The 57,671-nt window shown below is 65.0% G+C and carries 41 protein-coding genes and 2 pseudogenes (1 of these 43 running past the window's edge); 12 read left to right on the top strand and 31 right to left on the bottom strand.

Annotated features, from left to right (window positions below; all coding sequences use genetic code 11):
• Window positions 1–108: 108 nt before the first annotated feature.
• From ABS88_RS02740 to ABS88_RS02750, 3 genes are read right to left on the bottom strand one after another with little or no spacing between them, the layout of a single operon-like run.
• Window positions 109–1,110 (bottom strand): tyrosine-type recombinase/integrase, encoded by a 1,002-nt coding sequence (locus ABS88_RS02740; protein WP_286748999.1) that lies wholly within the window; start codon window positions 1,108–1,110, stop codon window positions 109–111.
• Window positions 1,107–2,018, bottom strand: a complete 912-nt coding sequence (locus tag ABS88_RS02745; RefSeq protein ID WP_286749001.1) for a tyrosine-type recombinase/integrase — start codon at window positions 2,016–2,018, stop codon at window positions 1,107–1,109. Before ABS88_RS02745 ends, ABS88_RS02740 begins: the two co-directional genes overlap by 4 nt.
• Window positions 2,012–3,538, bottom strand: a complete 1,527-nt coding sequence (locus ABS88_RS02750; protein ID WP_286749003.1) for a tyrosine-type recombinase/integrase — start codon at window positions 3,536–3,538, stop codon at window positions 2,012–2,014. Before ABS88_RS02750 ends, ABS88_RS02745 begins: the two co-directional genes overlap by 7 nt.
• A 134-nt stretch (window positions 3,539–3,672) precedes the next feature.
• Here ABS88_RS02750 and ABS88_RS02755 point away from each other — a divergent pair, with 134 nt between their 5' ends.
• Window positions 3,673–4,812: a chromosome partitioning protein ParB gene (locus tag ABS88_RS02755; protein WP_286749005.1), complete on the top strand. Its 1,140-nt coding sequence runs from the start codon at window positions 3,673–3,675 to the stop codon at window positions 4,810–4,812.
• Window positions 4,813–4,925: 113 nt separating this feature from the next.
• Here ABS88_RS02755 and ABS88_RS02760 read toward each other — a convergent pair whose 3' ends face one another.
• On the bottom strand, window positions 4,926–5,477 hold the full coding sequence (locus ABS88_RS02760) for a nucleotidyltransferase family protein (protein WP_286749007.1): 552 nt from the start codon (window positions 5,475–5,477) through the stop codon (window positions 4,926–4,928).
• 112 nt (window positions 5,478–5,589) lie between these two features.
• On the opposite strand from ABS88_RS02760, the gene ABS88_RS02765 reads away from it, so the two are divergent.
• Entirely contained in the window at window positions 5,590–6,510 is a 921-nt protein-coding gene (locus ABS88_RS02765) for a nucleotidyltransferase and HEPN domain-containing protein (RefSeq protein ID WP_058815453.1), read from the top strand.
• 36 nt (window positions 6,511–6,546) lie between these two features.
• Here the strand turns inward: ABS88_RS02765 and ABS88_RS02770 are convergent, their stop codons facing one another.
• A complete protein-coding gene (locus ABS88_RS02770; protein ID WP_058815454.1) occupies window positions 6,547–6,990 on the bottom strand; it encodes a GFA family protein in 444 nt (147 codons plus the stop codon).
• A 300-nt stretch (window positions 6,991–7,290) separates the two neighbouring features.
• Here ABS88_RS02770 and ABS88_RS02775 point away from each other — a divergent pair, with 300 nt between their 5' ends.
• The 4 genes from ABS88_RS02775 (at window position 7,291) to ABS88_RS02790 (ending at window position 10,156) form a co-directional block, all read left to right on the top strand.
• A complete protein-coding gene (locus ABS88_RS02775) occupies window positions 7,291–7,785 on the top strand; it encodes a hypothetical protein (protein WP_286749008.1) in 495 nt (164 codons plus the stop codon).
• Window positions 7,782–8,297: a sigma-70 family RNA polymerase sigma factor gene (locus ABS88_RS02780; protein ID WP_058815455.1), complete on the top strand. Its 516-nt coding sequence runs from the start codon at window positions 7,782–7,784 to the stop codon at window positions 8,295–8,297. Before ABS88_RS02775 ends, ABS88_RS02780 begins: the two co-directional genes overlap by 4 nt.
• Window positions 8,294–9,241, top strand: a complete 948-nt coding sequence (locus ABS88_RS02785; protein ID WP_137889382.1) for a sigma-70 RNA polymerase sigma factor region 4 domain-containing protein — start codon at window positions 8,294–8,296, stop codon at window positions 9,239–9,241. The genes ABS88_RS02780 and ABS88_RS02785 overlap by 4 nt, the downstream gene beginning before the upstream one ends.
• Before the next feature lie 495 nt (window positions 9,242–9,736).
• Window positions 9,737–10,156: a Ros/MucR family transcriptional regulator gene (locus tag ABS88_RS02790; protein ID WP_058815457.1), complete on the top strand. Its 420-nt coding sequence runs from the start codon at window positions 9,737–9,739 to the stop codon at window positions 10,154–10,156.
• 57 nt (window positions 10,157–10,213) lie between these two features.
• Here the strand turns inward: ABS88_RS02790 and ABS88_RS02795 are convergent, their stop codons facing one another.
• The 5 genes from ABS88_RS02795 to ABS88_RS02815 are packed head-to-tail and all read right to left on the bottom strand — an operon-like array spanning window position 10,214 to window position 11,533.
• Window positions 10,214–10,465, bottom strand: coding sequence for a DUF7662 domain-containing protein (locus ABS88_RS02795; protein ID WP_058815458.1), 252 nt, complete (start codon window positions 10,463–10,465; stop codon window positions 10,214–10,216).
• Entirely contained in the window at window positions 10,465–10,740 is a 276-nt protein-coding gene (locus ABS88_RS02800; protein ID WP_058815459.1) for a DUF3892 domain-containing protein, read from the bottom strand. The genes ABS88_RS02795 and ABS88_RS02800 overlap by 1 nt, the downstream gene beginning before the upstream one ends.
• A 43-nt stretch (window positions 10,741–10,783) precedes the next feature.
• Window positions 10,784–10,951 carry a DUF6771 family protein gene (locus ABS88_RS02805; RefSeq protein WP_171013392.1) on the bottom strand — a complete coding sequence of 56 codons (168 nt, stop codon included), beginning with the start codon at window positions 10,949–10,951 and terminating at the stop codon, window positions 10,784–10,786.
• A complete protein-coding gene (locus tag ABS88_RS02810; RefSeq protein WP_058815460.1) occupies window positions 10,948–11,205 on the bottom strand; it encodes a conjugal transfer protein TraD in 258 nt (85 codons plus the stop codon). Before ABS88_RS02810 ends, ABS88_RS02805 begins: the two co-directional genes overlap by 4 nt.
• 22 nt (window positions 11,206–11,227) lie before the next feature.
• On the bottom strand, window positions 11,228–11,533 hold the full coding sequence (locus ABS88_RS02815; RefSeq protein WP_058815842.1) for a conjugal transfer protein TraD: 306 nt from the start codon (window positions 11,531–11,533) through the stop codon (window positions 11,228–11,230).
• A 172-nt stretch (window positions 11,534–11,705) separates the two neighbouring features.
• On the opposite strand from ABS88_RS02815, the gene traA reads away from it, so the two are divergent.
• From traA to ABS88_RS02830, 3 genes are all read left to right on the top strand, one after another.
• Entirely contained in the window at window positions 11,706–14,645 is a 2,940-nt protein-coding gene (gene traA / locus ABS88_RS02820; RefSeq protein ID WP_058815461.1) for a Ti-type conjugative transfer relaxase TraA, read from the top strand.
• Between the two features lie 9 nt (window positions 14,646–14,654).
• Complete coding sequence (locus ABS88_RS02825) at window positions 14,655–15,359, top strand: DUF6118 family protein (RefSeq protein ID WP_058815462.1); 705 nt, start codon at window positions 14,655–14,657, stop codon at window positions 15,357–15,359.
• A 113-nt stretch (window positions 15,360–15,472) separates the two neighbouring features.
• Window positions 15,473–16,075: a glutathione S-transferase family protein gene (locus ABS88_RS02830; protein WP_137889384.1), complete on the top strand. Its 603-nt coding sequence runs from the start codon at window positions 15,473–15,475 to the stop codon at window positions 16,073–16,075.
• 479 nt (window positions 16,076–16,554) lie between these two features.
• On the opposite strand, the pseudogene ABS88_RS02835 reads toward ABS88_RS02830, so the two are convergent.
• From ABS88_RS02835 to ABS88_RS02860, 6 genes and pseudogenes are all read right to left on the bottom strand, one after another.
• Window positions 16,555–16,869, bottom strand: a pseudogene (locus ABS88_RS02835) (ATP-binding protein); the annotation flags it as partial.
• A gap of 134 nt (window positions 16,870–17,003) precedes the next feature.
• Complete coding sequence (locus tag ABS88_RS02840; RefSeq protein ID WP_058815464.1) at window positions 17,004–20,129, bottom strand: TonB-dependent receptor domain-containing protein; 3,126 nt, start codon at window positions 20,127–20,129, stop codon at window positions 17,004–17,006.
• A gap of 118 nt (window positions 20,130–20,247) precedes the next feature.
• The gene (locus ABS88_RS02845; protein WP_058815465.1) at window positions 20,248–21,345 is read right to left on the bottom strand and encodes an AbrB family transcriptional regulator; all 1,098 of its coding nucleotides are present in this window, start codon (window positions 21,343–21,345) and stop codon (window positions 20,248–20,250) included.
• Entirely contained in the window at window positions 21,338–22,678 is a 1,341-nt protein-coding gene (locus tag ABS88_RS02850; protein ID WP_058815466.1) for a CitMHS family transporter, read from the bottom strand. Before ABS88_RS02850 ends, ABS88_RS02845 begins: the two co-directional genes overlap by 8 nt.
• Window positions 22,679–22,836: 158 nt before the next feature.
• Window positions 22,837–24,219, bottom strand: coding sequence for a sensor histidine kinase (locus ABS88_RS02855; protein WP_137889389.1), 1,383 nt, complete (start codon window positions 24,217–24,219; stop codon window positions 22,837–22,839).
• Window positions 24,220–24,245: 26 nt separating this feature from the next.
• Window positions 24,246–24,914, bottom strand: coding sequence for a response regulator transcription factor (locus ABS88_RS02860; protein ID WP_058815843.1), 669 nt, complete (start codon window positions 24,912–24,914; stop codon window positions 24,246–24,248).
• A gap of 79 nt (window positions 24,915–24,993) precedes the next feature.
• Between ABS88_RS02860 and ABS88_RS02865 the strand changes: the two genes are divergently transcribed.
• Entirely contained in the window at window positions 24,994–26,133 is a 1,140-nt protein-coding gene (locus ABS88_RS02865; protein WP_058815468.1) for an ABC transporter substrate-binding protein, read from the top strand.
• 652 nt (window positions 26,134–26,785) lie between these two features.
• On the opposite strand, the gene ABS88_RS02870 is transcribed toward ABS88_RS02865, so the two are convergent.
• A complete protein-coding gene (locus tag ABS88_RS02870; RefSeq protein ID WP_058815469.1) occupies window positions 26,786–28,861 on the bottom strand; it encodes a TonB-dependent receptor in 2,076 nt (691 codons plus the stop codon).
• 482 nt (window positions 28,862–29,343) lie between these two features.
• Between ABS88_RS02870 and ABS88_RS02875 the strand changes: the two are divergent.
• Window positions 29,344–30,556: pseudogene (locus ABS88_RS02875) on the top strand (IS256-like element ISSpma2 family transposase).
• Window positions 30,557–30,776: 220 nt separating this feature from the next.
• On the opposite strand, the gene ABS88_RS02880 reads toward ABS88_RS02875, so the two are convergent.
• Window positions 30,777–31,571, bottom strand: coding sequence for a response regulator (locus ABS88_RS02880; protein WP_076073938.1), 795 nt, complete (start codon window positions 31,569–31,571; stop codon window positions 30,777–30,779).
• Window positions 31,572–31,766: 195 nt separating this feature from the next.
• Here ABS88_RS02880 and ABS88_RS02885 point away from each other — a divergent pair, with 195 nt between their 5' ends.
• Window positions 31,767–31,937, top strand: coding sequence for a NepR family anti-sigma factor (locus ABS88_RS02885; protein WP_156483023.1), 171 nt, complete (start codon window positions 31,767–31,769; stop codon window positions 31,935–31,937).
• Window positions 31,938–32,076: 139 nt separating this feature from the next.
• Here the strand turns inward: ABS88_RS02885 and ABS88_RS02890 are convergent, their stop codons facing one another.
• The 13 genes from ABS88_RS02890 to ABS88_RS02950 all read right to left on the bottom strand — a co-directional run.
• Window positions 32,077–33,003 (bottom strand): D-alanyl-D-alanine carboxypeptidase family protein, encoded by a 927-nt coding sequence (locus tag ABS88_RS02890; protein ID WP_286749022.1) that lies wholly within the window; start codon window positions 33,001–33,003, stop codon window positions 32,077–32,079.
• Between the two features lie 22 nt (window positions 33,004–33,025).
• On the bottom strand, window positions 33,026–35,029 hold the full coding sequence (locus ABS88_RS02895; protein WP_104959314.1) for a CapA family protein: 2,004 nt from the start codon (window positions 35,027–35,029) through the stop codon (window positions 33,026–33,028).
• 21 nt (window positions 35,030–35,050) lie between these two features.
• Window positions 35,051–36,796 (bottom strand): gamma-glutamyltransferase family protein, encoded by a 1,746-nt coding sequence (locus ABS88_RS02900; protein WP_286749023.1) that lies wholly within the window; start codon window positions 36,794–36,796, stop codon window positions 35,051–35,053.
• Window positions 36,797–36,804: 8 nt separating this feature from the next.
• The gene (locus tag ABS88_RS02905) at window positions 36,805–38,115 is read right to left on the bottom strand and encodes a dicarboxylate/amino acid:cation symporter (protein ID WP_083675189.1); all 1,311 of its coding nucleotides are present in this window, start codon (window positions 38,113–38,115) and stop codon (window positions 36,805–36,807) included.
• A 161-nt stretch (window positions 38,116–38,276) separates the two neighbouring features.
• Window positions 38,277–39,527 carry an FAD-dependent oxidoreductase gene (locus tag ABS88_RS02910; RefSeq protein WP_104959313.1) on the bottom strand — a complete coding sequence of 417 codons (1,251 nt, stop codon included), beginning with the start codon at window positions 39,525–39,527 and terminating at the stop codon, window positions 38,277–38,279.
• A 121-nt stretch (window positions 39,528–39,648) separates the two neighbouring features.
• Window positions 39,649–40,548: a LysR family transcriptional regulator gene (locus ABS88_RS02915; protein WP_076073925.1), complete on the bottom strand. Its 900-nt coding sequence runs from the start codon at window positions 40,546–40,548 to the stop codon at window positions 39,649–39,651.
• Between the two features lie 47 nt (window positions 40,549–40,595).
• Window positions 40,596–40,940, bottom strand: coding sequence for a RidA family protein (locus ABS88_RS02920; RefSeq protein WP_083675188.1), 345 nt, complete (start codon window positions 40,938–40,940; stop codon window positions 40,596–40,598).
• A gap of 62 nt (window positions 40,941–41,002) precedes the next feature.
• Entirely contained in the window at window positions 41,003–48,724 is a 7,722-nt protein-coding gene (locus ABS88_RS02925) for an autotransporter-associated beta strand repeat-containing protein (protein WP_104959312.1), read from the bottom strand.
• Window positions 48,725–48,782: 58 nt separating this feature from the next.
• On the bottom strand, window positions 48,783–50,483 hold the full coding sequence (locus tag ABS88_RS02930) for an N-acyl-D-amino-acid deacylase family protein (RefSeq protein ID WP_083675187.1): 1,701 nt from the start codon (window positions 50,481–50,483) through the stop codon (window positions 48,783–48,785).
• 26 nt (window positions 50,484–50,509) lie between these two features.
• Complete coding sequence (locus ABS88_RS02935) at window positions 50,510–51,406, bottom strand: D-alanyl-D-alanine carboxypeptidase family protein (protein ID WP_076073920.1); 897 nt, start codon at window positions 51,404–51,406, stop codon at window positions 50,510–50,512.
• Window positions 51,407–51,447: 41 nt separating this feature from the next.
• Window positions 51,448–54,522, bottom strand: coding sequence for a TonB-dependent receptor domain-containing protein (locus ABS88_RS02940; protein ID WP_158682040.1), 3,075 nt, complete (start codon window positions 54,520–54,522; stop codon window positions 51,448–51,450).
• Between the two features lie 309 nt (window positions 54,523–54,831).
• Window positions 54,832–55,956, bottom strand: coding sequence for a tRNA guanosine(34) transglycosylase Tgt (gene tgt / locus ABS88_RS02945; protein ID WP_076073917.1), 1,125 nt, complete (start codon window positions 55,954–55,956; stop codon window positions 54,832–54,834).
• Between the two features lie 59 nt (window positions 55,957–56,015).
• Window positions 56,016–57,671, bottom strand: the 3' portion of a protein-coding gene (locus ABS88_RS02950) for an EAL domain-containing protein (protein ID WP_104959310.1). The gene runs 519 nt beyond the window's last position; only the last 1,656 of its 2,175 coding nucleotides appear in the window; its start codon lies beyond the right edge, outside the window; the stop codon is at window positions 56,016–56,018.

The following is a 57,671-nucleotide window of genomic DNA, read 5'->3' on the forward strand; positions in this document are numbered from 1 at the left end:
AACAGCCATTATGCCGACCGCGTAATTATGCTGAGGATGTCATGCCAATCTACTTTTTGTGCGCGGGTTATGGGTGACGCCGATCGGCATAATCGCGGCTTTCCGGGATCAGATGCTGCCGGCCATAACAAGCATGGCGAGGAGCTTGTCGGATGGTGGTCTGAACCGGCCTGGCGTAACGCCTGGCGGTGCGTGGGCGGCGAGGATCGCAAGCTTCTCGACCGGATCGGCTCGCAAATAGACTTCTGTGCTGCGAAGCGAGGCGTGCCCCAGCCATAGCGAGACCTTCCGAATATCGCCGGTCGCCGCCAGAGTGTGGGCGGCGCAACTGTGACGCAGCACATGCGGCGTGACCCGCTTCGCGAGCAGGGACGGACATGACATTGCTGCGTGGCGGACGTGCTTTGCGACCATCAGGGCTAAACCGTCGCGGCTCAACGGCTCGCCTGCTTGGCTTAGAAATAGTGTCGGTTCGGTTGTCGCACCGCGGGCGCCCAGCCAGCCTCGCAATGCTTGCTGTGTCTCCTGCCATAGGGGCAGGACGCGCTCCCGGCGCCCCTTGCCGTGAATCCGGACCGTCGCCAGCGAGGCGGGTGGAAATGCGGTCATTTGCAGGCCAAGAAGCTCGGATGCGCGCAGTCCGCAAGCATAGGCGATGTGAAGCATCGCCCGATCGCGCAATCCACAATAGGTACGGCCATCGGGCGCCGCGAGAAGCGCCCGAACCTCTTCGATCGTCAGGGCATCGACGAGCCGCATCGTGGTCCGCTTGCGGGGCAGCGCGTGGATGCGCAGTGCCTGATCGAGGCAGGCTGGAACCTTGTACTCGATATAGCGGAAGAAGGATCGCACTGCGGCGAGACGGGCGTTACGGGTGGAAACGCTGTTGCGTCGATCCTCTTCGATATGATCCAGGAAAGCCAGGATGAGATCGGGATGGAGATCTTCAACCTGGAGGTCGATAGGTCGGCATCGTCGGCGGTCGGCCGCGAAGCGGACCAGCAATGTGAAACTGTGGGCGTAGGTCGCGACCGTATGGGGGCTGGCGCTGCGATGCCGGGGCAGATGATCAACCAGATAGTCGGTGAGGTGGGGAGCGAGCGAGGTCATCGGACACCTCCCACGAAGCGATCCTCGTTGGCCGCGGCGATGGTGCGCATCAGGACCGGGGTGGCTTCGAGATACCAATAGGTGTGCAAGATACTGCTATGGCCCAGATAGTCGCGAAGGGCCGCCATGTGACGGCGCACCGCGTCGTAGTCGTGGGCGCAGGCCTCGAGCGATCGGACGGCGAAACTGTGCCGAAGATCATGCAGCCGCGGGCCGGGTGTGCCGACCGGGCCACGGATACCAAGCTCCCTGGCCAGGCAAACGAACATTTTGCGGACGGTCGACCTGTCCGGTGCCCGTCCTGTGCTGATGATGAAAAGATCATCGCTGATCGAAAACGCTCGGTTGCGCCGGTTGAGATATGCCTCGACGGCGTCCCGTGTTGTCGAGTGGATCGGCAGCAGCCGACTGCCGCCGCCCTTGCTCCGGCGCACGAGCAAGCCATCGTGGGTGAGGTCGGACCGCTGCAAAGCGAGCGCCTCTGACACCCGCATGCCTGTTACGGCCAGCAGGCCGAACAGGCAGTGATAGGTGTAGGCGCTGATGCTCCTGCCCGGCAGGGCCGATGCGGCCGATATGATCGCCGCGATCTGCTCGGGTTCGAAGAGATGCGGCGCGGGCCTCGGGCGTCGGCGGCACCCGAATGCACCGATCGGTGGCGCGGCGTGGCCGGGATCTTCCGCCCTCAGAAACAGGGAAAAGCGGCGCAGCAAGTTGTACTTGGCCCGAGCGCGCTCGGGCGAGCACGCCTGACTGCACCACTCGTGAATCCGATCGATGGTGACATGGCTGTCGCCATGTTCATCAGCGTAGCGCGCGAACAATGTAAGGGTATGTTCGCCCTCTTCGAACCCGACCCCAAGCTTGTGGCGGTAGTCGACATAGCGTTCGACGTGGCGGATCAGCATGGCGCACCTCCGATCCAGGGCTGCACCACCTCGCCCAACATGGTGAAATCGACCTTCGCGTAGATCGCGGTCGTATCCGGCTTGGAATGGCGCAAAACCGTGCCGATCGCCTCCAGCGTGGAGCCTTCACGCAGCATCGCGGTGGCGAGCGAGTGACGGAACACATGCGAGCCGGTCGGGATGCCGGTAAGGCCGGCACGTTCGACCGCCTTGCCGAGTATCCAGCAGATGATGCTGGGGCCTGCGAATGGCTGATATGGGGCCTTCAGGCTCAGAAAAAGATGGTTGCTCGCGACTGTCGGTCGAGCCTGTTCGATATAGGCGAGGATCGCTTCACCGGCATCTTGTGGGAGCGGGAGCCGCACCGCGCGGGCAGACTTGCCGGAAACGCGGACCGTTCCCTGATCCCAATCGATATCGTCGAGCTGCATTGCCACGAGGTCGCCAGCGCGCAGTCCAAGCCGTGCGAGCAATAACAGCAGAGCGCGGTTGCGAAGGCCGGTTGGCGTTGATGTATCGCAGGCCGCGACAATCTGCTCGATGGATGCTCGATCGATGTAGCGGGGAACCCGCGTGGCGGCGCGCTTGGGTCCCACGCTCAGGGCTGCAAGCCGATCGGGCGGACACTCGCCGCGGGCAATCAGAAAGCGGACAAAGGACCGCAAGGTGCTCACCGTTCGATCGACGGCCCCCTTCGAGCGGCTCGGATCCTGGTCGAGCAGGACCCTGCGCAGTGCTTCGGCCGAGCATGTTGCGCCTTCACCGCAGATGTTGTCGTACCACCGCTTCACCTCCCTCAGGCTCCGCTTGATCCCTGCGGACGGAAGCCCGCGGGTGGTTGCGAGCCAATGACTATAGTCCGTCAGGCGTTCATCCAGCTCGGGCTCGCCTGCGGTGGATGCAATGGCGCCCTGGCTGACGAGATACGCGAGGAACTTGGAGGCATGTCGGCGGCGTACAGCGATAGTGGTATCGCCAGGGCGACCGCGCATTGCGCGCGGACATGAGCAGTCGTGACGAGCAAAATCTTCGATGATGCGGCGGTCGATCTGATCCCAATGAGCGTTGCGGCCGACCCAGTAAGAAAAATGCCGCGCGTCAAACACCATCCGCCGAACAACCTTGGCGACATAGCCTTGGGCATCGAGGTGCGCGGCATATGGCGCAAAATGCGATGCGACATCGCGCGGGAAACGAGCCGGTATTACGCGCCGCTGCTCAAGCAAATGCACGAACATCCGTATCATGGTCATGTAGTGTGGATCGCGATTAGGCTGAGTCCGGTATCGACGACAGCCACAGCGATGCTTGCGGAACCGCTCGATTACCGCATTGTCGACGTCCGCCAATGCGATCTTGCGGAGCTTCAGCCAGAATAGCAGATGCCTGGCGGCGAAGCCGTGGCGGCGGTTCGAACTGGCGGCGTAAGGTGCCTCGAACTCTGCGACAAGCTCATCGAGCGACATCATCGTAGCCGACTCGATCGGCTTGCAATCGAATAGTGAGATCGTGCTGTGCATATATCCTCCCTCGGTGTGGGAGGACAGAATTACCCCGAGCATGCTGCCGTCAGATCGACGGAAAACGGCGCTTCGCTACAGTGTGCTCGGCATAATTACGCGGTCGGCATAATGGCTGTTTGTTCGGCGGCAGCGTGATCGCCACCAAGGTCGCGATGTTCGACGTCGCAGACTATACGGGCGAGATCGTCTCCGACCTGTTCGGCGAGGACAGCTATTTTGCCGATAGCGAAGCCTTCTGGACCACGCAGATGGCCGAGGTCGAGAAGCAGGCGGACTTTTATCGCGATAGCGGCTGGACCGACGTCATCATCATGGCGCGCGGGGCCTATTTCGATAGCTGGGACTATGAACGCTGCCCGAAGAAGAAGGGCGGCAAGATATTCGTGACCATCAGCCATCGCGGCGAGGTCGCCTTCCATGAGGGCTATATCACCACCAAGGAAGCGCGGCAGCGCGCCAAGGGGGCAGCGGGAGCCGATACACCTAAGCCGGTTCGCCCGGAGGTCAGCGCGGCGCTCGGCAGCTATGTCGATCTTCACCGCCATGCCGCTGTCCGGGCATCCCTGCTGTCCGACACCGGCGTTGCCCTTCGCATGATGGTTGCTCATGCCATTGTCGGATCGCCGCTGTGGCGGGTCGATGTCGAGAAGCAGCGCGCGGTGAGCGATGCGATCACCGAGAGCGTCGAGGTGTCGGCAAGCGAAGCCGCGTTCGATACGAAGCGCCGCGAGGTGCTGGCCCTGCTCGGGTTCGATCCCGAAGCGCCGACTGTCACCGGCGGCTATGATGGCGATCATGGTGTTGCGGGCTTGTTCGCCCGCTTGGCGGCGCTGTCCGACGAGGCGGTGATGCGCATCCTTCCCGTCGTGATGGGCGAGACGCTGGCGGTCGGCAGCGCCGAAGTCGATTATCTCGGCGAGTTGATCGGCACCGACATGCGGACTTGCTGGCAGGATGATGCCGTGCTGCCCGAGTTGATCCGCGACAAGCAATTGCTGGGCGCGGTCGTTGCCGAGGTCGCGGGCGCGGACGTGGCGGAGGCCAATGCCGGGGCCACTACCAAGGTGCAACGCGGCATCCTCGTCGATTGTCTCAGCGGCAGCAATGGCCGGGCGCAGGTGAACGGCTGGCTTCCCAAATGGTTCGCCTTTCCGCCCTCGGGCTACACGGCTCGCGGCGGCATTGGCTGTGTCGAGCGGAGCGAGCGCATTGCGCCGCTGCTCGCCCCGGCACAGGTCGAGGACGAACCGGAAATGCGCGAAGCCGCTTGATGATCGTCGGGAAGCAATTGGGGGGAACGGTATCGCCCGTTTCCCCCAATTTTTCGCCCGGCGCACAGCGCCGGGCATTCTTTTCGCGAAACAGGCAAGGGCCTGGACGCCGCTTATCCGTATTGCAGTAGTGGAAAGCGCAAGAGCCATTTTTTGCTGGCGACACGACCATCGAAAATGTGCCGCTTCGCACCGGTGAATGATGACGTCGGCACGAGGCGGGGCGCGAACAAATCATCCAACCCGAACGGTGCATTGATTTCCAGCCACCCATCGGAAACGAGCCGCACCGCTACGGCCGTGGCCGTTTCCGGCCAGAACCGCATGGCCTCCATCACCGAGGCATAAGGCCTGTCGCCGTTGCGGAGGTGCATCCGCGCCTGATTCTTTACCGACCAATCGAAATCCGGCTGCTGTTGGCGGAGCCGGATTTCGATTTCCCGGTCATGTCTCTCCTCCACGCGGTGGCGGTCGAACCAGACGACATCGACATCGCCCGCGGGCAAGTCGGCCGCCCGGCCATGCAGATAATCCCAGACCGCATCGCGGACGAAGCCGGCCCCAATCCATCCATCAGGCAGCGACAGTTCCTCCACCGCTTTGAGCACGGCCATTCGACGATGGTCATTTTCGAGAATGCTGGAGAGATGGTCGCCGAAACCCATTGCCCCGCTATAGCATTTGCCCGTCCAGACGGTGGAATTTATCGGGACCGAGCAAAGCCGGTTCCGATTGGCCTTGCCAAGTGGCGGGCATTGCCCGAAGATTCCGGCACCTATGCGAACCGACGTTGATCATCTTCCTGCCGCCAAGCAGCGCGAGCTTGAGCGCATCGTCGAGATATTGTTCGACGAGTTCGGGCAGGCGACCGAAAACGCGACCGGGCGCCGCAAGGGCGCCCGCATCCTCAAGATCATCCTGTTCGGCTCACATGCGCGCGGCGACTGGGTCGATGCCCCGCTGTCGGTGAACCAGTATAAATCCGACTACGACATTCTCGTCATCGTCAGCCAGAAGGAATTGACCGACCGTGCCGCCTATTGGGCGAAGGCCGAGGAACGGCTGATCCGTGCCTATACGATCGAGAAGACGCTTCGCACGCCGGTCAATTTTATCGTCCACTCGCTCCACGAGGTGAACGACGGACTCGCGCATGGGCGCGTCTTTTTCATGGAAGTCGCGAAGGATGGGATCGCGCTCTACGAAGCCGACGATCGTGAACTCCGGGCGCCCCGGCCGAAGACGCCAGACGAAGCCTTGGTGGCCGCGAGGGAATATTTTGAAGATGGGATGGCGGGCGCGATGTCGCGCCAAAAGCTTGCGAAGTATGCCCTCGACGAAGGACTACTGAAAGACGCCGCGTTTGATTTTCATCAGACAACCGAGCGGCTTTATTCCTGCCTGCTGCTCACCCTGACCTATTACACGCCATATAACCATAATATCGCCTTCCTGCGCTCGCTAGCCGAAGGTCTCGACCGACGCCTTTACGGCATCTGGCCCGAGACCAATCGCCGCGAGCGGGCGATGTTCCAGAAGCTGAAAGAGGCCTACACCAAGGCCCGGTATTCGAAGCATTATAAGATCAGCGAAGAGGAACTGACCTGGCTCGGCGAGCGCGTTGAAGAACTCGGTCGCGTCGTCCATCAGGTCTGCACCGACAAGATCGCCGAACTCGAAAAGGCTGCTCGCAGATAGCTGTCATTCCGCACGAGGAGCCTGCGAGAACCCAGGCTAGCCTACTAGCTTCATCCACTCCTCAGGTGATTCCGGTTGTTCATCCAACTGGCGGGCGCCATCCGGGATTTGCACCCAAGGCTGCTTACTGCGGACCCAAAGATGGGCGACAGGTATCACCTCACGGCTCCTGTCGAGCGTGCCGCAACGCAGCGAGCCGAAACCCGGGCGGGTACTATTCTCGGCAAAAATGCGCCCTTTGCAACGCTTGCATCCCCAGATGGATGACTTGGCTCCGCTCGGCTGCAAATAGGTGCCCTCATCGAGTTCGCCCTCGATCAGCAGGTCCTGTTTGGCGAAGAACATGTGCTCGCTGAATGCGCTGCCGGTTCGAGACTGGCAATCCTTGCAGTGACACGCATATGGCTTGAAGCGGAAGCCTTCCTTCAATGTGTAGCGGACGGCACCACAAACGCACCCGCCACTGAGTTCGCCCATCATTTCAGTGCCTCCCCGTAGACCAACTCAGCGCAGGATAAAGAAGGTGCCTGCGGATTGCTATCCGTCGACTCCGAATTCGCCGATCGTCGTCCAACTTGCCGAGACTCCGCGATTCTGGCATGATCCTGCCCACGGGATGGAATGACTGGCGGCCATCCTCGGGATAATCCTGCCAGGCATCATGTAGGTTCGGCCACCACGGTCGGGCAGTTGCTGTAAGCCGCTGACACGGCACCAGACAGCGGACACCGCTTGCACATCCGCGTGATCACGCGCGGACCGCTGGTGTGCGAGCTGCAAATGAATACCCCGAAAGCGAACGACGTTTACGCGCGCGAAGTCGTGATGGCGCGCGTCGGCCATCTGATCCGCCGCAAGCAACAGGAGGTCGAGCGCATCGCGCGCATCCTGCGCGCCTGCTTCGATCCCGATCAGGTGCAGGCACCTGGGCGCGGCCAGATCAGACGCATCATCCTGATCGGCCCCTACGCGCGGAAGAATTGGTATGAAGACGACGATACGATCAATTTTTCCGATTACGAATTCTGGATCGTCGTCAATCATCCGCTGTTCAAGGAACCGGAATGCTGGGCACGCGCCCGCGATGTCATCGACAGCGAGCTTGGCAACCGCTGCGCCGTCGGTCTTGAATTCTACTCCAAAGCCGACATCCGCGTCGCCAAGGCCGAGCGCGACACCTTCATCCTCGACCGGATCGAGGCGGGCATCACCCTCTATCGCGCTTCGCGCGATGCCCCGCTCAATGACCGCAAGCGCAAGGGGGCGCGGCCATGAGCGCGCGCCGGGAAATCGCGACATTCGAGGATGTCTATCGCGCCGAATATCCGCGCCTGCTGCGCAGGCTGAGGCGGCGGATCGGGCCGGACGAAGCGCGCGACTTCGCGCAGGAGGCCTTCGCCCGGCTCCATCACAGCGGCAAGCTGCCGGTGCTGGACCAGCCGGGCGCCTACCTCAACCGGATTGCGCGCAATATGCTGATCGATCGAAGGCGCCGGCAGCAGCGGACGGGCGCGATCTTCTATCCGCTGGACGAAGGGAGAGATGCGCCGACTCGTTCCGAACAGGAATGGCGGATCGAAGAAAGGGATTTGCAGCGCTTCTACCGGCGCACCGTGCGCTCGATGCCGCCCAAGACCCGCCGCGTGTTCGTGATGCACCGGATTCACCGTCTGACCTATAAGGAGATCGCTGCCGAGCTTGGCGTCTGTGTCGAGACCGTCGAATATCATATGATGCGTGCGCTCAGGCTCTGCCGCGCCGCAGTCGCGGCAGAGGTGGCGCCATGACCGGCCTCGATGCCCGTCACCGCAGCGCCGCGATCGACCGATTGCCCGCGCTGCCCCGCGCGCTGTTCCTGCTCCACAACTTCTACGGCGTCGATGTCGATGCGATGGCCGACGCGCTTAGCGTGGATCGGGAGGCTATTGAAACCGGCCTCGCCGATGCCCGCGCGACCGTTCGGGCGCATGTTTGCTATACGGAGCCGGTGCCCGGCGTCGGGCCGGCGACCGGCGCTTTGCAGGCGCGCCTACAGCAGGAGTATCGGCAAGCGCTCGAAGCCGCCTTCGCGGAAAGCGGTTATCCCGGCGAGGTGGAGTGGCCCGAGCCGATGGCCGATATAGCGGCCGATCAGGAAGCGGCGGCGGCGTTCGTCGTCACGGCGTTGTCAGCGGCGCTGCGCAAGGCTGTCACGCGATCGCGCCGGGCCGGGGTCGCGACGGTCGATCAATGGCGCTTTATCGCACCGTGGCGCCGGGTTCGGCGGCGACGCCTGCTGCGCGTCAACGACGCGCTCCATTGCGCAGGCCGGCAGCCGTTCGACGAATGGCTGGGCGAGCGCCTTGTCCCCGACGGGCGCTATCCGCAGGGCTATGTGGTCCATCGACGGCGGCGACGGCCGTTCCCGGAGGAGCGACCACCGACCGAGGCCGAGCAAAATGGCGAGGAGATTGCCGACATCGTGCAGATACCGGAGCGGCTGGTCGAACAGCCGGAGCTGACACGGCATGTGTGGATATTCTTCCATCTTTATGGCCGTCCCTATGACGAGATCGCCCGATTGTTCGGGATCAGCCGCCGACGTGTCAAACGCCTTCGAGAGCAGGCTGAATACGCGATCATCGGCAAGCCTTATCCGTCGCTCGCTTTTCGCATCCGCTTCGCGCTGATGCGGAAGCGCCTGTCGTTCGCGTGGCGTTGGGACATCATCCGGTCCGCCTTTTATGAATAGGTGCTGGCCGCTGGTGCCGGGGCACAATTCATCGCAAAGCGGTCCGGAAATCCATATTTGGTTAACTATTTCGGCGGACGATGACGGCATTCCAGTTCGGATGCCGCCCGCCTTCTTTACCCCCACATACGGCGGCATCACGAAGGGCGGCGCGACATAGCTGGTCCCTTGTTCGCGCCGCCCGCCCGCCCTTGCGGAAGAAATGAAGGGTCCCGCCCCCTGACAGGACCCTTCGACCTCGCTCGCGGGGGGATGGAGCGAGATCATCTTGTGCTGCGTTGCCGCTCTGTAAAACGCCCCGCCGGTCGGCGGGGCGAGTTTGGGTAAGTGATCACGCAGAAAACCCGTGTGTGATCGCTGGACGCAACGCGTCACCGTCGCGCGGGTTCCCTGCGCGGGCTTTGCAATCGCCGTTCTTGAAGCAACGGCCATATGCGTGCATGCCGTCGGACATGGAAATTGCTTTTCCGGACCCGCATGACGAGGGAGTTTGACATGGACGATTCTGAAGCGCTGGTCACGCTGACCGCAGATATTGTTGCCGCGCATGTCAGCAACAACAGCGTCGCCATATCGGATATTCCGCTGGTCATTCGCTCGGTGCATGAAGCGCTTGCTGGTCTTGGCAATGCCGAAGAACCAGAAGTGAAGCAGGAGCCGGCGGTGTCGATCCGGTCGTCGGTGAAGCCCGATTACATCGTCTGCCTCGAAGACGGGAAGAAGCTCAAGATGCTCCGGCGTCACCTGATGACGCATTACAACATGACGCCCGACGACTATCGCGCGAAATGGAACCTGCCGAAGGACTATCCGATGACTGCGCCCGCATATGCCGAGAAGCGTCGCGCGCTTGCCAAGGAAATCGGCCTTGGCACCAAGGGGCGCGGCGGCGGGCGACCGCGCCGCAAGACATAACGCGCTTGGCCACGGTCGCCGATTGCCGGCCGTCCATCAATCTCGTTACCGTTGCAGTCAGGGTTGGCATCGCACGAATATGACAAGCTCGGCGTCGTCGATCAGCTTCGCTTCGAAACCGGCATCACGCCAGGCGCACGATTGCACACCGGTCGGATCGTCGCTCCACCATGCGATATTGGCCGCCGCCTTGGGCAGCGGTGCACCGATCAGGCCTTCGATCTGCGCGAGCGTGAGTTCGACTTCCTGCCCGTCGTTGCGAACCGCCCAGCGGCGCAGGAAGGTGCCAAGGATAGTATATTTGCCCATCACCGATCGACGCGCGGCAGGGACAACAGAATAGCCGGAGGAAAACCTCCTCCGTCGGTAGTGAGATAGGGCCGCCCCGATGCTTCACGCTGCTGGACGATGACGTCGACCTCCTCGTCGCCGACGCGCACCCAGAAACGGTGGGTTCCGTCGTTGATCCAGTCGATGATCTGGTCGACAAGGAACAGGCTTCTGCCGACCTGGACCGCGTGGATATGGTGATTGCGAACATCGATCGGTGTCTGACCGATGGCCACAATCTCGTAATCAGCCATGTTTCACCTCCCTCGGCGTGCGCCGCAAGAAATGATCCGCTGGTCAGACGGGTGCGTTCGCCTGCTGGTCGAGCGCGTCGGCGATCATCGCCGCAAGCGATTCTTCGGCACGGATGCGCGCGACCGGATCTTTCGCATCGAGGTCGCGCCGAATCCATTGCGGCGCGCGTTCGACCACGCGAAGGATCGTGTCGGTCAGCTCCCGTGTCATGGCGCGCCTATGACAGATGGGTCGGAGTCGGGCAAGGCATCGGTCTCGAACGCACGTTTGCCGCGCCTCTTCCAGAGTGCAAAAGCGTGGGCGCCATCTTCGCTTCGCAGCTTGTCGGCCATCCAGAGGAAGGCGCCGTAGAGCATCGCGCGATTATCGTCGGCGAGGTCGACGAGCTCGGCTTTGACGACAAGCCCTCCCAACTCGATGAGCTGGCGCGTGCGCTCGCGCCGCTTGACCTGCCACTCGCGCATTCCGGTTCGTGCTCTCACCAACTCAAGCCGATGCCGCATGGCCGTCAGACGCCGGGTCATTCGCTGCGCCGCGATCAGGTCGCGCCGCAGCCTTGCGTGGCCCGCGCTGAAAGAAGCCCGCGCCTGCCTTGCGCCAACCCTCCTTCGTGCTGGCATCCTTGGCCGCGACTGCGCCGAGCAACGCTCCGGCGAGCATGTCGGCGTCGAGTGCATCGGCACCCGTCGCGATGACGAGTTCGCCGAGCTGGCGAACGCGGCGTTCCTTGAGCAGCTTTGCCTTGTCAGCGAGCGCTTTCAGTTCCGAATCAATATCGCGGGGTTTGCGCATCATAAGTCTCCATTGAGTGACGATGCGGCCATGATAGAAGAAGCGCAGCGCTAGCGCAGTAGAGTCGCCAGGACAGACTGGGACCGCCTAGTCCAGCCCGAGAATTTATTCGAGGAGGGCGCGCTTATACGTCGTGCCGACGTGCGCTTGGTGGCGTAGATGGATTGCCGTCATGGCAATCTTTCACTTCTCCGCGAAAGTCATCGGGCGCGCTGCCGGGCGCAGCGCCGTTGCCGCAGCCGCCTATCGTGCGGGCGAGCGGCTGCACGATGAACGGCTCGACCGCGACCATGATTTCCGCGCCAAGTCCGGCGTCGAGCATAACGAGATCATGTTGCCCGAAGGCGCGCCCGAACGCTTCTCGGATCGGGAAACCCTCTGGAACGAGGTCGAGGGATGCGAGAAGCGCAAGGACGCGCAGCTTGCTCGCGAGGTCGAATTTTCCATTCCGCGCGAGATGAGCAAGGTCGATGGCATCGAGCTTGCCCGCGATTTCGTGCAGTCCGAATTTGTCGATCGCGGGATGATCGCGGATTTGAATGTGCATTGGGACATCGGTGCGGACGGCCAGCCCAAACCCCATGCCCATGTCATGCTCACCATGCGCGAGGTGGGTGAGGACGGTTTTGGGCAGAAGGTCCGCGAGTGGAACCGCACCGAACTTGTCGAGCAGTGGCGCGAGCGTTGGGCCAATCACGTCAACGCGCGGCTTGCCGAACTCGATATAGACGCCCGCATCGATCACCGATCCTTGGAAGCGCAGGGCATCGACCTTGAGCCGCAAGACAAGATCGGCCCCGCAGCCTCGCGCATGGGCGAGCGCGGGCTTGAGTCCGAGCGCATCGAGGATCATCGCGCCGTCGCGCAGCGCAACGGCGAACGCATCATCGCGGAGCCGCGCGTCGCGCTCGACGCAATCACCCACCATCAGGCGACGTTCACCAACCGCGACCTTGCGATGTTCGTGCATCGCCACACCGACGGGAAGGATCAATACGACCGGGCGATGAGCGCTGTTCGCGGTTCGCCCGACTTGATCGAACTCGGCAAGGACGGGCGCGGCGAAGATCGCTTCACCAGCCGCGACATGATCGACACCGAACAGCGGTTGCAGCGCGCTTCGGAATTGATGGCGAAGCGCGAACGACATCGCGTGTCGGAGGGCGACCGGGAAAGCGCGCTTCGCGCGGCGGCGGCGCGCGGGCTGGACCTGTCAGGCGAGCAGCGCGCGGCGTTTGAACATGCGAGCGATGGCAGGGGTTTGAGTGTCGTCGTCGGTTACGCCGGGACCGGCAAGAGCGCGATGCTGGGCGTGGCGCGGGAGGCATGGGAAGAGGCCGGGTTCAATGTGCGCGGCGTCGCGCTGTCGGGCATCGCAGCCGAAGGGCTTGAGAATGGCTCTGGCATCGCCTCGCGCACCATCGCCAGCATGGAACATGGTTGGTCGCAGGGGCGCGACATGCTCACGTCTCGCGATGTGCTGGTGATCGACGAGGCTGGCATGGTCGGCACCCGCCAGATGGAGCGCGTATTGTCCCATGCCGCCGACGCCGGCGCCAAGGTCGTGCTGGTCGGCGACCCGCAGCAGTTGCAGGCCATCGAGGCGGGTGCGGCGTTCCGGGCGATCCACGAACGGCATGGCGGCGTCGAGATTACGGAGGTTCGCCGCCAGCATGAGGGCTGGCAGCAGGACGCTACCCGGCATCTTGCGACCGGCCGAACCGGCGAGGCGATCAACGCCTACGCCGATCACGGTATGGTTCACACCGCCGAGACGCGCGAACAGGCCCGGAGCGATCTTGTCGAGCGGTGGGATCGCGACCGGCAAGCGAACCCCGACGCCAGCCGGATCATCCTCACTCACACCAATGCCGAGGTGCGCGAACTCAACGAGGCCGCGCGCGACCGGATGCGCGCGGCGGGCGAACTGGGCGACGATGTTCGCGTGAAAACCGAACGCGGCGATCGTCCCTTCGCATCGGGGGACCGCATCATGTTCCTGCGTAATGAGCGCGGCCTTGAGGTGAAGAACGGCACGCTGGGCACCGTCGAACAGGTCAATCAGCAGGGCATGACCGTTCGCACCGATGACGGGCGCAACGTCGCATTCGACATGAAGGATTATGCTCATGTCGATCATGGCTATGCAGCCACGATCCACAAGGCGCAGGGCATGACCGTCGACCGTGGCCATGTGCTGGCGACACCCGGCATGGACCGTCATAGCAGCTATGTCGGTATGACACGCCACCGCGACGGCTTGGCCCTTCACTATGGCCGCGACGACTTCAAGGACGATGCCCAGCTTGCCCGCACCCTGTCCCGCGAGCGCGCGAAAGACATGGCGAGCGATTATGCCCGCGTCGATCCGGCCAAGGAGTTCGCCGAGCGGCGCGGCATTGGCGAGCGCGTCGCGGAAATCGCCCGCGCGGGTGCGGAGAAGGCGCGCGGGATCTTCGACGGGTTGCGCCTCTCGCTGCAGGGCCAGCAGCGTGAGCAGGGCATGTTCGCGGGCTTCCGTCCGCCTGAACAGAGGAGTGAGCAGGCACAGACCCAGCCCTCCCATGCCACCGGCCAGCGTCGCGCCGTCGAACGCTATGCGCGCGCGGTGAACGAGGTCGCCCGGATGCGCGACCGGGGCTTGCCCGTGCTGCCCCATCAGCATGACGCCCTGAACAGGGCGGGAGAGGCATTAGACGCGATCCGGCCTCACGCCTCCACCGACTTGCAGAACGCCCTCCAGCGCCAGCCGGAGCTTATCCACGAGGCCGCGGAGGGGCGCAGCCAGGCTGCGGTGCAGGCGATGAACAAGGAAGCGGAACTGCGGGCCGATCCGTTCCAGCGCGCCGATCGCTTTGTCGAGGGCTGGAAGCAGCTCCGGCAGGCGCAGGACGATCTACGGCGCGACGGCGATTTCCGGGGTGCGAAGCGCGTCGGGCAGGAAATGGCGGGCATGGCGAAGAGCCTCGAACGCGACGCGCAGGTCGAATCGCTGCTGCGCGGGCGCAGCCGGGAATTGGGAATTGATGCGGCCATGGGCCGCAGCGTGGCGCGCGATCTCGCGGACTCGGTGCCGTTCGATCACGGCCGCAACCTTGGCATGAGCCGATAGGAGGACAGCATGAATAGTGACAGACAGCTACCCCGACTGCCCTATGACGAGCCGGACTCCGATCCGGCGACGCGGGCGTTCAACCGGCTAGAAGGCGAAATGGCGATGATGCGCCGTGCGGTCGAACATCTCGCAACCGAGAAATCAGAGATCGACATTCCCGATTACAGCAAGACGCTGGGCGAGATGGCGAACCGGCTTGTCTCCATCGAGCGCCAGCCCGCCATGCAGATGACTCCGGAAGACTTCGAGGCGCGGATGACGGCGGCGGCGGCACGAGCGCGACGCGACGACGAGGTCTTGATTGTGGCTGCGAAGCGGGAGCGTGGCGAGGCAATCCGCGATCTGCGGGCGATCATCGGCACGGCCAACTCCATCTACGAGCAAAAAAGACTTCGTTGGTGGTATGTCGGCGGCGGCTTGCTCGCCGGGTGCCTCCTGTGGTCGGTGCTTCCCGGATTTGTCGCGCGCACCCTTCCGACAAGCTGGCACCTGCCGGAACGCATCGCCGCGCGCACCGTTCGTGAGCCGACCCTATGGGAAGCGGGGACTCGGATCATGCACGCTGATAGTCCGGCGGCGTGGCAGGCCATCGCCGAGGCCGCCGACATGCGCCGTGACAACCGCGAGGTGATCGACGCTTGCTTGCAGCGGGCCACCAAGGTCAGGCAGCCGGTGCGGTGCACGATTAGAGTGAGGAACCGGCAACTTTGAGCATATCGCGCGGGGCAGCCCGACGAAGCCTGCTGTCAGCAAACGACCGATAACGGCTTTCCGACAACAAAATCTCGTTGCGCAAAAGCTGCTGTTCGTGACAGCATCGGTGGATGCTAAAACTGCACTTTGCTCCCCTTACTCGCTCCGTCAGAATCAGATGGTTCTTGGAAGAGTTGGGGCTCGAATACGAGTTATTACGTTCAGAGTATAATCGAGACGGTAGCAGGGGATTCGCCCAGAATACCCCGTCAGGCCAATACCCATACATTGAAGACGGCGATGTCGCTCTTTCAGAGTCGGGGGCGATCGTCCAATATCTCTTGGAGCGGTATGGAAATGGGCAGCTCGAGCCGCCTATCGGATCAAAGGATCGTGCCGCCTATCTCTACTGGCTGCATTTTGCAGAAGGCACAGCCGCCAATGCCATCAATACGACCGTTTGGTTGACAGTCTACCGGGATGATGCGGATCGACATCAGGAAATCATCAGCGCGGTGCGTGACAGCGCAAACACGGTGTTTAACAAGATTGAAGCAGCCCTCGCTACCCAGCCATATATTACCGGAAACGATTTTTCGGCTGCTGACATCATGATGGGCTTTACACTGGGGTCCGCGAAGTGGCTTCAACTGCTCACCGATGCGCATCCCAAAACGCTTGAGTATGTTGACAGATTATTCGCCCGCCCGGCGTTGCAAAAGTCGCTTAGCTAAATTCGGCAATTTGGCTGCCTTGGTCTGCGATTGGCGATAATTCGACAGTCCAGATTTTACCATTTCCGGTGAGACGTGAGCCAAATAGTTGAGCATCATTCGCTATCCGAACGGCCAGTGGCCTAAAATAAGATTTGAAGCAGCGCTGTTTCCGTCCCGTTGCGTTCCGAATCATATCATTTCGGCCCACGGGAAATGTGGGAACGCCTGTGGTGTCAGGTTTGGGCAATTTTGAAGTTTTCACGTAAAATCAACGCGATAAACCGCTTGACTGGTGACCCCTACGGAAAACCCAAGTGTGTCAAACGGCGTTCAAACGGGACCCCCGATCGGCGTCGAAGAGGGAGCCCCTTTTCGGATATGATGTTGGTTTGTTGAGGTGAGCCTAGCGCTGCGTGCGGCGGAGGGCGGGCGTAGCCCGACCGGAGACGCGCGCAGCGCAAGATAGATTTTAAAGCGGCCGAACCGGGCGGCAATTTGCGGTTTTTGAAGCGCCAGCTGTCGTTGCCGGTCTCGACGATATCGCAATGGTGGGTGACGCGGTCGAGCAGGGCCGTGGTCATTTTGGGGTGGCCGAACACGGTAGGCCATTCGCCGAAGGCGAGGTTCGTAGTGATGATGACGCTGGTACGCTCATAAAGCTTGCTGATGAGGTGGAACAGCAACTGTCCTCCCGAGCGCGCAAAGGGCAGATATCCAAGCTCATCGAGCACCACCAGGTCGAGCCGCGATAGCTGTGCCGCCAGGGTCCCGCCCTTGCTGATCCGGGTCTCCTCTTCGAGGCGTGTCACCATTTAGGGCCAAGTAGCCCTATACGCGTCCGCTATCCGGCCGGAAGCACCCCAAAAAAGAGCTGGCTTCGGCGAAGCCAGCTCGAGTCAGGATGAACAGGTCTGCGAGAGCGCCGACATCATGATCGGCCCCATAGCTAGAATTTCGCCTTGATCGATGCGTAGAAGGAGCGCCCGATCACGTCGTAAGTCGCAGCATCGGTCGTCAGCGGCGAAGCGCTGATGAACGGCGGCGCCTTGTCGGTCAGATTCGTCACACCCAATCCGAAGGAGAAGCGCTTGTCGATATCGAAGTCCGCGTTGAGATCGAGATAATTGTAAGCCGGAACCCCGGGGGTCGCCGAGGCCGGATTGGCAACTACGTCCGAATGGACCATCGCCGAGATATGCCGCCACAGAAGTGACAGGCTGAAATCATCGTTTGAATAGGTGATGCGGGTGTTGATCTTCCACTCGGGATGCGAAATCCCGCCGCCGACACCGCCGAACCCGGCGCTTCCGGCATAGTTGAGCGTGGGTGATCCCAGAAGGCCCGCCACCTTGTACTGGCGCAGGTAGGATGCGGTCGTGCTGAATTCGAGCGCGCCCGCCGACGGCGACATCCCGAGCGCTTCGAGCCCGAAACCCCAAGTGAACTGGGTATCGATGCCTGCGACCGTGTAGGTGGCGAAGTTGAAGAGCCCCTGCTGGCCCAACGCAATCTGCCCGGTCAGAGGATCGCGCGAAATGCGCTGACAATAGGCGTTGTTCACCGAATAGGATGGATTGCTCGCGCCATCCGAATTGAAACAGCGCGGCAGGATATCCGAAAGCAGCAGCGATCCGATCGCGTCCTTGATCCGGATATTGTAATAATCCACCGACAGGCTGACCTTGTCGAACAGCTTGCTGTCGAAACGCGGTGTCAACACCACCCCGAACGAATAGGTCTTGGCCCGCTCCGGCGTCAGATTGACGTTACTGCCATCCTGCCCGGCGACGGTTGAAATGCCATAGGTATAGGTCGGATAGATCGCCGCGGGAACGCCCTGTGCCTGGCACAGCGCCTGCACCTGGCTCGCGCTCCCCCCGGTGCGATAGATGCTGCCGACCGCGCAGGGATCGCCCGCATTCGGGCCCGTCCCGATCGGCAGCTGCGCGACCGACGTCGGCCCGAACAGATTGCCGAGGCTGGGCGCGCGGATCGCGACAGAATAGCTGCCGCGCACGAACACCGGCTCGACGGGACGCCAGCTCAGATCGGCCTTGTAGGTGTGCTGCCCCCCGAACAGGCTATAATCCGAATAGCGATAGCCGAGGTTTGCTGTGAGTTCCTGGAAGAAGGGCGTATCCCTGAGGATCGGCACGAGCAATTCGGCGAAAACCTCGCTGACCTTCTGCTTCCCCGACGCCGCGCTCACAAATCCGTAGCCGATCGAATCGTTGGTCGAGAGTGTCGAATCGGGAAGATAATCGAACGAAGTCTGGCGGTTCCCGGCACCGAGCGCGAAGCTCAGATCACCCGCCGGAAGAGTGAAAAGAGGGCCCTGGATCGTCGCCTCGACGATCCTTTGCGACTGGTCGTTCACGTTGATGTTCGTGCGACCAACATATTCGAGGCAGCCCGGGCTGAGCGGATCGAGACCGAGCGGATTCCAAGCATAGCCGCGGCAGGTGCCAGCGGGGCCGCTGTAGTTGGCGGTCCCGTTGAGTACGCTCGTGACGGCCGCGAGGCTGATATCACCCGCCATCACGTTGACGAATTTCGACTTTCCGTAGGATCCGTAGACATTCCATTGCAACGAGGTGCCCGGAATTTCGCCTTTCAGGCCCAATACGGCTTGCCAGACGTCATTGTCGAAGGACGACAGGCGGTTGCCGAGCGTGGTCAGCGCCTTGGTGACGATGATATTTCCGGTCGGGGTTGGCGTGATCGAATTCAGAATGGCGCGCAGATCGGCGTTGCCCGTCAGGAAGGGATTGTTCTGGGGCACCAGCAAGGGTGCCGACGGTTTCGACGAGCCGGGCCCGGTCCGGCTGAAGGCTTCCGAACGCAGATAGCCGAATTGGGCATAGCCGGTAATTTCGGGGCTGAATTCATAGGTCAGCCGCGCAAAGGCATTGTAGCGTTTCAGCGGGACCTGGACGGCGAAATATTGGCCGAGTGCGATCTGGACCTGGCGGCAGTTGCTGCTGATGTTGAGGCCCACGACGCCCTGGTTGAGGCCGCGATAGTTCTGGACGCAATTGGTTCCGGCAAGGTCGGTGAATATCGTGCCGTCGCCATTGACCCCGATCGCCCCGTTATAGAGGCCGCTGCCGGAAATCGGCGTAGTTCCGGCATATCGCGCCAGAACGGCGTTGACGGCAGCGATCGTCGGCGCGCCGCCGCCATAGTTTCCGGCCGCGATAATGCCTTCCGGAGGGCGGGCAAGCTGCCGGATATTGGCGAAAAAGGGCCGGGCGCTGCCGATCACCGCCCCGCGTTCTGCATATTCCACGGCAAAGAGGAAATTGCCGCGGTCCTCGGCGAAATCCGCACCGAAGGCAGCGCTCACGCTGGTGGTATCGCCGTCGCCTTGGTCGGTAATCCCCTTTTTCGCGGACAGTTCGAGGCCGTCCAGATTTGTGCGCAGCTTGAAATTGGTAACCCCGGCGACCGCATCCGATCCATAGGTCGCCGACGCGCCGCCGGTGATCACCTCGACCGACCCGATCAGCGACGATGGAATGGTGTTGAGATCGATGGCGCCATCGGGGCTCGACGGCATGAGCCGGCGACCATCGAGCAAAACGAGCGAGCGGTTCGGGCCGAGCCCGCGCAGGTCGCTGTAGGACTGGCCGCCGCCAAAGCCGATGGTGCCCTGCGTGTCGCCGACCTCGGCGGCGCCTTGCCCACCCGCAAATTGCGGCAACTGTCCGATCACCTTGTCGAGCGAAGGCTGCCCCGTCGCGGAAAGTTCGCTTTCGCCGACGGTGGAAATCGGGCTAGAAGACCGCGCATCGCGGCGCGCGATCAGCGAGCCCGTTACGATAATTTCCGCATTGCCTGCCGCATCGGATGTTTCCGCACCTTCGACGGCGGTCGCGTCGACCTCCTGAGCGCGAGCGGTACCGGCCGGGACACCGATCAGGCCGGCGACGCATCCCGCGAGCGTCACGCTCGAAAGGCGGACGGCGGGAACGCGCGACACCGCGACCTTCGCCATCATCGCGATCGCAATCGATCCGCTACTGCTTTGCGAATAGGCCCATAGCTTCCGGGCGCGCACCTTGCCTGCCATAAATCCTCCCCTGACCGGTCTTGCCGATCACTTGTTGCGGACCCGATTCTTCGAGCCTCTTTTCCCACATTAGGCACGCAAGCTGTCACCAAGCTGTCGCCGCCCGACATGCAGGGAATCATGTCATAGCATTGATTTTACTAAATTTATTTGAAACGAACATGGCCACACGCGGTCCAAGCGACAAGGCGACCAGAAATCGCATCGCCTGCAACGACATCACGAGCGGCGTGTCGCTGTGCGTCGACACCGCGATGATCGCGATCGAATCGAGCCCGCCGGGACTGGTAGCGAGATAGGCTGTGACCGGATCGATGCCGAGTTGCCAGACCAGAAGGCCGCCCAGCCCGGCGCACATGGCGACCAGCACCAGCGAGGAAAGAATGATCCATGGCAGGCTGCGCGCCGCGCTGGCTACCACGTCGCGGCTGAACGTCAGGCCGATGCGCCAGCCGATGAAGGCGTAGGCGGCGGCGAGGAGCGGAGCCGGGGTTGCCAACGCCGCGCCCGACCACCAGTTCCACGCCGTGCCGATGACAATCGCGCTGATCATCGGCCCCGCCGGGATACGCAGTACCAGGCCGGCGACAACGCTCGCCAGCACGACCAGTAGGGTGACACCCAGCGCCGCGAGATCGAATCCTTGCCACAGCGCCACCGACCTGTCCGGAGCGGTATGGCCGTCGCCTACAAACACCAGCAGAACGGACGCCACAACGACGACGGTCAGGACGCGCATATAGGTAATAACCGCAACCAGACGCGCGTCGGCGCCATAGGCGTCGGCTAGAATCACCATCGGCGCCGCCCCGCCGGGGGCCGATCCCCAGATCGCGGCAGTGCCCGGCACCGCGCCCGACCGCATCAGGAGATAGCCGAGTACAAAACTCGCGGCAAAGACAGCGAAGGTCACGCCGACGAAGACGGGCCAGTCGTTCGCCAGCGTCGCCAGCAACCCCGGCTCGAAATAGCGCGCGATCAGACAGCCGATGACCGCCTGCGACGCGAGGAAGCAGGGGCGCGGCACGGTTACCGTCTTGCCTCGCATCGCAAGGACGATGCCGGCAAGCATCGGGCCGAGCAGCATGGCCGCCGGAACGGCAAGCAGTTCCAGCAATCCGGTCAGCGCGATCGAGAGTGCGAGCAGCGCGGCCCAGCGGGTCAGCGGAGGCCGCGGATATTGCTTCCCGGCCGCCTCGTCCGTGCCGTCATCCACCTGCAGCGACGAACGGGAACGCGCCGGTCAGGATCGCGGCGAAGAAAAAGACGACGCATGAGCCAAGCGCCCATTTGAGAGTGAAGCGCTGATGCTCGCCAAGCTCGATTCCGACGAAGCTCACGAGGAGGAAGGTCGAGGCGACGAGCGGGCTCAACAGATGCACCTGCTGCCCGACCAGCGAGGCGCGCCCCATCTCGACAGGACTGATGCCGTAATGCGTCCCCGTTTCGGCAAGGATGGGTACGATGCCGTAGTAAAAGGCGTCGTTGGAAATGAAGAAGGTAAAGGGCGCACTCAGCACGGCGGTGATCGGCGCCAGATAGGGACCCATGCTTTCCGGCACCGCGTGGGTCACCGTAGCGGCCATCGCATCGACCATTTGCGTCCCCGAAAGGATGCCGGTGAAGATGCCGGCGGCAAAGACCAGCCCGCCCACCGCGAGCGCGTTGCCCGCATGAGCCGACAACCGTTCGCGCTGTTCGTCGAGCGACGGGAAGTTGAGCATCATCGCGAGCGCAAAGGCGAGCATGAAGAGGACGGCTAGCGGCATGACGCCCATGACCAGCATTACCAGGAGCCCGAACGTGAGCGCGAGATTGAACCAGAAGAGCCGTGGACGCCGGGCCTCGACATGGCTTTCGACGTCGGCTGCGAGGATTTCGGATGCGGTCGCATCTTCGTCGATCGCATCGACCGGCAGCTTCGCCAGCCTGTCGCGTTCCTTCAGTCCGAAACGATAGGCGACGAACACAACCCAGGCCGCGGTCGCGATCATCGACGGGATCAGCGGCAGGAATATGTCGCTGACGTCGACATGGAGCGCGCTCGCAACCCGCGCCGTGGGGCCGCCCCACGGCAGCACATTCATCACCCCGCCCGCCATGATCACGACGCAGGCGAGCATCCGGACGTCCATTTTCATATGACGATAGACGGGCAGCATTGCCGCGGTGGTGATCATGTAGGTCGTCGCGCCGTCCCCATCGAGCGATACCATCAGCGCAAGCAGCGCGGAACCGATCATGATGCGGACGGGGTCGCCGTGTACGATGCGGACGATCGCACGGATTAACGGGTCGAAGACGCCGACATCGATCATCAGCCCGAAATAAAGGATCGCAAAGACCAGCATGACACCGGTCGGGGCGAGTTGCTTCACGCCGTTCATCATCATCGTGCCGAGGTCGGTCTGATAGGCCCCGAACAACAGAAATCCGACCAGCGCGAAAGAAACCGGCACGACAATCAGCGCGACAATGGCGGAAAGACGCTTGGTCATGATCAGCGTCATGAAGACGCTGACCATCGCGAAGGCGTAGAGAGACAACATGGTCCTGATCAGCCGAGTGGTGCCGCAGCCGGAGGCCGGACAAGGCCCCCCGCGCTTCGGCGGGCCGGCAAAGATGCCGGCATGTCCGCGCCTTGATGGATAGCCACAAATCCTCCCTCATTGCTGTTCCTGTTCCGGAACCTTGCACACCAACTAGCTCAGGGACCTTTCACCAAGCTGTCAGCGTCTGGCGGGAAAATAATCGTAAGCCGCAAACCGCGATCACCCGGACCGCCGTCGAGCCCGAGGTCAAGGCCGAGAGTCTCGGCGATCGAGTGGGCGATCGACAATCCCAATCCGCTGCCATCGTTCCCGGCGTGCGGGTTCAGCCGAATGAAGCGTTCAAAGACCTTTTCGCGATCTTCGGGCGGAATGCCGGGCCCGTCGTCCTCAACCCGGATCGCGGCGGGTCGCTCATCGACAATCACGCTGACCTGCCCGCCCGGCCGGTTATAGCGAATGGCATTGTCGACGATGTTGACGAGCATTTCCGTCGCCAGCGCCGTGTTGGTCCGGACCTCGACCGCGCGCTGCGGCGCGCCGAGATGCAGTCGAATCTGCCTTGCGCTCGCGACGGCCTCCTGCCCGCTCACGACATCGGCCGCTAACCGGCGAAGATCGGCCGGCTCAAGGATCACCCGTTCGGGATGTCCGCTATCAACGCGCGCCAGTGACAGCAGCTGGTTCAGCAAATGGCTGAGCCGGGCTCCTGCATCGTCGATATCTTCGATCGACCCTTTCGCTTCGGCGCTTCCCGGCTTCGCCCGCTTGAGGACCGCGACATGGGTGCGCAGGACCGACAGCGGTGTACGCATCTGGTGCGATGCATCGGCGGTAAACCGGCGAATGCCCGCAAATCCGCTGTCGAGCCGGGCGAGCATGGTGTTGAATGCACTGACCAGATCGCCGAGTTCGCCCGGAACGCCGGCAGCCGAAAGCGGGGTCAGGTCCTCCGCACCGCGTCGATCCATTTCGGCCTGCAAACGCTTCAGCGGAGCAAGGCCGCGACGCACGGCGATCGGCATCAGCATGGCTGCGGTAGCAATGAGCGCGAGCTCCAGCACCGCGAGCCCGACCAGCAGTCCACGCGCCATACGCTTGCGCGCATCGAGCGTTTCGGCGACCTGAACGACGATCGGCTCGCTGACCTGCGGCACGATCCGGGTAACCGCCACGATACGGACTTCATGTCCCAGGTATCGACTTTCGGCGAAAGTAAACTCCTCCTGCCGCGCCGGGTCGATCCGGATCTGGGGCAGGTCCGTATAGCCGGTCAGGATTTCGCGCCCCCGCCGGACGCTGTAATAGACATTGTCGCGCGCGTTATTCTCCAGCATTCCGAATACGGCAGGTGAAAGATCGAGGGTGATTTCGCCATCGTCGCTGCCCAGCGAGTCGGCTATGCCGCGTGATGCCGCGCTCAATATCCGGTCGTTAACGGCGCCGACCGTGCGGGTAATCGCAAAAGAACCGGCGACCCCGAGGACCAGCGCCAGCATCGCAACCGGCAGGACCAGCCATCCGAGCATCCGGCCCGTCAACGACCCTTCCCGCGGCCGGGCTGACTTCAACGCGGTTCGATCACATAGCCGAGGCCACGGATTGTCCGGATTGCAGGACCATCGGGCTCGAGCTTGCGGCGAAGGCGCGCGACATAAACCTCGATCGCGTTCGGTGACACGGGTTCATCGTAACCGAACACCTCCGCGCTCAACCTTTCCTTTGGCACGACCTTGCCCGTCTGCGCCGAGAGGCGTTCGAGGACGGCCCATTCGCGGCGCCGCAAATCGAGCGTCCGTCCGTCGACCGCCGCGATACGACGAGCAGGATCGATGGTCAGCCGGCCGATCGTCGTCAGCGGCGACGCCTCGCCCGCCGCGCGGCGCAGCAGCGCGCGAACGCGAGCCTCGAGTTCGCCCGCATCGAAGGGCTTCAGCAAATAATCGTCGGCGCCATGGTCCAGCCCCGCGATGCGGTCCTCGATCGCATCGCGCGCGGTCAGGACCAGTACGGGAACCTTGGATTCGCCGCGCCGGATCGCATTCAGGACGTCGAGGCCGGAAATGTCCGGCAGTCCGATGTCGAGCACCACCAGCGCATAGGGTTCCTCGCGGACGACCATCATCGCGGTTTCGCCGTCCTCGGCAACATCGACCGAATGCCCCGCGCTCCTCAGCAGTGCGGAAACACCGCGCGCGAGGGGCGGATCATCTTCGACAAGCAATATCCTCGCCATCGCTTCAATCTGGCGAAACTCGGCATATTGGTCCACAGGAGATTTAAAGGGAGAGTGACGTGCGAAGGGGAAAGCCCCGATGAAATCACGCGGCATCGTCCGTTGCCTCGGGCTCTGGGTCGGAATTTTTGGGCTTTCGGGTGGCTGTTCCCCGGACACCGACTATGCCGCGCGGGTTCCCGCGGGCTACGACGTTTCTTACGCGAACCTTGTCGAGGACGGCACGAAGGAAGGCCGGCTTGTCATCTGGTCGACGACCGACCGGAAGGTCATGCGCGATCTCCTGTCTGCATTCGAACGCGCCTATCCCGGGATAACGACCGACTATCACGATCTGTCCGCCCGCGATGTCCGCGACCGGTTTCTGGACGAAGAAAAGGCCGGGCGCGGAAATCCCGACCTCCTCCTTTCGTCGTCGATGGACATGCAGATCAAGCTCGTGAACGACGGCTATGCCCAGTCCTATGACTCGCCCGAAAAGGGAAATCTGCCCGATTGGGCGAACTGGAAGAATCAAGCCTGGGGCGTTACCGCCGAACCGGTTGTCATGGTCTACAACAAGGCGCTGCTGTCGCCCGAGCGTGTCCCGCGCAACCATATGGACTTCGTCCGGTTGCTCGAACAGCGCGACACGGAATTGCAGGGACGTATCGCGACCTATGATCCCGCTTCATCGTCGGTCGGCTATCTCTGTCTGTCGCAGGACAATGCCACCAGCGGTCACGTCTGGCAGATGGCTCATGGCCTTGGCGCCAACCGGGCCCGTTTTTTTTCGACTAGCGAAGAGGTGATCAAGGATGTTTCGAGCGGACGGTCGGTGATCGGCTATAATGTCCTCGGATCCTATGCCTTGGACGAGGCGGCTCGCAATCCCGAGCTGGGGGTCGTGTTCCCCGCCGACTACACGCTGGTCATGTCGCGGATCGCCATGATCCCGACCACGTCCGGCCATCCCAACGCCGCGCGGTTGTTTCTGGATTTTCTGTTGTCCGCCAAGGGCCAGGTGCTGCTTACCCGCCATGCGATGCCCTCGGTGCGCAGCGACGTGGAGCGGCCGATGGAACTGCGCGGCACCACGGCACCGATGCGAGCAATACGCGTAGGTCCTGAACTGCTCATCGCGCAGGACAAGCTGACCCGTAACCGATTCATGAAACAGTGGAATCGCGAAATTGAGGCCGGCGCAGCATCAAGCAAGCAGATTGGTCCAACAGGGTGATAGCGGACAACCTCACGGAGCGCTTTGGGCGCATTCTACCACCGATCAATCGGCCTTCTTCTTAGCCTGTAGGCAATACTTGCCGAGGCGTGCGCCAAAGCGGAGCCGCTCGCCTCCGGTAGACTCGGGCAAATCGCCCCAACGTTCAAATAGCCACTTCCAGCGAATTATAATACTGGTGTCTCCGGGAACCCGGGACCACCTTTATTATAGCCCGGCCGGTGTCGGGTTGCAGGTTGTCATTTACGAAGTCGAGAATGCCGATGAGCGACCCATGACGGTGGCGTGGACCTCGCCGCGCTTTGCGCCGGAATGCGCCCTGCAACGACCATATTTGCCACGCGGACGTCGTTGGAATCGATCTCGGCTATGGTGGGGCAAGCGTGCATGGCATTCGCACACGAGCAACCGAATACAGCGGCTAGCAACAGGCGAAATGCTGGTCCTGACGTGACCCCTGTCTTTCATCCAGCTGCAACCAGAGACCGAGGGGTGTTGTCGCGCATAAGCGCAGGTGAAGCAACGGGCGGGGCTAGGCTGCTGAACCGTCTTCGGGGCGCTGCACTGCAATTCGGCCTACGGACGGGCATTTGGTCAACCACGGTGCGTCGAGGGCGGGAGCGCAAGGCACTCCCGCCCTCTCGGCTTGCCGTCAGAACTTCACGCGAGCGGTAAAGCGCGCGTTGATCGGCGCGCCGGGCGTGATGTTATTGTTGTTGTGCGCGTCGGAGAAGTAGCTCTCGTCGAGCAAATTCTCGACGTTGACCTGGAACTCGATCCGCTCGTTCGCCTTGAAGAACAGCGCGGCGTCCACGCGGGTAAAGGCGGGCAAGCGGGTGGTCGTTGCCGATGTCCGGATTGCCGCGAACTGGCTCGACTGATGGATCACGCCGATACCCGCGCCAACGCTGCTGTTGAAGTCATAGCGATTCCACAAGGCGAACTGGTGCTTCGGCACCTGCGCCAGCCGCACGAAACCGTTCCCGCGAAGCTGCGCATCCTGATAGGTATAGCCACCGCTCACTTGCCAATTGGGCGTGATCCGGCCGGTCAACGCCAGTTCGACGCCTTTGGTCCGCGTCTCGCCGACGTTGATCGTCGCGGTGACGTTGTTCGGATCGGGAGTCGTCGCATTGGTCCGATCGAGCTGGAACAGCGCGAGCGTGACATTGAGATCGGGCCGGATGTCCCACTTGGCGCCGACCTCATAATTGGTGAACCTTTCGGGTGCGAGATTCTGCTGCGTCGCCGACATCGTCAGGAACTGGTCGCCCGAGCGCGGCAGGAAGGACCGGCTGTAGCTGCCATAGACCGAGATATTGTCACGTGGCTTCAGGATCAGACCGACGCGCGGGGAAACCTTCTCGTCAGTGCGCGCGAAGGGTCGCGGCGTGCCGACCAGATCGGTGCCCTTGATCTCGAACCGGTCGTAGCGAAGGCCGACCACCAGATCGACATGCGCTCCAAAGCTGATCTGGTCCTGTGCATAGGCCGAGAAGAACTGCACGTCGGACTCGGTGTTCCGGGCGAGCGCGCCAAAGGTGACCGTCGGATAGACGATATTGGCGAGGTTGAGCGTGCTGCTCGATAGCGTTCCGTTCCGGCGCTGGTTGGTGGAATCCTGATCGCCATATTCGAGGCCGAGCAGGATCTTGTTGCCGATCGATCCGAAGTTCACGTCCCACACCAGATTGCTCTGCGCGATGAAGTTCTGCCGCGTCGTCGGATCGGTATAGCTGGACAGTGCGACGGTGCCCGTCTGGCCGGTGGCGGCGCCATTGGCGAAAACATTGGTGTAATATTTGTCATAGTCGCCATAGAGCAGTGTGGTCGACCAGTTCAGGTTTTCCGCGAGTTCGCCATCGAGCCGCGCCTTGACGATATGCGCCTCGAGTCCAGCGCGATTGACACCCGGGACGCCAATGAATGTGTCCCGATAGCCGGTGATCGGGCGGTTCGGCTGGCCCGCCGCAGTGGCGATCGAAGGTACACCGCGGTCGGTGACGCGATCGTCGTTCACATATTCGTACGAGAGGCCGAGCTGCCACTGCCCTAGGTTGACCGCGAAATAGGGATTGATCGCATAGCGCTCGCCCTCGAAGAAATCGCGGTGATTGTCGAGGCTCTCATAATTGGCGTTGAGGCGGAAAGCGGCATTGCCGCTGATCGGCGCATTGATGTCCGCCGTCACGTCCCACGCGCCGAAGGTGTTGACGCTCGCCGAGCCGCCGATCGCCAGCGCCTCTGCGGAAGGCGTCTTCTGCACGCGATTGATGATGCCGCCGCTGCCGCCGCGGCCGAAAATCAGCGCGAAGGGGCCCTTGAGGACCTCGATGCGCTCGATGTTGTACAGGCCGCGATAATATTGCACGTCGTCGCGCACGCCATCGAGGAAGAAGTCGGCGGTCGTATTCTGGCCGCGCAGGGTAATCTGGTCGCGGTTTCCTTCACCCTGGCCGATGGTGGTTCCCGGCACGTAGCGCAGGACGTCGGCGATGCTGTGCTGTGCCTGATCGTCCAGCCGCTCGCGCGTTACCACCGAGATGGTCTGCGGCACGTCGATGAGCGGCGTGTCGGTCTTGGTCGCAGTGACGGAGTTTTCCGCGAAATAGCCGTCGGCTTTGCCGGTGACGATGATCGTGCGGCTGTCGTCCGATTCGGCTTCGGCCGCCGTCGCGGCGGTTGGAAACGCAAGCAAGGCAGCCGACAATAGCAATTTGGATTTCATGAAATTCCCCCTGAGAGCAGCGATGATCGCGGGCCCCTACAGATAATGCGATTGATTTGCAATATTAAGCAGCAGTGAGGAAAATGTGGTGCGCTGATGGCTAAAAAAGGCGGCGGCGGACTACCCCGATCGTCATCGTCCAGGGGCAGGATTTCACGCTTTCATGATGGTAGAGGCTCCTAGGGGGCATCCCCTCACCGCGCTTCTGCTCGAGGAGATAGCCCCAGACTGCGACCGGCGAGCCGACGACGCTCTGACGTGCTCTCGGACATTTCGGCGAACTTCCCGTCAACAATTATCGACGTCGGCTTTCAAACGCTTGCAGGTTAGCGTCCGCGCTCGTGGTGTAATTTCCGGTGTAGGCGATGGTGTATTCCGGGGTGGGGCATGCCCCACCCCGGAATGCGGCGTCGCTGGTGGCCACCGGGTTCATCGTTATGGTGGAGTTTGCACACTTCAACCGTGACGAAGAGGAGTTCCCGATGACCGAGGACAGATTACTGATCGAAGAGCTGGCTGCACCGGATTTTTTGCGCACCATCGCCGAGAACGTGCTGCAGCTGATCATGGAGGCCGACGTTGATGGCCTGATCGGCGCGGGTCGCCACGAACGCAGCAGCGAGCGCGCGACCTGGCGCAACGGCTATCGCGACCGTTCGCTGGATACCCGGGTAGGCACGCTGAACCTGAAAATCCCCAAGCTGCGTGCTGGGTCCTATTTTCCGGGCTTCCTTGAGCCCCGCAAGATGGTCGAGAAAGCGCTGGTTGCGGTGATCCAGGAAGCGTGGATCGGCGGGGTCAGCACCCGGCGGGTCGATGAACTCGTCCAGGCCATGGGCATGACCGGCATCTCCAAGTCCACCGTCTCCAAGCTTTGCAAGGACATTGACGAGCGCGTCCATGCCTTTCTGAAACGCCCGCTCACCGGCGAATGGCCGTATCTCTGGCTCGATGCCACCTATCTCAAGGTACGCGAAGGCGGGCGGATCATCAGCGTTGCCGCAATAATCGCCATGGCCGTCAACACCGAGGGCCGGCGCGAGATCGTCGGCCTGCATATCGGCCCCTCGCGGCCCCTCGGAAGCGGAGGTCTTCTGGTCCGACTTCCTGAAGGACCTTGTTCGGCGCGGTCTTACCGGCGTGAAGCTGGTCATCTCCGATGCTCACGAGGGCCTCAAGGGCGCGATCACCCGCGTCATGGGCGCCACCTGGCAGCGCTGCCGGGTGCACTTCATGCGCAATGCCCTGTCCTATGTGCCCAAGGGCCAGAACACTGTCGTCGCCGCCGCGATCCGCCAGGTCTTCCTGCAGCCCGATCAGAAAAGCGCAACGCAGGTCTGGCGACAGGTCGCCGACCAGTTGCGCACCCGTTGGCCCAAGCTCGGCGCCTGCATGGACGAGGCCGAAACCGACGTGCTCGCCTACACCGGCTTCCCCACCCAGCACCGCACGAAGTTACACTCAACCAATCCGCTCGAGCGGCTCAACAAGGAGGTCAAGCGCCGCGCCGACGTCGTCGGAATCTTCCCGAACGAAGACAGCATCATCCGCCTCGTCGGGGCTGTGCTGATGGAGCAGAACGACGAGTGGCAGCTCCAGCACCGATACATGCAGATCGAAGGCATGGCCGAACTCAACCAACCCATGATCGAGGAGGAAAATCAGCCCCTACACATCACCGCCAAAGCCGCCTGACGATGGCCCACGGCCACAGCCGAAATTACACCACCTTGACGGACGCGACCCGCTTGCAGGGTAAGTCAGAAAGGCAAGGATCAAGCGAAGGCAGCCGATCCTCCGGTCGGCGGGAGTGCTCAAATGGCTACTTCCAGGGAGTTATAACATAAGTGTCCCCGCGAACGCGGGAATGACAGGATTGGGAGAGACCCGACCTCCCTTCCCCCTCGAGGCGGCGTCAGGCCGGAACCGTGCTTTCGTCGAAGAACAGCACCTGCGAGATGGCGGCGCGCAGCGTCGCGGGCTGATAGGGCTTGGTGAGCAGGAAGGCGGGCTCGGGCCTGTCGCCGGTCAGCAGCCGTTCGGGAAAGGCGGTGATGAAGATGACCGGCACGTTCATCCCGGTGAGGATTTCCTGCACCGCCTCGATCCCCGAACTGTTGTCGGCGAGTTGGATGTCGGCGAGCACGAGGCCGGGGCGGTGCTCCTGCGCCTCGGCCACCGCCTCGGCATGGGTGGTCGCGACCGCGACGACTTCGTGTCCCAGGTCGCGCACGATCATCTCGATATCCATCGCGATGATCGGCTCGTCCTCGATGATCAGGATGCGCGCGCGGGTCTGGCGATCGATCTCTTCCATCGCGTCGGCGATCAGCGCCTCGACCGCGGCGGTATCGCGGCCGATGATCCGGCCGGTTTCAGCGGTGCTGAAACCCTCGACCGCGGTGAGCAGCAGCGCCTGCCGCGCAAGCGAGGGAATCCGGCTGAGGCGCGCGTCGGCGATCGCCAGATCGGACGCGGTATCGGGATCGGGTGCGGCCGCCTGTTCGGCGGCGAGCCCGAAATTGTCATGGACCATGCGATAGAGCTGGATTCGCAGCTCGCCCGCGGGATCGACCGCATCGGGATGCGCGACGAGCGATTCGAGCAGCCCCGCGACCAGCGCGTCGCCGGCCTGCTGGCTTCCCGAAATCGCCCGGCCATAGCGTCTCAGATAGGGAAGATGCGGTGCGATAGCCTGGCCCAGCGACATAGAGTATCTCCTGTAGCGGGCTGAAACCCGCAGAAAAGCGGGCGAACAGCGCAAAATGACGCCGTCCGCCGAATTATTTCACCACATGGGAACGATTTAGCCCTAATTTGGTTTCCAAGGGAAGGAAAACGCGCCATTGCAGTTTGATGAACGCGCGGTTAGCAAAAGGCCCCATGTCCAGCGGATGCATCGACAATGTCGTCTGAACCCGGCGTAGCGCCCAAGAAAACGGCCGGGAAAGACACCGGAAGGAAAATCCCCAGGAAAGCGCAGGACGTGAACATCGCCCTGCGCCGGGCTTATGAGTCCGCGGTCGACGAAACGATTCCGCAATCGATGATGGACCTGCTCGACAAGCTCGACTGACAGCGGCCGCGCCGCAGTCCCCATTTGACCACCTTATAGCATTTGGTCCCCGACTTTCGCCGGGGACCGTGCCTGATTCAAGAATATATGCTCTCGGCTTATGCCGTTCCGTTCCGATCGGGCAAGCGTCGGAAGGCGCTCATTTCACCGTGCGGCCGGTCACGGATTTCAACACTTTCAGCGTGTCGTTATAGCGGTCGGCACTCGTCCGGCTGCCCAGCACCGCGACGTGGTAGCGGCGCCCGTCGACACTGACCTCGGTCAGCAGACAGGAGTGGGCGCTGCGATTGGAGCCGGTCTTGATCCCGGTGACTCCCGGACGGCCGAGCAGTTCGTTGGTGTTGTGCCAAGCGACGCGGCGTTCGGCACCCGACGCGGTCCGCGCGATGGTTTCATGCTCGCGCGTGCCGACCACCTGTCGCACCAGCGGATTCGCCATCGCGGCCCGGGCGAGGATCAACTGGTCGCGCGCGCTGCTCGTTCGGCGATCGGGATCGAGCGCATCGCCGAAGGCCGAACTGTAGCGCGTCTGGGTCATGCCGAGCGCCCGCGCTTTCCGATTCATCGCCGCGACGAAGGCCTTGTAGGCCGAGGCGGGAGTCGCTTCCACTCCCGCCGCCACCATCGGCGCACCGAAATGAATCGCCAGCATATATCCGGCGTCGTTCCCCGACGGCAGCATCAGGCCGTAAAGCGCCTCACGCACGCTGATCCGTTCCCCGGCGGCAAGCCCGGTCTTGGTCCCGCCGATCGCCACCGCGCGTTCGGCAAAGCTCAGTTCCTCGTCGAGAATGGCGGGCTGCGCGGCGGCCATTTCGGTGACGACGAGCAGCGTCATCAGCTTGGTGACGCTCGCGATGTTCGAGGGCCGCTCCAGCTCATGCGACGCCAGCACCTCGCCCGTTTCGGCATCGGCGACCGCCCAGGCCGCGGCGGTCACGCCCTCGACGGCAGCCGCTTCGGCGGCATGGGCGGTCGCCGGGGCGAGCAGCGGACCGCTGGCCGCGACGAGCGCCGCCATTATCACCGGCCGACAGGCGAAGCGGATTACCGTGCGAATATCCATGATTCTTCTCCCTCTCGATTTTCTATTCGACCGCGGCCGCGTTGCCGCGCGAGCCATAGGATTGCCCCGGCGCATCGCCGCCCCAGGCGATCAGCGCCAGATCGTCGAGCAGCGCCCGCGACGCCCCCTCTATGCGCAGCAGCGGCCGCAGCGGCTGCGCGGGCGTTTCCGCGCCGCGATCGAACTCGAAGCGGAACGGCTGCCAGCCGCCGGCCGCGATCCGCTGCGTTCCGGCGGACTGCCGCGGCGCATTGGCCAGCGCGCTGGTGCGCCCGCTGCCCTTGCGCTGTTCCTGGACCAGCAGTTCGAGCGTCGCCGGCGCGTCGAGCTTGACCCAGCCGGTGAAGGTCAGCCGGCGTTCGGCGACGGGCCGAAAGAAGACCTTGGGTCCGACCGTCGCGGCACCCGCACCGGGGACCGACACGGCGAGCGCGGCACGGCCCGCATGGGCGTCGCGATCGAAATCGATCGCCCCGCCCTCGACGCTCCAGCTCCGATCGCGGGCGTCCCCGAAGCGCACCGCCTCGAAATCGCCGCGCGCCAGCAGGTCGTGGCCGGCCGCGACCGCATCGCCGCGACAGGCCGCTTCGGGCCGGTAAAGGTCGTAGCGAAAGACGTTGAGGCCGCTGCCGGCATCGGCGGCGCAGCGCTGCGGCGGTGCGAGCGGCGCCGAAGGCTGGATGACGCCGTGCCCCCCGACGATCCCGATCCGCGTCCCGCGTTCGGCCGACAGGTCGATGATCCGGCCGAGCACCGCCTGACGCATCCCGCCGACCGCCGGGACCGGGCGATAGTCGAGGATCTGGATCGGGACCATTTCGGCGCGGAACAGCCGGTCGCCGTCCATCCAGACGCGGAGCGCGAAGCTGGCATGCGTTTCGGGGAAACTCTGGTCGAAGAGAAAATTGCCGAGCGAATAGGCGATCAGGCGCCCCTTGTAGAGTTCGAGACCGTGCGCGACGTGCGGATGATGCGAGACGACGAGCGCGGCGCCGGAATCGATCGCCAGCTTCATCCGCCGCTCGCTGATCGCGGTCGGACGGGCGCTATATTCGGTGCTGCCGTGATATTGGACGATCGGCGTGCGCCCCGCGGCGACCTCTCCGCGCACCGCCGCCTCGATATTGGCGTCGCTACCCAGCGCGGCACCCCCCTTGCCGCTTTCGGCGACCTGGTTGGGCTCGACATTGCCTTTCCAGCCGACGAAGCCGAGCATCGACCAGGCGCGCCCGCCGACCGAGAGGCGCGCGGCCTTCAGCGCCTCCGCCTCGTCGCGGCCGGCGCCCGACCAGGGCATCCGCACCGCATCGAGCGCGGCAAGCGTCGAGGCAAGGCCGGGTTCGACATAGTCATAGACATGATTGTTGCCGAGCGTGACATAGTCGATACCCGCATCGACCAGCGCCCGCGCGGCGTCGCTGTGCGTGTAGAAGACGACCGACTTGCCCGGCGAATTGCCAAGGTCGCGCGTCGCCAGCACGGTTTCGAGATTGACCGAAGCCAGATCGGCGCCGGTGAAATAGGGCTTCATCGGATCGAGCAGCCGCGCCATGTCGGCGGCGCGGTTCGCCTCGCGGATCACCGTCGGCTCGCCATCCAGCGGCGCCTCGAAGCGGCGCCCCATCATCACGTCGCCGCCGAAGAACATCTCGATACGCCCCGGCGCGCGGGACACCGCCTCGACCGCCGGCAGGATGATGTTGCCATCGCCCGCGGCGACCTCGCTCGCCGCGAAGGTGGAGACGGCATCGAAGATGGCGGGCCCCTTCACGGTCAGCCGGTAGAGATCGGCTTCACCGATCCGGCCCGACAGGCTGCCGTCCGGCGCGATGCCGACAGGATCGCCGTTGACGCGGACGTCGAGCGCCGCCAGATCGCCGACGCCGCCGACGATCCGCACCTGTCCCTTGACCGTCTGCGTAACGGGCGCGGCGGTTGCCGCCGCCGGTGCGGCGACGGACGCCGTGCAATGGCTTGCGCCGAACGCCGCGATCAGGGCGAGGGCCGCCGATGCCAGAAACCGCATATGTCTTCCTTTCGCAGGGGATCAATGATGAAGCGCGAGGTCGATCGTGCGCGCGACGCCGTCGCGGCGGTGATCGGCCGCGCCCTCGAAACGGCCGTCGCGGATCAGGACGCCGTGCAGCCCCGAATCCTCGCCCGACCCGGCGCGCACCGCGACGCCGCGCGCCGCCATCGCCGCGCGCAGCGCGGGCGCGAAACGGCTTTCCTCTCCGGCAAAACCGGGCCCGCGCGCGACGAGATTGGGCAGCGCGAACGCCTGGTCGAGCGGCAGATGCCAGTCGATCGCGCCGATCAGCGCCTTCGACACATAAGCGAGGATCGCATTGCCGCCCGGCGAACCGATCGCGCCCGCAAGCCGGCGGTCGCGGTCGAGGATGATCGTCGGGGTCATCGACGAACGCGGCCGCTTGCCCGGCGCGATGGCATTGGGGCCGCTGGGCACGAAAGAGAAATCGGTCATCTGGTTGTTGAGGAAGAAGCCGTCGACCATGCGGCCCGAACCGAAGAAGCTTTCGACCGTCGTCGTCATCGACACCGCATTGCCGTCGCCGTCGACGATCACGAAATGCGAGGTGCCAGGAACCTCGGCCGTCGCATCGATGCGCATCGCCGCTGCCCCCGGCGGATGCCCCGCCTCCGGCGCGGGGCCGGCACGGTCGCCGATCAGCGCCGCGCGCGCCGCGACATAGGCGGGATCGAGCAGCCCCCGGACGGGCACGTTCGCAACGTCGCCGACATAGGCGTCGCGATCGGCATACATCAGCCGGCTCGCCTCGGCATATTTCACCCACGCCACCGGGTCGCCGGGGCCGCGCGCGGCGATGTCGGTACGCTCGACCATCGCCATCAGCTGGAGCAGGCCCACCCCGCTCGAGGGCGGCGGCGGCACGCAGAGGACATAGACACGGTAGTTGCCGCACAGCGCCTGCCGCACGACGGGCCTGTAGGCGGCGAGGTCGGCCTCGGTCATGCTGCCGGCGAGCGTGCCCTCGTGCAGCCGCGCGACGATGCGCCGCGCGGTCTCGCCGCGATAGAGGGCATTCGGACCTTCCACCGCCAGACGGTGGACGAACGCCGCATAGGCGGGATTCTTCAGCGTATCGCCAGCGCGGACCTTGCCGCCGTGCCCGTCGCGGAAATAGCGCAGGACGTCGGGAGCGCCCGCCTGCGGATAGGGGCCGTGGACGAAGCGTTCGAGCCGCTTCGTCACCGTGAAGCCTTCGCGCGCGACCCGCTCTGTCCCGCCGAACAGATCGGACCAGCCCAGCTTTCCGCGCGCCTTCTGCGCCATCGCGAGCATCGCGACCGCGCCGGGAACGCCGGTGGCGCGGCCGCTGAGCACGGCGGTCTGGAACGGAAGCGGCTTGCCGCCATCGTCCAGGAACATGTCGGGCGTGGCACCGGCAGGTGCGACCTCGCGCCCGTCATAGACGGTGACCGCCTTCGTCGCCGCGTCGTAATGGACCATGAAGGCGCCGCCGCCGAGCCCCGAGCTTTGCGGTTCGACGAGCCCGAGCATCGCCTGGACGGCAACCGCTGCGTCGACCGCATTGCCGCCGCGCCGCAGCACGTCGAGGCCGGCCTCGACCGCGAGCGGGTGGGCAGCCGCCACGAACGCCTGCCGCGCCGCCTGCTCGCCCGCCGGCGATGCCGCCGATTGCGGCGGCGGCGACGCGGGCGCACAGGCCGCGAGCAGCGCCGCGGCGGCGAGAATCGAGCCGCGGATCATGGTGCCGAAAACGGCGCCGATCGGGCGGCGAAAGGGCATGATCGGCCTCATTCGTCGTCGGCGGAAAGATATTCGCGCACGTCCATTTCCTTTTCCCAGCGTGCGACGGCGGTGGCGATCGACAGGTCGGAGGTGACGTTGGGGATGGTGCGGATCATGTCGAGGATGCGGTCGAAGGGCAGGACGAAGCCGACGACGATCGCGGTCTGCTCCGGCGTGATGCCGATCGCATGAAGCACGGCCGCGAGCACGAAAAGCGAGCCCGAGGGCACCGGCGCGACCCCCATCGCGACGATCGTCGTCGTGCCGGCGATGACGAGATAATCGGCGAGGCTCAGATCGACGCCGAATGCCTGCGCGGCGAAAAGCGTCAGCATCGCGACATACATGGCGGCGCCGTCCATGCCGATGGTGGCGCCGAGCGGCAGCACGGTCGAGGCGACCGGGGGCGATACGCCCAGGTTGCGTTCGGCGACGCGAATCGCGACAGGCAGCGTCGCGCTGCTCGACGAGGTCGAAAAGCCGACCATGATCGCATCGGCGATGCCGCGAAAGAAAGGTAGGGGCGGCAGCCAGGCGAGCAGCCGCACGACGATGCCGCCATGGATGACCAGCGTCACGATCGCCGATCCCACGACGACGCAGAGGCCGAGCTTGAGCACCGCGAGGAAGCTCGTCGGGCCCGTCGTGCCCATCACCACCGCGATCAGCGCGAAAACGCCGAAGGGCGCGGTTTCCATTACGAAGCCGACGATGCGTAGCATCACCTCCGCACCGCCCGCGAGCAGGTTGCGCACCGGTTCGGCCTCCTTGCCCGCGGCGATGACCCCCGCACCGACAAGGACGGCGAAGAAGATCACCGACAGCGTGGAGCCGTTCGCCATCGCGCCGATCGGATTGTCGGGCACGATCTCCATGAACATGCGCGCCGTGTCCTGCGGCTCGGCGACGACGCGCGGAACCGCGCCGGCAAAACTCGCCCCCGCCCCCGGCGCGATCAGCGTCGCAACGATAAGGCCGGTCATCACCGCAAGCGCGGTGGTGAAGACATACATGCCGAGCGTTTTCACCCCGATGCTGCCGAGGCGCTTGGGATCGGCGAGCGCGGCGACGCCCGAAGCAATGGTCAGGAAGACGAGCGGAATGACCAGCATGCGGATCAACCGCACGAAAAGTTCGCCGATCCACGCGATCGAGGTCGCGTCCTCACCCCAGACGAGCCCGAGGATCGCGCCGAGGACGAGTGCGGCGAGGATGCGCTTCCACAGAGCGACGCCGAACCACCAGCCGCAGGCGCGGCGCAGCACCCCGGGCGATGCCTCCGTCGGTCGGGGGGCCGGCTGCGAAGTTTCCGTCATCTGTTCCATCCTTTGCGGCCCGCTCCCTTCATGGTCGTGCCGAGCGACCTCTTGTCATACCCTGTCACAAGTTCCCACCGTTCCCGCCCCAGTGGATCGGCGGGAACGGTGGGTCGGCGTCCTTATCCGGCCGCTCTGTCCTCGTTTCGCGCCGCCACCGCTCAGCCCCCGCCTTCGACGATGGCGGCGACGCGTTCGGCCGAACCCGCCGCATAGGTCCAGCCAAGCGCCCCATGCCCCGTGTTGGCGATCACGCCCGGCGCAATCAGCCGGGTGATCGGAAGCGAATCGGGCGTCATCGGACGAAGGCCCGCCCAGCTCGATTCGATCCGGTCATAATCCGCGGCCGCGGGCAGCGCGGCCCGCGCGCTCCGTACCAGCGCGGCGAGGCGCGCGGGGTCGACCGCCGCGTCGCGGCGGCCGAGATCGGCAAGGCCGGCGATCCGCATCCTGTCTCCGAGCCGCGCGAAAACGACGCGATTGGCCGAATCGGTGATGCTGACGCGCGGCGCCCCCTCGCCCGGCTGCGCCGTGATCGAATACCCCTTCATCGGCATGACCGGCAGGCGGACGCCGACGCTGCGCGCAAGGCCCACCGACGCCATGCCGGCGCACAGGATGATATGGTCGGCCTCGATCCGCCGGCCGCCGGCGATCACCGCCGGGCGGCGCCAGCTCGCGTCGATGCGGTCGATGGCGGTGTCATAAAGGCTGGCGAAGCCTCCCCGAGCCGCCAGCGCCGCCTGCGCACCCGTGCAGAAGCGATAGGGATCGCCGACCTCCTCGCCCGCGGTGTGGATCGCCCCGACGATCGAGGCGCGGATCGATTCGAGCGCCGGTTCGATCGCGACGGCCCGGTCGGGGTCGATTACGGTCTGTTCGGCGCCGGCCGCCATCTTGTCGGAGAGAAGCGTCTGCGCCGCCGCGAAACTCTTGGCCGAGCGATAGACGATGATCTTGCCCGGCCGATCGTGCGCGAAATCGATCGCGTGCCGCCGCACCAGCGCGTGCAGGGCGCGGCGCGACAGGAAGGCGAGCGCCAACCCCTCCAGCGTGTTGCGGCGAAAGCGGCCGGCGCTGCCGTTGCGCAGGAAGGCGAGATTCCAGCGCAGATAATCGAGGTCGAGCCGCGGAGAAAAGCGGAAGGCCGGATCGCGCGACAGCAGCAGCCAGGGGAATTGCGCGATGGTCGAGGGACTCGCGAGCGCGTCGGTATAGGCATAGCTGAGCTGTGCGCCATTGGCGAAGGACGTCCCGCGACCCGGCCCTTCGGCGCGGTCGATCAGGGTGACCCGGTGACCGCGGTCGGCGAGCGTCAGCGCGGTCGCCATGCCGACGACCCCGGCACCGATCACGATCAGGTCCCGCGGTGCCGTTGCCGAGGCCTCGCCCAGACGAAATTCCGCGCGCATCTATTTGATTCCATCCCCCATGCCAGCGCGCCCGCGAAGCGGAGCCGCTTGTTCGCGGGGATGATTGTCGAACCGGCGCCGACCGCAAAGCGGCAACCTTTGCGGCTGGTATAGCCCGAAGCTATGAACCGGTGTCGCGGACGGCTTCCAGGACGTCGCTGAAGGTGCGGAGGAACTGGCGGACGACCTTCGACGGCTGGCGATCCTCCAGCGTCACCCAGGAAATGGTGAATTCGAGCGGCGGGTCGGTCCGGAACCAGTTGAAGTCGGGCGATTGCGACGCGCGCGCGGTGAATTCGTCGACTACGGTCACGCCGCCTTCGAGCTGGGCGAGGCGCGCCGCGATGAAGAAGGTCTGCACCGACACCGCCTCGCGATAGGCGATGCCGCGTTCCAGTGCGGCGCGGGTCAGCACATCGCCGATCGGTCCCGTCGCGGCGACGCCGATCAGATCGCGGTCGGCCAGCTGATCGAGCGGCAGGCGGTCCCCGACATCGCCGAAGGCCTGCGCGGGCGCGAAGGCGACAAGCTCCCCCTGCGCCAGCACGGCGCTCGTCAGCCGCGGATGCGGCGGCGGGGTATAGACGATCGCCAGATCGGTCTCGCGCTCGATCAGCGAGCGGACGAGATCGTCGTGATGGTGGGTATGCACTTCGAAGGTGACGCGCGGCCAGTCGCGCCGGAACTGCGCCATCGCCTGCGGGATGACGTCGAGCGCGAGGCTGGGCACGATACCCAGGCGGATATGGCCGCCCCCCGCCTGCGACAGGTTGCGCGCGGTCTGCTGCAGCGAGGCCAGCCGGTCGAAGATATCCCCGGCTTCGCGAATCAGTGCATGCGCCTCGTCGGTCGGGATCAGGCGCCCGCGCGCGAGCTGGAACAATTGGAAGCCCAGATTGTCCTCGGCATGGCGCAAGGTCTTGGAAACAGAGGGTTGCGACACGCCCAGCACACGTGCCGCGGCGCTGATCGATCCATGGGTATAGACCGCATGGAAGACTTCAATCTGACGAAACCGCATGCCCCCTCTGTAGCCCTGCAGCAGCACGGGACCAACGGCTTTCGCGGTCATGGTCGTTTGGCGACCGCTTCGACCTCGACCAGCGCATCGGGCGCGAGCAGCGCCGAAACCACCGTCGACCGGGCCGGATAGGGGTCCCCGAACACGCGCACATAGGCCGCATTGAACGCCGCGCCATGGCGGGCGTCGGTCAGCCAGGCGGTGACTTTCACCACGTCGCGCGGCGTGCATCCCTCGCTCGCCAGGACGCGGACGAGATTGGCCAGCGCACGCTCGGCCTGCGCCTCGATGCCGCCCGGCACGATCGCGCCGTCATCGCCGCGGGCAAGCTGGCCCGAGGTGAAGACGAGGGAATCGGCGCAGCGCGACGCCGAAAGGGGGGGAGCCGTCATCATTCTCTCCAATCATGCCCGCCCCCGATGAGGCGGGCGAACGGGTTCGGCGAACCGCCGCGTCAGAAGACGAAGCCCAGCGAGACCGTGCCGGCGTGATCCTGGACATTCGCGCCGAGCTGGCCCGAATAGCCGAGGCTGAAGCGCATCTTGTCCGTAAGACGCCACATCAGATCGACGTCCAGAACCGCGGCGTCCCGCGCGATTGCGGCCCCCGCCACGCGGAACGGCGCCGCGGTGCCGCCGGCAAAGCGCAGGTTCGACACCGGGGCGATGGTCCCGAAACCATGCTGCCACGCGGCCGAGGCGCGCACCGCCAGCGGACCGGTCGCCGAGGTCTCGGCGCGCAGCCCAAGGGTCGACAGCGTGAAGCCGTCCTTGGCGCGATCGGCGGCGAGGGCGAGCGGCCCGGCGCCCGTTTCGGTGAACGCCTTGGTCCGCGCCTCGACATGGGCGATTCCCGCAAAGGGTTCGACACTGCCGCCACCAAGCGCCAGCGGCAGGCCGACATCGGCGAAGCCGTGCAGCACGCTGCCGCCATAGCTGGCCGTATGATTGCCCGAGAGACCGCCGAACGCCGGAGCGCGCTCGCTGTCCACATCGACGTCCGAATAGCCGGCGCCGACGCTCAGCCGCAGCCCGGCCAGCCGCGCGCCGCCATAGGCCATGACGTGCAGCGATTTCGCACGGGCGCTGCTCGCCCGGGCCGCGCCGGTGATGTCGTTGCTGCCATAGCCGATGGCCAGGCCGCCTCGCGCATCCGCGTCGCCGACGTCGATCCCGCCGATGATGCCGTTGGTCTGGCGCTCGATGCGCGCAGCATTCGGGCGGTCGCGGTTGTCGCCGCGGCTGGTGAAGCCCTGGAGCCACATTCCCAGCCCGTCGGGCGCGGTGCCGAGCCGCTGCATCACGGCGGCGCGCGGCCGGCGCAGATCCTCGACCATCGCGGTGCGGACCGAAGCGTGGATCTCCCCCGATGCGAGGTCGAAGGCGCCGCGCGCCCCGGCGCCGTCGAGATAGAGCACCGCGTCGTACAGCGCGCTGCCCAGGCCCGCCGACTGGATGGCCGAAGCGACCGAGCGCTGGTTGGCGGTCGCCGCGACGTCGGTGAAATCGACGTCGTTGCGCGTCAGGTTCAGCGTCACCGCATTGGCCGAATAGCCCAGCGTCGGCGTCAGGAAGGCGAGGTTCGTCGTCACCCCCTCGAACCCGTTGGAGGCGCCGCCGCGGACTACCCCGCCGGCGGCCTCGATCAGCGTGTAATCGCTGGTGATCGCATAATTGCCGGCACCGGCCAGCACCTCGACCGTGCCGCCGTCGATCACGACCTGCCCCGTGGTGCGCAGCAGGTCGGCGGTGCCGTCGGGGTTCACCTCGACCGCGAACACCGATCCCGCCTCGAACGTCGCCGAGCGCGCGGTCAGCAGCCCGATGCTGTTGCCCGGGGCCAGCGTCCCGCCGCTGCGGACGACGATGTCGCCGAGCCGCCCGGTGCCGCCCAGCAGCCCGCCGGCGGCCGCGATCGCGGTTCCGCCCAGCGCGCCGTTGACGCGCAATTGCCCCGCATCGACGGTCGTGGTTCCGGTGAAGGCCGAGGAATCGGCCGTCAACGTCAGGGTGCCGGTGCCCTGCTGGCGCAGCTGCCCCTGACCGGTGATCGTGCCGCCATAGCCGATATCGTCCGACCGGTCGAAGGCCAGCGTGCCGCCGCCGATCAGGACGTTGCCGGGCAGCGCCCCGCTGGTGCCGCCCGCGCCGATCTGCAGCGTGCCCGCCAGGATGCGCGTGCCGCCCGTATAATCGTTCGCGCCGGTCAGGATCAGCGTGCCGAGGTCCTGCTTGGCAAGGCTGCCCGTGCCGGTGAGATTGGAGGCGATGGTCGCGCGGGTCGAAGCACCGCCCGCGGTGCCGTCGCCGACGCGCACGTCGACCGCGCCCGCCAGCGTCAGCGGGTCGCCTTCGACGCGATAGCCGTCGGTCGCGAACTGGATGCCGGTCGCCGACACCGCGCCCGCGGCATTGTCGATCGTGACCGTTCCGGCCGCGCCGTCGAACACGGCGAAGCGTCCGCCCCAGGCTTCGCTCGAAGCGCCGTCGGAGTCGGTCCAGTTGCTGCCGCTTCCGGCGCTCCACACGCCGTCGCCGCCCGCGATGGTGCCGTCGCCCGCGGTCTTCGTCCCGTTCCAGAACTGAATGGAAGAAAGGCCGCTGCCGTCGTCGACGACCAGATTGACCTGACCGGTGACCGAGGTCTGGACCGTCCCCGTAATGCCGGCGCCCAGCGGATCGACGTCGAGTCCGTTGTCGGTCAGCGCGCCGCCATAGGCGAAGATCCGATAGAGGCCGGCGCCGAAGCCGGTATCCGGGGTGACTGCGAGGGTGCCGTCGAGCGTCAGGTCGCCGAGCACCTCGAACAGGGTCGGGGCACTTTCGCTTCCCAGTGTCGCCGCGACGGTCGAACCTGCGCCGAGTTCAAGCGCCTGCAGCGTCAGCGTCTGGCCGGACAGGCCGGCGAGCGTGCCGTCGACGACCACATTCCCCGCCAGCAGGCCGGCACCGCCCAGCGATGCGCCGGCTTCGACGAGGACGTCGCTCGTCAGATTGCCGTCGACCAGCAAGCCGCCGCCGCGCACGGTGATACCGCCGCCGAGCGCGCCGGTGCCGCCATAGGTCAGCGTCCCGGTGCCGGTCTTGACGAGCGAGCCGTCACCCGACAGCGCGCCGGTATAGCTGGTGCTGAGCCCCGTTCCGCCGAGGGTGAGCGCGGCGCCGTTGATGTTGGTGGCGCCAACACCCGACAGACCGCCGATCTCCTGATCGAAGCCGGTGATGATATCGAGGATACCGGCGCTTTCGAGGACGACCTCGGAATTCGCCGACATCGCGTTCGTTGCGCCGCCGCGGAACGTGCCGTTCCTGACGATGGTGTCGCCGCTGTAGGTCGTGCCCGGAGCGCGCAGCGTCAGGCCGCCGGCGGCACCGGGCGAATCGACGATCAGCTGGCCGGTGCCGGTGATCGGCGCGGTGGTGAAGGCCACCACCTGGTTCGTGCGGTTGATGATCAGCCGGCCGTTGTTGGTGACCTGGCCGCTGACGCTGCCCGTCGTGCCGCCATTGCCCCAGCGCAGCGTGGCGCCCGCGTCGATCGTGCTGCCCTCGGCGGTGGCGACGAAGGATGCGGTCACGGTCCAGTCGCCGGACTGGAAATAATAGCCCTCGAAATTGGTCATGCTGGGCAGAATGGCCGAGCCGCTGCCCGTCAGATAGACGCGGTCGGGTCCCGATCCGGTGGCCGAGGCCCCGCGAATTTGCCCCGTCACCGTCGCGCCGGTGTCGATATAGAGGTTGTTCGATCCGCCGAGGAAATTGACGGCATAGTTGGTGCCGCTGCCGGTGAAGGCGGTGGTGCTGCCAGCTTCCAGCCGCACCGTCGAACCCGCCGCCGCCTGGATGGCATCGCCGTTGGTGGCGGTGATCGAACCGCGGTTGATGACCTCGCCCGCATCCAGATAGACGCCCGACGCGCCCTCGATCACCCCGCCGCTTTCGTTGAGCAGCGACAGCGTCGTTCCCGCCGCGGCATCGATGGCCCGATCGCTCGCGGTGATCCGTCCCGCATTGACGAGCGTCACCGTGCTCGCCGGTGTCGAGGCGACGATGCCGACCGCCGGCGTCGTGCCGGTCGTGGCGAGCGATCCGCCCGCATCGATCCGCAGCGTGCCGTCGGCGATCCGCGTGCCCCCGGCATGATTGTTCGCGCCGGTCAGGGTCAGCGTGCCCAGATCCCGCTTCACCAGGCTGCCCGCGCCGGTAAGGTTCGATGCGATCGTCGCGCTGGTCGCCGCGCCGGCCGCGGTGCCGTCGCCGACGCGCACGTCGACCGCGCCGGTCAGCGACAGCGGGTCGCCCTCGATGCGATAGCCGCTGCTGACGAACTGCATGCCGGCGGGTGCGATCGCGCCCGCGTCATCGTCGACCGTGACCGTTCCGGCCGAACCGGCGAACACCGCGAAGCGGCCGCCCCAGGCTTCGGTCGATACGCCGTCGAGGTCGGTCCAGTTGGTGGCGGGCCCGGGGCTCCACACGCCGTCGCCGCCCGCGATGATGCCGTCGCCCGCGGTTTTCGTTCCATTCCAGAACTGGATATCCGAAACCGTCGAACCGGTGGACACGACCAGATTGACCTGACCAGTTGTCGCGGTCTGCAACGCGCCGCTCGTGCCGCTGCCGAGGGGCCCGACGTCGAGCCCGTTGTCGGTCAGCGTGCCGCCGTAGGAGAAGATCCGATAGAGACCGGCACCGAAATCGGTCGCCGGCGTCACGGCCAGCGTGCCGTCGAGCGTCAGATCGCCCAGCACGTCGAACAGCACCGGCGCGCTTTCGCTTCCCAGCGTCGCGGCGACCGTGGCGTTCGTACCGAGGACGAGCGATTGCAACGTCAGCGTCTGTCCGGAAAGGCCGGCCAGCGTGCCGTCGATGACCGCATTTCCTGCCAGCGTGCCGGTGCCGCCAAGTCGGCCGCCGCTCTCTACGAGCAGATCGCCAGTCAGATTGCCATTGAGGAGCAGGCCGCCGCCGCGCACGGTGACGCCGCCGCCGAGCGCACCGGTGCCGCCATAGGTGAACGTCCCGGCGCCGACCTTGATCAGCGATCCATCGCCGGCGAAGGCACCGGTATAGCTGGTGCTCGTCCCCTTGCCGCCGAGGGTGAGCGCGGCGCCGTTGATGTTGGTCGCGCCGACGCCCGACAGGCCGCCGATCTCCTGGTCGAAGCCCGCGACGATGTCGAGCATGCCGGCGCTTTTTAGAACGACCTCGGAAGCCGCAGACATCGCATTGGTCGCAACGCCGCTGAATTTGCCGTTCTCGACGATGGTGTCGCCGCTATAGGTGGTGCCGGGCGCGCGCAGCGTCAGGCCGCCCGTCGCGCCCGGCGAATCGACGATCAGCTGGCCGGTGCCGGTAATCGGCGCGGTGGTGAAGCCGACCACCTGGTTCGTGCGGTTGACGATCAGCCGGCCATTGTTGGTGATCTGGCCGCTGATGCTGCCCGTCGTTCCGCCATTGCCCCAGCGCAGCGTGGCGCCTTCGTCGATCGTGCTGCCTTCGGCGGTGGCGAGGAAGGACGCGGTCACGGTCCAGTCGCCCGACTGGAAATAATATCCCTCGAAATTGGTCATGCTGGGCAGCACCGCCGAACCCGTGCCGTTCAGATAGACGCGATCGGGGCCCGACCCGGCCGCCGACGCGCCGCGAATCTGGCCGGTCACCGTCGCACCGGTGTCGAGATAGAGATTGTTCGACCCGCCGAGGAAATTGACGGCATAATTGGTGCCGCTGCCGGTGAAGGCGGTCGTGCTGCCCGCTTCGAGCCGCACCGTCGAGCCGGCCGCCGCCTGGATGGCATCGCCGGCCGTCGCGGTGATCGAACCGCGGTTGGTGACCTCGCCGGCATCCAGATAGACGCCCGACGCGCCCTCGATCACCCCGCCGCTTTCGTTGAGCAGCGACAGCGTCGTACCCGTCGCGGCGTCGACGGCCCGATCGCTCGCGGTGATCCGCCCCGCATTGACGAGCGTCACCGTGCTCGCCGGTGTCGAGGCGACGATGCCGACCGCGGGCGTTGCCCCGGTCGTGGCGAGCGATCCGCCGGCGTCGATCCGCAGCGTGCCACCCGCGATCCGCGTGCCGCCGGCATGGTCGTTCGCGCCCGCGAGGATCAGCGTGCCGAGGTCCTGCTTGACCAGGCTGCCGCTGCCGGTGATGTTGGATGCGATCGTCGCGGAGGTCGTTGCGCCAGCCGCCGTGCCGTCACCGACACGCACATCGGTCGCACCGGCCAGCGTTAGCGGATCGCCCTCGACACGATAGCCATCGCTGACGAACTGGAGGCCCGAGGTCGAAATCGCACCGGCGGCGTCATCGATCGTGACCGTTCCGGCCGGACCGGTGAACACCGCGAAGCGGCCGCCCCAGGCTTCGGTCGATGCGCCGTCGAGGTCGGTCCAGTTGGTCCGTCCGTCGGCGCTCCACACGCCGTCGCCGCCCGCGATGGTGCCGTCGCCCGCCACCTTCGTTCCATTCCAGAACTGGATATCCGAAAGCGTCGAACCGGTGGACACGATCAGATTGACCTCACCGGCGGTCACGGTCTGCAACGCGCCGCTCGTGCCGCTGCCGAGAGGTCCGACGTCGAGCCCGTTATCGGTCAGCGTCCCGCCATAGGAGAAGATCCGGTAGAGGCCCGCCCCGAAATCGGTCGCCGGCGTCACGGTCAGCGCGCCGTCGAGCGTCAGGTCGCCCAGCACGTCGAACAGCACCGGCGCGCTTTCGCTTCCCAGCGTCGCCGCGACGGTCGAACCGGCGCCGAGCTGGAGCGACTGCAGTGTCAGCGTCTGCCCTGACAGGCCCGCGAGCGTACCGTTGACAATCGCATTGCCGGCGAGCGAGCCGGTGCCACCAAGTTGGCCGCCATTTTCGACGAGCAGATCGCTGGTGAGGGTGCCGTCGAGGAGCAAACCGCCGCCACGCACGGTGACGCCGCCGCCGAGCGCGCCGGTGCCGTCATAGGTGAACGTCCCGGCGCCGATCTTGGTCAGCGATCCGTCACCGGCGAAGGCGCCGGTATAGCTGGTGCTCGTTCCCTTGCCGCCGAGGGTGAGCGCCGCGCCGTTGATGTTCGTCGCCCCGACGCCCGACAGACCGCCGATCTCCTGATCGAAGCCCGTGACGATGTCGAGAATGCCGGCGCTCTCGAGAACCACCTCGGAACTCGCCGACATCGCATTGGTCGCAACGCCGCTGAACGTGCCATTCTTGACGATGGTGTCGCCGCTGTAGCTCGTCCCCGGCGCGCGCAGCGTCAGGCCGCCGGCGGCGCCGGGCGAATCGACGATCAGCTGGCCGGTGCCGGTGATCGACGCGGTGGTGAAGCCGACCACCTGGTTCGTGCGGTTGACGATCAGCCGGCCATTGTTGACGACGTTGCCACTGATGCTGCCGGTCGCGCCGCCGTTGCCCCAGCGCAGCGTCGCACCCTCCGCGATGGTGCTGCCTTCGGCCGCGGCGGTGATCGAGCTGGTCACCGTCCAGTCGCCGGAATCGATGTAATAGCCGTTGAAACCCGAGATCGGCCCCAGCGTCTGGGTGCCGGTGCCGGTCAGATAGACACGATTGGCGCCCACACCGCCGGTTGCGGCCCGGATCGTGCCGTTCACCGTGGCGCCCGTATCGATGTAGATGCTGTTGCCGCCGCCGGTGAAATTCACCGCATAGCTGGCCCCGGTCGTGGCGGAACTTGCCGAGGTGACGCTCCCCGACTCCAGTCGCACGATCGAGTCCTGCCCGGCGTTGATCGCATCGCCGGTCGAGGTTCCCGTCATCGTCGATGCGATCGTGCCGCGGTTGATCAGTTCGCCGGTGGTGAAATAGACGGCACGCGCGCCCGTGATTGATGCGCCGGCTTCGTTGGTCAGGTTCAGGCTTATCGGGGAGGCCGGCCCGATGGTGCTGGTCAGGGTAGTGGTTGATGTCGACTCGATCCGCCCCCGGTTGACGAGGGTCGCGGTGCCGGTCCCGGTCGTGGACAGGTTGATCACCCTGCCGGCCGTGGTGATGCTGCCGGTCTCGGTGATCGTCACCGTCTCTCCGGCGCCCAGACCGACCTGCGTTGTCCGCGCATCGTCGATCGTGATGTCCTGCGCGGCCGCCGCGGCGGGCAGCACCCCACCGAAGACCGACGCGCACAGCAGCGCCCGTAGCGAGATGTTTGCGTGACGCTTCATCCTGATTACCCCTTGATATTCCGTCGTGACGCCGTTCCGGCGATGGTCGTGGTTGCGCCTATGCGGCGCGGGCGCCGGGCCCGCGCAGGACCTTGCCCGGCCGCGCCGGGGTCCGCTTGCGGGCCAGCATCGTCGGCGTGCCGTTCACGATCACATGTTCGATGCCCACGGGCAGCTGGATCGGATTCTCGAACGTGGCGACGTCGTCGATGCGCGCGTAGTCGAAGATGGTGACGTCGGCCCAGTTCCCCGGCTTGATCAGGCCGCGCCCGGCGAGACGAAGATTGGCGGCGGGCACCGAGGTCATCTTGGCGATGGCCTGTTCGAGCGTCAGCACCTTCCGGCGGCGGACATATTCTGCAATGATCCGCGGGAAACACCCATAAGACCGCGGATGCGGATAACCCTTGTCGCTTCCCGGTCCATAGCGGACCCCGGCATCGCTGCCGATGCCGATCCACGGAAACTTCAGCGCCGTTTCGATGTCCTTCTCGCTCATCATGAAATAGAAGGCGCTGGCGCGCTGCTTTTCCGCCAGCACGATGTCCCAAGCCGCATCGGCCGGATCCTTGCCCAAGGCCGCCGCGATGTCGGTGATCTTCATGCCGCGGAAGCGATCATATTCCTCGCTGAACGGCACGCCGAGCACCACCCGGTCCCATCCGCCGGCGTTGTAGACGAAGTTGGTCCAGTCCTTCTGGTTGCCCTTGGCGACCTCGGCCTTCAGCCGCGCGCGGATCGCCGGGTCGCGAAGCTGTTCCTTCGCGTGCGCCATGCCATCCTTGAACATCCAGTTGGGAACGGTCGTGCGCAGTCCGGTTCCCGCCGCTTCATAGGGATACATGTCGGCGAAGACGTTGAGGCCTCCAGCGCGCGCGCGGTCGATCTTGCGCCCCATCTCGCCGATCAGCTTGCCCCAGCCTGGCGCGAAGGCGGCCTTCAGATGATAGATATGGACGTCGGTTCCGGCGGCCTGCCCGATCCCGATCGCCTCGTCGATCGCTTCGAGGACGAATTCGCCCTCGTCGCGCATGTGGGTCGCATAGGTCCCCTTGTAACGGCCGACGGGACGCGCCAGTTCGATCAGCTCTTCCGTCGTCATGAAGCTGGCGGGCGGATAGATGAGCGCCGTCGACATGCCGAGCGCGCCGGCGCGCATCGCCTCGTCGACCAGGTCGGCCATCTCCGCGATCTGCGCCTTGCTCGGCCGGGCGGCGGACGATCCCGCCACGGCCCGCCGCGCCTGCGACGCGCTGTAATAGGTGCCGAAATTGACCGCCATGCCATTGGCGTCGAGATCAGCCAGATAGGCCGAGACCTGGTCGGCGGGAACCGGCGTTCCCATCTCGCCCGCGATCAGGGTGGTCAGGCCCATGCGAACCTTGCTGCCGCCCGACCCGCGATTGCGCACCGCGCGGCCGGACTGGTCCATCGTGTCGATCCAGCCCGGCGAAACCACCAGCCCGCGCGCGTCGATCTCCTGCTTGCCGCGGCGGCCGACCGCGCCGACCTCGACGAACCGGCCGCCCGATATCGCAACGTCTGCCTCGAAGCCGGGCGCGCCGCTGCCGTCGACGACGCGGCCGCCCCGAATGACGAGGTCATAGGGTTCGGTCGCCGCCGCTCCCTCGGCGCCGTCCGCCGCCAGGGCCGCATGGCTGGCGAGCAGCGCCCCCGCCCCGCCCGCGCCGAGCAGCCCCAGCAAGGCGCGACGATCGAGCGGCACCGCCGGATCGCGCGTTTCATTTTCCTTGGTCATCTTCTCGCCTCCCCGCCGGCCGGACATCAGTTGGCCAACGCCGCGATTGCCTTCGCGTCGGCGAACCGCTGCGACGAGGTTTCGCTTCCCAGCACGACGATGATGCGGTTGCTGCCCCCCTTCGACGTCGCCAGGATGATGCTCTGCCCCGACGACGGGGTGCCCGTGGTCGCGACACCGCCGATGTCCGGACCAAGCAGGCGGTTGCCGTTGTTCCATGACTTGCTGCGGGTCGTGCCGTCGGTGCCGATGATCGTCGCGCTATAGCTTTTGGCGCCGACGATCTCGCGCAGGATCGGGTCCGCCATCACTGCGACTCCCAGACGCGCGAGGTCGTGGGCGGTGCTGGCGCGTCCGTTCTCCCCGGCGTCGATATAGGCGGAACGGAAGACACTGTCCTTCATGCCCAGCTTGCGCGCGGCGCGGTTCATCTCGGCGATGAACGACCGGCTATGCGCCGGAACCTTTTCCAGCTGGCGAAAGTTCGATTCTGCGAAGCGATTGTTGAACGTCCGCGACAGCGCGAGCGCGGTGTCGCTCGCCGCCCCGACCAGCGTTGCATAGAGTGCGTCGCGCACGGTCATGCGCTCGCCGCCCAAGGCGCCCGACTTGGTCACCTGGATCTTCGTCATATAGGCCTGGATCTCGATCGTCTGATCGAGCAGCTTCGGGTCCTCCGCCGCGAGCCGCGCCACCAGAAGCGCCGTCATCAGCTTGGGAAAGCCGCCGACCTTGAGCCGTTCCTCGGCATTGTGCTGGGCGATGACCTTGCCGCTCGGATTGTCGACCATGATCCAGGACGGCGCCGAAATGCCCGCCGCATCCTGTTCGGCCGCATCGTCGGCCTGCGCCATCGCGGGGGTCGCGCAAACAGCGATCAGCCCGGCCGCCAGCGCTGTATAGAGCCCTTTGAACCTATGCATGAAAATCTCCTCTGGTAATGGGGCAGAGCGGCCGGCGGCGCTCAGAAGGACTTCGACAGCTGGGCGTAGAAGTGACGGCCGACCGAGTTGTGAAGCGAGCCGAGGTAGCCGAAGTCGGCGGCCGCCAGCGGCGGCGCCTTGTTGGCGATGTTGTTGACGCCGAACCGGACGCTCGTCCCCTTCATCGCCCCGCGCTTGAAATCATAGCCGACATAGGCGTTGACGGTGGTCCACGAGTCGACCTGCCACAGGGTGAGGTCGGCGAGCCGCGCGCCCGTCTGTTCGACCGAGCTGATGTAGCGCGCCGACATACCGGCCACGACAGGCCCGTTGCGCCAGGTCAGGCTTCCGGTCACCCGCCACCGCGGACGGCCGTTCTGGCGGAGAAGGTCGCCCGTCCCGGGAACGAGGAACTGCGAATCGATCTCTCCCGATGCCTGCGCGTCGAGCAGTTCCTGCGCCATGGCCGACGGCTCCTGCTGATATTTGAGCAGGTGGGCCGCGTTCAGCCGGACCGAAATATTGCCGATCGGCGTTCCCCGGACATCGTATCGCGCCGTGATGTCGAGCCCTTCGATCGTTTCGGGCTGAAGGTTCATGAAGCTGTCGAATATCTCGACCATCGAGCCGACCGGTTCGAGACCGGTGCCGTCGAAGGTCGCCAGCTGTTCCGGCGTCACCTCGTCGCGGATCACGGCGGGATTCGAGCTGCCGCGCAGGCGCAGGAGATAATCCAGCGCGGCGTGATTGGTGGCGCCGAACAGGCCGATCGAATTGATCTGGTGCACGCGCCAATAATCGAGCATCAGCGTCAGCCGCCCCCAGCCGCTCGGCAGCTTGGGCTGGAAGACAACGCCATAGGAAAAGGTTTCGGCATCCTCGGCCAGCAGGTCGGCGTTGGAGCGATAGTTGGTCAGCGTGGTTGCGCGGGCGCAGACGCCGAAATCGGGGATGCGGCCGGCGCGCTTGTCGGCCTCGCAGCGATAATAATCCTGATAGCCGCTGCTCGCCTGCGAGTCGGCGTTCGACACCTGCGCCAGGTCGGGCGCGCGGAAGCTCTGCGACCACGACCCGCGCACAAGCAGGCGGGGCGCGATTTCCCACGACGCCGCCACCTTGGGCTTCGCAATCCAGCCAAAGTCCGAATAGCGCTCAACCCGGCCGGCCAGCTGCACGTCGATCGCGCGGATCAGCGGCATGCCCATCTCGGGCGATACCAGCGGGATCGCCAGTTCGGCGTAGGCCGAAATGACGTTGCGGTTCGCCGCGGTGTTGGGAAGCGGCTGCGATCCCATGATGTCGCTGTCCGAATTGCCGTCGGTGCGACCGAACATGTCCTCGAACTTGATCGTGCCGTTGATCCGGTCGCCGCGGTCGTCGGCATAGGTTTCGCGCCGCCATTCGGTCCCCAGCGCGATACCGACGTCACCGGCCGGCAACTGGAACAGGTCGGGGGTCGACAGCCGGGCATCCCACGACGCCAGCGACGATTTCGAGGCACGCGTGTTGCTGACCAGGAAACTGGTCAAATCTTCCGAAGGCAGGGCGTCGGGGCCCGACGGATCGGTGGCGCTCGATCCGTTGAACGGGTTGTAGGCATCGGGCGTGGTGCGGGCCAGCGCCTGCTGGAACAGCGTCTTGCTGATCTCGGCGTGGCTGATGTCCTTCTTGTGCGCCTCGGAATAGACGAAGCCCGATTCCCAGTCGAACCGGCCGAACCGGCCGCGCAGACCCGCGACGACGCGATAATTTTCATCCTTCACCGTATAGGGCCGCGGGCCGACGTCCACGGGCGTGTAGGTCCGCAGATAGACGTCGAGCCCTTCCGCCGGCACCGTCGCTAGCGTCAGGCCGGGCAGGCGGTTCGGATTGGGGCTGCCGTCTGGCATGGTGAGCGGGCCGAACGGATTCCAGTAATTGCTCGCCGGAATCCGGATCATCGAGGTCGATGTGGTGCCGACCCGGTTGCGCTGCCCCTGATAGTCGGCGCGATAATAGTTGAACTCGGCAAAGCCCTCTAGATTCTCCGAGAATTCATGCTCGAGCGTGCTGTACAGATTGTAGCGCTCGCGTCCGCCGAGCAGCCAGCGCTGGTCGTTTTCGTTCCAGTAGAGGTTGCGGTCGGTCGTGGCCGACTGCAACCCGGTCTTCAGGCAGTTGCCGCCGGCGATGACGCTCGACCCCGAACAGCCGTTCTGCACCGGAACGATGTGGAACTGGCCGCTGCTGTTGGTCAGCGCCGTCGTGCCCTGGCGCACGGTGCGCGGGTTGACCAGGACGAGCCACGCCCAGGGGTTGGTGTTCGATCGCAGGTCGAAGTTGGTATCGCCTTCGAACGGCGTTCCCTCGACGCGCGGCCGCTGGTCCGAATTGGCCGAATAGTCGCGCTCGTCGGCGCGCATCGGGCTCGCCTTGTAATAGCTGCCGAACAGCGTCAGGTTCGTCCGCCCGTCGTTGAAGCTCCGCCCCCATTTGAAGGAAGAGCTGAAGCGATAATGGTCGGTATCCTCCGAAAAGCCGTAGCGCGCCGTCAGCTTCAGCCCCTCGTACCGCTTGTCGAGCACGATGTTGACCACCCCGGCGACCGCGTCGGCGCCATAGATGGCGGCGGCACCGTCGCGCAGAATCTCGACACGGCGGATGGCGGAGACGGGAATCTCGTTGATGTTCGCGGTCTGCACACGCACCAGATTCTCGACCTGGGTGCCGGGATGCTTGACCATGCGGCGGCCGTTGAGCAGCACCAGCGTGTTGCCCGTGCCCAGGCTGCGGATGTTGATCGACGCGACGTCGCCGCGCGAATCGGTCAGATTGCCCGACATCCGGCTTTCATTGAAACCGACGTCGCCCGCCTGCGCGACCTCGCGGAACAGGTCGTCGCCGGTATCGGCGCCGGTCGCCGCAACCTCGTCTTCGTCCATGTTCGTGACCGGAAGCAGCCCGGTCGGGTTGGCGCCCTGGATATGCGATCCGGTGACGACGATGTCGCCCGGATTCTCACGGGGCGATGCGGGGGCAGCCTGAACGTCCTCTGCGTTTGCCGAAGCATCGGAAGAAGAACTAGCTTGAGCGAAGGCCGGAGAGGACAAGAGCAGCGCGATTGCCGTACCCGTCATCAAATATCCGACAGAATTTTTCATCCCCCTCTACCCCTTTTTATTTATATATGAATTTTCATTACCTCGCACGACGTCATTCCCTCAAGGCGAACTGAGAGATTCGATTTATCGGCGGGTTTTTATCTGATCTTGTCTTGCCTATTCGCGGATCAAGCTATCAGACGAAGGAAGGTGCTAAACCCAAATCGGTTCGACAGGGTATATATTCAGGTTATGCTTCGCCTTCGAAGCGCGGCAGGGACGGGAAAGGCAGCACGCGCCGGCCGCAATTGCTCCATGCCCTCTCGAAGGGCGGGGGGTGGCGTCCTATTTGCGGTAGCGGGCCGTAAAATCGGTCCGGAAGGCGGCGAAGCGTCCGGCCGCGATCGCATCGCGCATCGCCTGCATCAGCGCCTGATAGAAATGCAGATTATGCTGCGTCATCAGCATCGCGCCGAGCATCTCGCCCGCACGGACGAGATGATGGAGATAGGCGCGCGACCAGGTCGTGCAGACCGGGCAGCCGCACGACGCATCGAGCGACCCCAGGTCCTCCGCATGCTTCGCGTTGCGGATATTGACCGGTCCATCCCAAGTGAAGGCCTGCCCGTTGCGGCCCGATCGCGTCGGCAGCACGCAGTCGAACATGTCGACCCCGCGCGCGACCGCGCCGACCAGATCGTCGGGCTTGCCGACCCCCATCAGATAGCGCGGCCGGTCGGCGGGGAGCTGGGCGGGCGCGAAGTCGAGCACGCCGAACATCGCCGCCTGCCCCTCGCCCACCGCAAGGCCGCCGATCGCATAGCCGTCGAAGCCGATTTCGATCAGCGCCTCGGCCGAACGCTTGCGCAGCCTTTCGTCGAGCGAGCCCTGCTGGATGCCGAACAGCGCGGCGCGCGCGGCGTGCGCCTCGCCCGCGTCGAACCCCGCGCGGCTGCGCGCCGCCCAGCGCATCGAGCGCTCCATGCTCGCCTCGGCGCGTTTCGCGTCGACCCCGGCGGGGGGGCATTCGTCGAATGCCATGACGATATCGCTGCCGAGCAGGCGCTGGATCTCCATCGAGCGTTCGGGGGTCAGCAGGTGGCGCGACCCGTCGAGATGGCTCTTGAAGGCGACGCCCTCCTCGCTCTGCTTGGTCAGCGCCGACAGGCTCATCACCTGATAGCCGCCGCTGTCGGTCAGGATCGGCCGGTCCCAGCCCATGAAATCGTGCAGCCCGCCGAGCCGCGCCATGCGCTCGGCCCCCGGGCGCAGCATCAGGTGATAGGTGTTGCCGAGGATGATGTCGGCACCGCTCGCGCGCACTTCGGCCGGGCGCATCGCCTTCACCGTCGCCGCGGTGCCGACCGGCATGAAGGCGGGGGTGCGGATTTCGCCGCGCGCCATGCGGATCACGCCCGTCCGCGCGGGCCCGTCGGTCGCGGCGACGGTGAAGGCGAATCTGTCGGTCATCGCGCGCGCCTATGGCGGGGGCGCCACCGAAAGTCGAGGGCGGCGGCGCCGGAGGCGCCTCAGGCAGCCTTCCAGTCGTTCGTCGTCGTGAAGGCGGGCAAGGTCATCGCCGATTCGATCTGCTGGTTCGCCGCCGCGATCAGATAGGGCGAAACGCGGTGGCGGGTACACAGCCCGCCGTTGCCGTCGCTGACGAGCGAATGCTCGAACTCGATGCCCTGCTGATGCTTCGTCGAGCGCCGCACGGTGGCGGTCACCAGCTGTCCCTCGCCGAAGTCGATCACGAACTGCGTGCCCACCGGCACGTCGAGCAGTCCTTCGATGAAGGCGCCGGTCGCCGACAGGTTGCGGATGACGACGGCATAACGATGATTGCCGTGGACCGCGCCGACCTTGCGGAACATCTGGAAACGGTCGTTGCGCTGCTTCGCCGGCCCCGACGGCTTGATCGTCCACGACCCCGCCTCGGCATGCTCGACCAGTTCGCCGTCGGCCACCGGCTTGCTGTAAACATAGCCTTGGACGTGGCTGACCCCCAGCTTGCGGATCAGGTCGAGCTGGTCGAGCGATTCGATGCCCTCCGCCGTCGTTTCCATGTCGAGCGCCTCGGCAAGTGCGACGATCGCCGCAATGATCGCCGCATTCCGAGACCCCTTCTCCGTCGCGCCGCGCACGAAGCTCTGGTCGATCTTGATCTTGTCGAACGGCGCCGACTGCAAATAGCCGAGCGAGGAATAGCCGGTGCCGAAATCGTCGAGCGCGAGCCGCACGCCGAGCCCCTTCAGCGCCTTGAACATCCGCGCAGTCTCGGCCGAATCGCCCAGGAATACGCTCTCGGTGATCTCGAGCTCGAGCCGGTCAGGCGACAGCCCCGTGGCCGCGAGGGCGTTGGCGACGATCTTGGGCAAATTCTCGTTCGCGAACTGGATCGGCGAGACGTTGACCGCGACGCGCAGCCCGCCCGGCCAGCGCGCGGCGTCCTCGCACGCCTTGCGCAGCACCCACTCGCCGAGCGGCCAGATCAGATTCGCCTCCTCGGCGATCGGGATGAACATCGAGGGGGAGATGATTCCGCGCTCGGGATGCAACCAGCGCACCAGCGCCTCGACCCCGGTCACCATGTTCGACTGCGAATGGACGACCGGCTGATAGCTGAGTTCCATCTGCCCGCGCGCCAGTGCATCGCGCAGATCCTCCTCCAGCGCGCGGCGATCCTCGGCCGCCTGATGGAGGTCGCTCGAATAGAAGCGGAAGCGCCCGCGCCCGCCCCCCTTCGCGGCATAGAGCGCGAGGTCGGCGTTGCGCACAAGGTCTTCGCTGGTCATGCCGTCGAAGGGTGCGATCGCAACCCCGACCGAGGTGCCGATGATGCAGCGGCTGCCCTCGACCGAATAGGGTTGCGACAGGTTGGCGATGATTTCGGCGGCAAGGTCGCCCAGTTTGCCGCGGTCGTCCTGATCGGGCAGGATGATCTGGAATTCGTCGCCGCCCAGGCGGCTGACCATCTCCTTGTCGCCGACGATCTTGAGCAGCCGTTCGGCGACCTGCTTGAGCAGCGCGTCGCCCGCCGGATGGCCGAGCGTGTCGTTGACCTGCTTGAAGCGGTCGAGGTCGAGCAGCATGATCGCGCAACTCCGCTGCTGCTGCGTGAAGGCGGCGAGCGTCGATTCGAGCTTCTTCGAGATGTGGAAGCGATTCGCGAGTCCGGTCAGCGA

Source organism: Sphingopyxis sp. SCN 67-31, from assembly GCF_001725095.1.

What these genes read in the sequence shown, in the direction of transcription:
- ABS88_RS02740 (WP_286748999.1), bottom strand. Translation starts at nt 1,110, where the DNA reads ATGACCTCGCTCGCTCCCCACCTCACCGACTATCTGGTTGATCATCTG.
- ABS88_RS02745 (WP_286749001.1), bottom strand. Translation starts at nt 2,018, where the DNA reads ATGCTGATCCGCCACGTCGAACGCTATGTCGACTACCGCCACAAGCTT.
- ABS88_RS02750 (WP_286749003.1), bottom strand. Translation starts at nt 3,538, where the DNA reads ATGCACAGCACGATCTCACTATTCGATTGCAAGCCGATCGAGTCGGCT.
- ABS88_RS02760 (WP_286749007.1), bottom strand. Translation starts at nt 5,477, where the DNA reads ATGGGTTTCGGCGACCATCTCTCCAGCATTCTCGAAAATGACCATCGT.
- ABS88_RS02765 (WP_058815453.1), top strand. Translation starts at nt 5,590, where the DNA reads ATGCGAACCGACGTTGATCATCTTCCTGCCGCCAAGCAGCGCGAGCTT.
- ABS88_RS02770 (WP_058815454.1), bottom strand. Translation starts at nt 6,990, where the DNA reads ATGATGGGCGAACTCAGTGGCGGGTGCGTTTGTGGTGCCGTCCGCTAC.
- ABS88_RS02775 (WP_286749008.1), top strand. Translation starts at nt 7,291, where the DNA reads ATGAATACCCCGAAAGCGAACGACGTTTACGCGCGCGAAGTCGTGATG.
- ABS88_RS02780 (WP_058815455.1), top strand. Translation starts at nt 7,782, where the DNA reads ATGAGCGCGCGCCGGGAAATCGCGACATTCGAGGATGTCTATCGCGCC.
- ABS88_RS02785 (WP_137889382.1), top strand. Translation starts at nt 8,294, where the DNA reads ATGACCGGCCTCGATGCCCGTCACCGCAGCGCCGCGATCGACCGATTG.
- ABS88_RS02790 (WP_058815457.1), top strand. Translation starts at nt 9,737, where the DNA reads ATGGACGATTCTGAAGCGCTGGTCACGCTGACCGCAGATATTGTTGCC.
- ABS88_RS02795 (WP_058815458.1), bottom strand. Translation starts at nt 10,465, where the DNA reads ATGGGCAAATATACTATCCTTGGCACCTTCCTGCGCCGCTGGGCGGTT.
- ABS88_RS02800 (WP_058815459.1), bottom strand. Translation starts at nt 10,740, where the DNA reads ATGGCTGATTACGAGATTGTGGCCATCGGTCAGACACCGATCGATGTT.
- ABS88_RS02805 (WP_171013392.1), bottom strand. Translation starts at nt 10,951, where the DNA reads ATGACACGGGAGCTGACCGACACGATCCTTCGCGTGGTCGAACGCGCG.
- ABS88_RS02810 (WP_058815460.1), bottom strand. Translation starts at nt 11,205, where the DNA reads ATGCGCGAGTGGCAGGTCAAGCGGCGCGAGCGCACGCGCCAGCTCATC.
- ABS88_RS02815 (WP_058815842.1), bottom strand. Translation starts at nt 11,533, where the DNA reads ATGCGCAAACCCCGCGATATTGATTCGGAACTGAAAGCGCTCGCTGAC.
- traA (WP_058815461.1), top strand. Translation starts at nt 11,706, where the DNA reads ATGGCAATCTTTCACTTCTCCGCGAAAGTCATCGGGCGCGCTGCCGGG.
- ABS88_RS02825 (WP_058815462.1), top strand. Translation starts at nt 14,655, where the DNA reads ATGAATAGTGACAGACAGCTACCCCGACTGCCCTATGACGAGCCGGAC.
- ABS88_RS02830 (WP_137889384.1), top strand. Translation starts at nt 15,473, where the DNA reads ATGCTAAAACTGCACTTTGCTCCCCTTACTCGCTCCGTCAGAATCAGA.
- ABS88_RS02840 (WP_058815464.1), bottom strand. Translation starts at nt 20,129, where the DNA reads ATGGCAGGCAAGGTGCGCGCCCGGAAGCTATGGGCCTATTCGCAAAGC.
- ABS88_RS02850 (WP_058815466.1), bottom strand. Translation starts at nt 22,678, where the DNA reads ATGTTGTCTCTCTACGCCTTCGCGATGGTCAGCGTCTTCATGACGCTG.
- ABS88_RS02860 (WP_058815843.1), bottom strand. Translation starts at nt 24,914, where the DNA reads ATGGCGAGGATATTGCTTGTCGAAGATGATCCGCCCCTCGCGCGCGGT.
- ABS88_RS02865 (WP_058815468.1), top strand. Translation starts at nt 24,994, where the DNA reads ATGAAATCACGCGGCATCGTCCGTTGCCTCGGGCTCTGGGTCGGAATT.
- ABS88_RS02870 (WP_058815469.1), bottom strand. Translation starts at nt 28,861, where the DNA reads ATGAAATCCAAATTGCTATTGTCGGCTGCCTTGCTTGCGTTTCCAACC.
- ABS88_RS02880 (WP_076073938.1), bottom strand. Translation starts at nt 31,571, where the DNA reads ATGTCGCTGGGCCAGGCTATCGCACCGCATCTTCCCTATCTGAGACGC.
- ABS88_RS02885 (WP_156483023.1), top strand. Translation starts at nt 31,767, where the DNA reads ATGTCGTCTGAACCCGGCGTAGCGCCCAAGAAAACGGCCGGGAAAGAC.
- ABS88_RS02890 (WP_286749022.1), bottom strand. Translation starts at nt 33,003, where the DNA reads ATGGATATTCGCACGGTAATCCGCTTCGCCTGTCGGCCGGTGATAATG.
- ABS88_RS02895 (WP_104959314.1), bottom strand. Translation starts at nt 35,029, where the DNA reads ATGCGGTTTCTGGCATCGGCGGCCCTCGCCCTGATCGCGGCGTTCGGC.
- ABS88_RS02900 (WP_286749023.1), bottom strand. Translation starts at nt 36,796, where the DNA reads ATGCCCTTTCGCCGCCCGATCGGCGCCGTTTTCGGCACCATGATCCGC.
- ABS88_RS02905 (WP_083675189.1), bottom strand. Translation starts at nt 38,115, where the DNA reads ATGACGGAAACTTCGCAGCCGGCCCCCCGACCGACGGAGGCATCGCCC.
- ABS88_RS02910 (WP_104959313.1), bottom strand. Translation starts at nt 39,527, where the DNA reads ATGCGCGCGGAATTTCGTCTGGGCGAGGCCTCGGCAACGGCACCGCGG.
- ABS88_RS02915 (WP_076073925.1), bottom strand. Translation starts at nt 40,548, where the DNA reads ATGCGGTTTCGTCAGATTGAAGTCTTCCATGCGGTCTATACCCATGGA.
- ABS88_RS02920 (WP_083675188.1), bottom strand. Translation starts at nt 40,940, where the DNA reads ATGACGGCTCCCCCCCTTTCGGCGTCGCGCTGCGCCGATTCCCTCGTC.
- ABS88_RS02925 (WP_104959312.1), bottom strand. Translation starts at nt 48,724, where the DNA reads ATGAAGCGTCACGCAAACATCTCGCTACGGGCGCTGCTGTGCGCGTCG.
- ABS88_RS02930 (WP_083675187.1), bottom strand. Translation starts at nt 50,483, where the DNA reads ATGACCAAGGAAAATGAAACGCGCGATCCGGCGGTGCCGCTCGATCGT.
- ABS88_RS02935 (WP_076073920.1), bottom strand. Translation starts at nt 51,406, where the DNA reads ATGCATAGGTTCAAAGGGCTCTATACAGCGCTGGCGGCCGGGCTGATC.
- ABS88_RS02940 (WP_158682040.1), bottom strand. Translation starts at nt 54,522, where the DNA reads ATGACGGGTACGGCAATCGCGCTGCTCTTGTCCTCTCCGGCCTTCGCT.
- tgt (WP_076073917.1), bottom strand. Translation starts at nt 55,956, where the DNA reads ATGACCGACAGATTCGCCTTCACCGTCGCCGCGACCGACGGGCCCGCG.